The organism is Streptomyces sp. NPDC054849 (assembly GCF_053610945.1).
Genome location: NZ_JBSGZI010000033.1, coordinates 28,085 through 73,023, shown reverse-complemented (window position 1 = coordinate 73,023; position 44,939 = coordinate 28,085). Strand labels below are relative to the sequence as shown.

Sequence of the window (44,939 nt, the reverse complement as noted above, 5' to 3'; positions counted from 1 at the left end):
GGTCGCATCCGACCGGAGGCGGGCCCTCGCCGCATGCCCGGCGGCCCGGGCGCCGGCTACTGCCGGGGGAGCGGCTTGCCCGTCGTCGCGTCGAGCACCTTCCGGTCGCCCAGCGGCTGCTGCAGCGTCACCGTCAGGGACATCTCCTGCGCGAGCATGATGCAGGCCTGGCCCGGCTTGTTCGGTGTGTCCGTGATCTTCACCATGACCGCTTCGGCCTGCTCCCGCGCCTCCACGGCGTAGGTGCTGCACACGCTGCCCCAGAAGTTCACCGTCAGCTTCCGGTCCGCCTCGGCGTACGAGAATCCGGGCACGGTACGACCGTCCTTCGGGCCGGGCGTGCTCTCCTGGGCGGCGGCCGGCTGCGTCACCGTGTGGCCGGGCGCGCCGCCACGGCCCGCCACCTCGAAGAGCCAGGCCGGGACCAGGCCCCGGGAGCCGTCGACCGTCCCGGGCACCAGGCCGAGCGCGGCGCCCCGTACAGTCTCCGTGCGCGGGGGCTTCATCGGCCGGGGCTCCGGGTTGCACGGCACCGTGTCGGTGCCCACCGGGGTGTCCGGCGTCAGCGGGACCGAGGTCGCGCATCCGCTGGGCTCGGGGCTGCCCTCACGGCCGCTCGACTTCGCGTTCAGCCGGGCCAGTGCCTCCACGGCCCCCACCACCGGCTGCTCGGCCGCCCGTACGGGGGCCTTCAGCTCGCCACTGCCCCCCACCACCGAGGCGTCGGCGCCCACGCTCACCTTCGTGGACCAGCCCTGCGTGGGCAGCCCGCCGATCACCGGGTCGGCGCTCACCACCCGCACCGAATCCTGGGTGAGCCGGGCGTCCAGCTTCGCCCCGTCCTGCCCCGCGGCGGCCAGCACGGGCGCGGCTGCGGCCCTTGCGGCCTCTTCGGACACCGGTTTGCCCTGGGCCGCCCCGCCGGCGTCCCGAGGGACGGTGGCCGGGCCGCAGGTGTCCTTGCCGCGCACGCAGTCGTCCCCGGCGCCGTTACCCGGTGCCTGGAAGCGGGTGAAGTTCCAGGTCCCCGGGGCCGTACGGGCCACCGTGAGCCGCGGCCCGGAGCCGTCGGCGGCCTCCCCGGCCAGCCAGACCTCCCCGTTGAGCCGCGGGGCGCCCGCAATGCCGAGGGCCGCGGCGAGCCGGGCCACCTCCGCCGAGGTGACCTCTCCGGACGCGGCGAAGGCGGGCGCGGTGGCCGGGGCCTCCGGAAGCTTCACATCGGCCCGGTAGACCACTCCCTCACCGGACGGATCGGGCTCCCCGGGTGCGATCCCCGGCCCCGAGGGGTCTCCCGCGTCACGGGGCGCCGAGGCCGCGCTGTCACCCGTACGGCGGCCCGACGCACCGTCGCCGTGGGCGGTGGACGCCCAGTAGGCCGTACCGCCGCCCGCGAGCAGGACCGCGGCCGCGATCGAGCCGACGGCCCAGGCCGGCCGCCGTCGTGTGCCGCGTGCTGTGTCGGGTTCTTCGCTGGTCACCGCATCGCTCCTTCACTGGTCCGCGTACTTGATGCGGGTGTGACGAAGCCGGCGGACAACCGGTTCCCTTCTACTGGTCCCCGTAGGCGGCGGTGGAGGCGATCAGCCGCGCCGAGGCCGGCGGGACGCTGATCCCGTGGATCTGCGAGGGCGCCACCCGGGCCGGCCGGGGGTCCACCGGGACCGCCCAGTGCGGGGCCATCCGGGCGCAGTCGCCCAGCAGCCGGGCGAAACCCGGCTGACGCGGACCGTCCGTGCCGCGCTGGTCGGCCGTGTACTCGGTGTAGCCGAAACCGTCGGTATAGGTCATGCAGGCACCGTAGGCATGGGAGCTCGTGCGAAGAAAGAGCTACTACGGGGTAGTTTCCGGTGTTCGGTCTGGCGGCGCTTACCGGGTAGTTTTGACTGTCCCTCGCCGTCCTCAGCAGGAGCGTCCACGCCGTGCGCATCGCAGTCACCGGCTCCATCGCCACCGACCACCTCATGACCTTCCCCGGCCGTTTCGCCGACCAGCTGGTCGCGGACCAGCTGCACACGGTCTCCCTCTCCTTCCTCGTCGACAACCTCGACGTCCGGCGGGGCGGTGTCGGCCCGAACATCTGCTTCGGCATGGGGCAGCTCGGCAGCCGCCCGATCCTGGTCGGAGCCGCCGGCTCCGACTTCGACGAGTACCGCGCCTGGCTGGACCGGCACGGTGTCGACACCGAGTCCGTCCGGATCTCCGAGGTGCTGCACACCGCGCGCTTCGTGTGCACCACGGACGCCGACCACAACCAGATCGGCTCCTTCTACACGGGCGCGATGAGCGAGGCCCGTCTGATCGAGCTGAAGTCCGTGGCCGACCGGGTCGGCGGGCTGGACCTGGTCCTGATCGGCGCGGACGACCCCGAGGCGATGCTGCGCCACACGGAGGAGTGCCGGACGCGGGGCATCCCCTTCGCCGCCGACTTCTCGCAGCAGATCGCCCGCATGGACGGCGACAACATCCGCACCCTGATGGAGGGGGCGACGTACCTCTTCTCGAACGAGTACGAGAAGGGCCTCATCGAGTCGAAGTCGGGCTGGACGGACGCCGAGATCCTGGCGAAGGTCGGCACCCGCGTGACGACGCTCGGCTCCAACGGCGTCAAGATCGAGCGGGTCGGCGAGGCGCCGATCGTGGTCGGCTGCCCCGAGGAGACCGCGAAGGTCGACCCGACCGGTGTCGGCGACGCGTTCCGCGCCGGGTTCCTGACCGGGCTGAGCTGGGGAGTCGGCCTGGAGCGTGCGGCGCAGCTGGGCTGCATGCTCGCGACGCTGGTCATCGAGACGCTCGGCACCCAGGAGTACACCCTGGCGCGGGCGCACTTCATGGAGCGCTTCACGAAGGCGTACGGCGACGAGGCCGCGGCGGAGGTCCGCGCCCGCCTGGCCTGACGGCCGCCTGCGGCGCCGGGTCCTGGACTCCGCTCCAGGACCCGGGTCCGGCGCCACTGTCGGCGCGGCCGGCGGTCCCGTCCGACCTCGGGTGCGGCGCCGCTGCCTGGGGCGCTGCCCCCGGACCCCCGCGCCTCAAACGCCGGCGGGGCTGATCTTGAGCCCGGGCCGGAGTCAGACCTGGCGGCGGACCGTATAGGCGGTGCCGACCTCGCGCGGGGCCTCGCCCAGGTACGCGTGCCCCCGCATCGCGCACCACGCCGGGATGTCCAGGCGGGCCACCTCGTCGTCGGAGACGACCGTGACCGTGCCGCCCACCGGGACGGTGACGATGGCCCGGGCCAGTTCGATCACCGGCTGGGGGCACCGCAGCCCGAGCGCGTCGAGCTCCAGGGAGTCCGCCACCGGCGCCACCACCGGGGGCTCCGACACGCCGAGCCGCTCCCGTACGCCCGCCACCGCACCCGGCAGCGCCTCCAGGAACGCGTTGACCTCGTCCGCTGCGGTCCCCGGCGGCAGGGACACCCGTACGTTCCCCTCCGACAGCACGCCCATGGCCCGCAGCACGTGACTGGGGGTCAGCGTGGAGCTCGTGCACGAGGAGCCCGAGGAGACCGAGAAGCCGGCCCGGTCCAGTTCGTGCAGCAGGGCCTCCCCGTCGACGTACAGGCAGGAGAAGGTGACCAGGTGTGGCAGGCGCCGGTCCGGATCGCCGACCACCTCCACGTCCGGGACCAGCCGCACCACCCGGCGCCGGATGCGGTCCACCAGGATCCGCAGCCGGGCCGCCTCCGCGTCCGCCTCGGCCCGGACGGCCCGCAGGGACGCCGCCGCCGCCACGATCGCGGGAAGGTTCGCGAAACCGGGGGAGCGCCCCGACTCCCTTTCGTCCGCGGGGCCTTGAGGGGAGAAGCGGACTCCCTTGCGGACCGCCAGCAGGCCGACCCCGGGCGGACCGCCCCATTTGTGTGCACTCGCGGCCAGGACGGACCAGGCGCCCTGCACCGGACCCCAGCCCAGCGACTGGGCCGCGTCCACGAGCAGCGGTACCCCGGCCGCCCCGCAGACCTCGGCCACCTCCCGCACCGGCTGGACCGTGCCCACCTCGTGGTTGGCCGACTGGAGGCAGGCGAGGGCGGTCGTCGGAGTGAGCGCGTCCGCGTACCCGGCGGGGGTCACCGCGCCCCACCGGTCCACCGGCACCTCGGTCACCGTCCCGCCCTGAGCCTCGTGGACCGCCGCCGCGTGCAGGACAGAACTGTGTTCGACCGCCGACACGACCAGACGGTCTCCGACGCGGCGGCGCCCCGCGAGGACCCCCGCGACCCCGGTGTGAACCGCGTGCGTCCCCGAAGGAGTGAACACGAGCTCGTCGGGGCGACATCCCACCGCCTCCGCGGCGGCCTCCCGCGCCGCGTCCAGCAACAGCCGGGCGCGCCTGCCCTCCCGGTACAGCCGGGCCGGATCCGCCCAGCCCTCGTCCAGGGAGGCCTGCAACGCCTGCCGGGCCACGGGGTGCAGGGGGGCGGCGGACGCGCTGTCGAAGTACGGCATCCGGTCACGCTAACGCGCGGCCGGTAGCGTTCGAGGTCAGGGGGCGTCAGATGCGTTCCCGAGCCCGCCATTCAGGGCCATTCGCGCCGTCCCCCGTACGGCGGATCCATCCCTTCGGGGGCAGTAGCGGCGCGTTGGGCACCCTCCCCGCGCGACCCCAAATAGCGTCCAGTAGGGTTTGGTCCGCATAAACATCCAAACCCCTGCCTGCGTCAGGGCCGGCGACCGACCCGAACACGGCCGCGGCCGGCCGCGCGGGCCGAGACTCTCGGGAAGGCGCTACGTGAGTCCCTACGGCTCCGACCGCTCGCCGCGGCGCCCGATGCGGCGGAAGCTGCTGCAGGCGCTGACTGCGGGCGTGGTCCTGGCGACCGCCACTGGTTGCTCGTATACATGGAAAGACTTCCCCCGCCTCGGAATGCCGTATCCGGTAACCGAGGAGGCGCCGCGCATCCTCTCCCTGTGGCAGGGATCCTGGGCGGCCGCGCTCATCACGGGCATCCTGGTCTGGGGCCTGATCATCTGGAGCGTCATCTTCCACCGGCGCAGCCGGACGAAGGTGGAGGTCCCGCCGCAGACCCGGTACAACATGCCCATCGAGGCGCTGTACACCGTGGTCCCGCTCATCATCGTCTCGGTGCTGTTCTACTTCACCGCGCGTGACGAGTCGAAGCTGCTCGCCCTCTCGAAGCCGGCGCACACGATCAACGTGATCGGCTACCAGTGGAGCTGGGGCTTCAACTACATCGAGGACGTCGACGGCGACGCGGTGACGCCGAAGGCGGGTGCGGTTCCCAAGGAGCTCGCCTCGATCCCGGACCGCTACACCAAGGACTTCCCCGCGGGCGCCGAGGGCGTCTACGAGAAGGGTGTCCCCGGCGACCGGAACCCGCAGACGGGCAACCCGGGCCCGACCCTGGTCCTCCCCGAGGGCGAGAAGGTCCGTTTCATCCTGTCGTCGAACGACGTGATCCACTCCTTCTGGGTGGTCCCCTTCCTGTTCAAGCAGGACGTCATCCCGGGCCACACCAACGTCTTCGAGGTCACCCCGTCCGAAAAGGGCACCTTCATGGGCAAGTGCGCCGAGCTCTGCGGCGTCGACCACTCCCGGATGCTCTTCAACGTCAAGGTGGTCTCGCCCCAGGAGTACAAGGCGTACCTGAAGGACCTGGCGGAGAAGGGGCAGACCGGCTTCCTCCCGGCCGGCATCAAGCAGACCGACCCGGCCCGGAATGCGGAGACGAACACACTGTGAGCATCCTCAACGAATCCCAGGGTGCCGCCGCAGCCGACTCGTACGAGAACGAGCTGCCGGTACGGCGCAAGCAGCCAGGCAACGTGGTCGTGAAGTGGCTCACCACCACCGACCACAAGACCATCGGCACGATGTACCTGCTCACGTCGTTCGTGTTCTTCATCATCGGCGGCGTGCTGGCTCTGTTCATGCGAGCCGAGCTGGCCCGTCCGGGCACGCAGATCATGTCGAACGAGCAGTTCAACCAGGCGTTCACGATGCACGGCACGATCATGCTGCTGATGTTCGCGACGCCGCTGTTCGCCGGTTTCGCGAACTGGATCATGCCGCTGCAGATCGGCGCGCCCGACGTGGCGTTCCCGCGGCTGAACATGTTCGCGTACTGGCTGTACCTCTTCGGCTCGACCATCGCGGTGGCCGGCTTCGTGACGCCGAACGGCGCCGCGGACTTCGGCTGGTTCGCCTACTCCCCGCTGTCGGACGCCGTCCGCTCGCCGGGCATCGGCGCCGACATGTGGATCATGGGTCTGGCGTTCTCGGGCTTCGGTACGATCCTCGGCTCGGTCAACTTCATCACCACGATCATCTGCATGCGCGCACCCGGCATGACGATGTTCCGCATGCCGATCTTCACCTGGAACGTGCTGCTGACCGGTGTCCTGGTCCTGCTGGCCTTCCCGGTGCTGGCCGCCGCGCTCTTCGCGCTGGAAGCCGACCGCAAGTTCGGTTCGCACATCTTCGACGCGGCCAACGGCGGCGCACTGCTGTGGCAGCACCTCTTCTGGTTCTTCGGACACCCAGAGGTGTACATCATCGCGCTGCCGTTCTTCGGGATCGTCTCCGAGATCATCCCGGTCTTCTCGCGCAAGCCGATGTTCGGTTACATCGGTCTGATCGCGGCGACGATCGCGATCGCCGGCCTCTCGGTGACCGTGTGGGCCCACCACATGTACGTCACCGGCGGTGTACTGCTGCCGTTCTTCTCCTTCATGACCTTCCTGATCGCGGTACCGACCGGTGTGAAGTTCTTCAACTGGATCGGCACCATGTGGAAGGGCTCGCTGTCCTTCGAGACTCCGATGCTGTGGACGATCGGCTTCCTGGTCACCTTCACCTTCGGTGGCCTGACCGGCGTGATCCTGGCCTCGCCCCCGATGGACTTCCACGTCTCCGACTCGTACTTCGTCGTCGCGCACTTCCACTACGTCGTCTTCGGCACCGTGGTCTTCGCGATGTTCGCGGGCTTCCACTTCTGGTGGCCGAAGTTCACGGGCAAGATGCTGGACGAGCGCCTCGGGAAGATCACCTTCTGGACGCTGTTCATCGGCTTCCACGGCACCTTCCTGGTGCAGCACTGGCTGGGCGCCGAGGGCATGCCGCGTCGTTACGCCGACTACCTCGCCGCCGACGGCTTCACCGCGCTGAACACGATTTCGACGATCAGCTCGTTCGTGCTCGGCCTGTCGATGCTGCCGTTCATGTACAACGTCTGGAAGACGGCGAAGTACGGCAAGAAGATCGAGGTCGACGACCCGTGGGGTTACGGCCGTTCGCTGGAGTGGGCGACGTCCTGCCCGCCGCCGCGGCACAACTTCCTCACCCTGCCGCGGATCCGCTCCGAATCCCCGGCGTTCGACCTGCACCACCCGGAGATCGCGGCCCTCGACCACCTCGAGGACCACACCGCCGGCGGCACCAAGGCGCTCACCGGTGACAAGGAGGCCGGCAAGTGAAGATCCAGGGCAAGATGTTCCTCTGGCTCTCCTTCTTCATCCTGGTCATGGCCATCGTGTATGGCGTGTGGTCGAAGGAGCCCGTCGGTACCACCGCGCTCTTCCTGGCCTTCGGCCTGAGCGTCATGATCGGCTACTACCTGGCCTTCACGGCCAAGCGCGTCGACGAGATGGCCCAGGACAACCTGGAGGCCGACGTCGCCGACGAGGCGGGCGAGCTGGGGTTCTTCTCCCCGCACAGCTGGCAGCCGCTCTCGCTGGCCATCGGTGGCGCCTTCGCCTTCATGGGCGTCGTCTTCGGCTGGTGGCTGATGTACTTCTCCGCTCCGCTGATCCTGATCGGTCTGTGGGGCTGGGTGTACGAGTACTACCGCGGTGAGAACCAGAACCAGTAGCAGCACCCCCGCGGCCCGGCCGCGCGGTACCCGGGGCCCGGACACCTCTTCGGAGGAGTCCGGGCCCCTCGTTTGCAGTCACCCGGCGCGCCGTAATTGTCATATCTTCATAGCGTTGGTTCCATGAAGCACTCACCGCGTCTTTGGACGGTACTCAGCTGCTCCCTGCTGGTCGCGTCCCTCGGGGCCGGCGCCACCGCATGCGGGTCCGGCGACAACCCGCTGTCCGCCCGCCCGTACGACGCGGGCGATCAGGTCGCCTTCAACCAGACCTCCGGCAGCCGTCCCGTGGACCCCGACCGGCCCCTCGAAATCACCGCCAAGAGTGGCGGCGGCCGGATCACCGACGTGACGGCCGTGGACACCCACGGGCGCCGCCTGGCAGGCGAACTGAGCGCCAAGGGCGACCGCTGGCACAACACCGCCCCGATGGCCGCAGGCGTTCGCTACACGGTCACCGTGAGCACCGAGGACGAGCGGGGCGCCCCGGGGCAGCGCACGCTGACCTTCGACACCACCCCGAGCAAGGGTGTCCTCAAGGTCGAATTCGGCCCGGAGGAGGGCAAGTACGGCGTCGGTCAGCCCCTCACCGCCGACCTCAACGAGCCGGTCAAGGACAAGGCCGCCCGCGCGGTCGTGGAACGGGGCCTGATCGTCGACGCCCCGCCCGGCGTCGAGGGTGCCTGGCACTGGGTGGACGACAAGAGGCTCCACTACCGCCCCAAGGAGTACTGGCCCGCCAACAGCGTGGTCTCCGTACGGAGCAACCTCGAAGGCATCAAGATCACCGACGAGCTCCACGGGTCCGTCTCCAAGCCGTTGAAGCTGGAGATCGGCGACCGCGTCGAGGTCACCACCGACGCCTCCTCGCACTGGCTCACGTTCAAGCGCAACGGAGAAGTGATCAACTCCATTCCGGTGACCACCGGCAAGCCCGGCTTCTCCACCCGCAACGGCATCAAGGTGGTGCTCGGGAAGCAGTACTACGTACAGATGCGCGGTGACACCGTCGGCATCGGTGGCAGCGAGTACTACAACCTGCCCGTCTACTGGGCCACCCGCGTCACCTGGAGTGGTGAATACGTCCACGCCGCGCCCTGGTCCGTGGGCTCGCACGGCTATGCCAACGTCAGCCACGGCTGCACGGGCATGAGCACCGGCAACGCCGCCTGGTTCTACGAGAACATCACCGAGGGCGACATCGTCCAGGTGATCAACAGCATCGGCGACGACATGGACATCTTCGGCAACGGCTTCGGCGACTGGAACATGGACTGGAAGGACTGGCGCCAGGGCAGCGCCCTGCTCAAGGGCACCCAGGAAGGCCGCAGTCCGATGGACCAGACCCGCCTGCGGCCCACGGTCTGACGCGAGAGGCGAGGGCCCCGCGAGGGCCTACGGCGATCCGTAGGCCCGCGGGAACTCCCTCAGGCGGCCGAGGAGGACAGCCTGGCCCGCAGCAGACCCGCCAGGGCGTCCGCGAACTCCACCGGATCCACCGGAAGGGTCACGGCGGCGTCCGCGCGGCTCCACGTGGCCAGCCAGGCGTCCTGGGGACGCCCCATCAGCAGCAGCACCGGCGGACACCGGAAGATCTCGTCCTTGATCTGCCGGCACACACCCATGCCCCCGGCCGGAACCGCCTCGCCGTCCAGCACGCACACGTCGATGCCGCCCGCGTCCAGTGCCGTCAGGACCGCCGGCAGCGTCGCGCACTCCAGGAACTCCACCGGCGGCAGGTCGGCGGCCGGCCTGCGCCCTGCCGCCAGCCGCACCTGCTCCCGGGTGCCCGCGTCGTCGCTGTAGACCAGAACCCGCGCAGTCGCCCGCATTTCGTTCCTCCACGTGTCCCGTGAATCACGTTGCTGTTGCGCGGGATGCTACTCCTCCCGATGCGCTGTCAACATCGGTTCCGACACCCTCGCCCGAGACGCTCATTGGCTCATCTGATGGGCCGTTCGGGCCTTGCACACGCCCCTGACACTCCGAACGGCACCCCCCGGGGTGAGGGCGGGATAAGCGACCGACATAATGTCGGTCGTGGCGACAGCAACGACAGTAGATACCGGGCACGCGCACCCGACGGTCAACCGGCCGAACCTCGTCAGCGTCGGAACCATCATCTGGTTGAGTTCCGAGCTGATGTTCTTCGCGGCCCTCTTCGCGATGTACTTCACCCTGCGATCCGTGACAGGCCCCGAGTACTGGACAGAGCAGGCTTCGGCCTTGAATCTGCCCTTCTCGGCGACGAACACGACGATCCTGGTGCTTTCCTCGCTCACCTGCCAGCTCGGCGTATTCGCAGCCGAGCGCGGTGACGTGAAGAAGCTCCGGACGTGGTTCATCATCACGTTCGTCATGGGTGCGATCTTCATTGGCGGCCAGGTGTTCGAGTACACCGAGCTGGTCAAGCACGAGGGCATGAGCCTCTCGTCCGGTCCGTACGGCTCGGTCTTCTACTTGACCACGGGCTTCCACGGTCTGCACGTGACGGGCGGCCTCATCGCCTTCCTGCTGGTCCTCGGCCGGACGTACGCGGCCAAGAGGTTCACCCACGAACAGGCCACGTCGGCCATCGTCGTGTCCTACTACTGGCACTTCGTCGATGTCGTCTGGATCGGCCTCTTCGCCACGATCTACCTGATCAAGTAGCGAACACGTCACCGGGCCCGACCCGGCACTCCATCCAGACACACCGACGCAGAAGATCCTGACACCGGGGTAATCCGTGAAAAAGCTCTCCGCACGACGACGCCATCCGCTGGCGGCGGTCGTCGTTCTACTCTTCGCGCTGGCGGCCACTGGGGGGCTGTACGCCGCCTTTGCTCCCGCGGGCAAGGCGCAGGCCGATGAAACCGCCCAGTCCCTCGCCATCGAGGAGGGCAAGAAGCTCTACGCCGTGGGTTGCGCAAGCTGCCACGGAACCGGCGGTCAGGGTTCCTCTGACGGCCCGAGCCTGGTCGGCGTCGGCTCCGCGGCCGTCGACTTCCAGGTGAGCACGGGCCGCATGCCCGCCCAGCAGCCCGGCGCCCAGGTGCCGAAGAAGCCGAACATCTACACCCAGGCGCAGATCGACCAGCTGGCCGCGTACATCGCGTCGCTCGGCGCCGGTCCGATCACGCCGACCGAGAAGCAGTACGACCCGGCGGGTGCCGACGTCGCCAACGGTGGTGAGCTGTTCCGCAACAACTGCGCGCAGTGTCACAACTTCACCGGCGAGGGCGGCGCCCTGACGAACGGCAAGTACGCCCCCAACCTTGAGGACGTCTCGCCGAAGCACATCTACGAGGCCATGCAGACCGGCCCGCAGAACATGCCCTCCTTCCCCGACAGCACCCTGCCGGAGAAGCAGAAGAAGGACATCATCGCGTACCTGGAGAACGTGAACGGCGAGAAGTCGACCAGCCCCGGTGGCCTGAAGCTCGGTGGCCTCGGCCCCGTCTCCGAGGGTCTGTTCGGCTGGATCTTCGCCCTGGGTGCGTTGATCGCTGTCGCCGTCTGGGTCGCGGCCCACACCGCTAAGGCCAAGAAGTCATGAGTAGCCAAGAGATTCCCGAAGAGAAGCACCTGCCGAGCGAGCAGGGCGACGCCCACCACGGTGGCGTAGCAGTGGCGGACGACCCGTTCGCCGACCCGGGCCTGCCGGTCCACAAGCCCCGCATCCAGGACATCGACGAGCGGGCGGCGAAGCGCTCCGAGCGCACCGTCGCGATGCTGTTCACGATCTCGATGCTGGCCACGATCGCCTTCATCGCGTCCTACGTGATCTTCCCGGTCGACAAGATCGTGTACATCTTCCCGCTCGGGAAGATCAGCGCGCTCAACTTCTCGCTGGGCATGACGCTGGGCACGGCGCTCTTCTGCATCGGCGCGGGAGCGGTCCACTGGGCCCGCACCCTGATGTCCGACGTCGAGGTCGCCGCGGACCGCCACGAGATCGCCGCTCCGCCGGAGGTCAAGGCGCAGGTCCTGCAGGACTTCCGCGACGGCGCCAACGAGTCCGGCATCGCCCGTCGCCCGCTGATCCGCAACACGCTGCTGGGTGCGCTGGCCATGCTGCCGCTCTCCGCCGTCGTGATCATGCGTGACCTGGGCCCGCTGCCCGAGAAGAAGCTGCGCACGACCCTGTGGGCCAAGGGCAAGCTGCTCATCAACCAGAACACGATGGAGCCGCTGCGTCCCGAGGACGTCGTCGTCGGGTCGCTGACGTTCGCCATGCCGGAAGGCCTGGACGAGCACCAGCATGACTTCCAGGTCCAGATCGCCAAGGCCGCCCTGATGATCGTCCGCATCCAGCCGGACGACATCAAGGACAAGCAGGAGCTGGAGTGGTCCCACGACGGGATCGTGGCCTACTCCAAGATCTGCACCCACGTCGGCTGCCCGATCAGCCTGTACGAGCAGCAGACGCACCACGTGCTCTGCCCGTGCCACCAGTCCACCTTCGACCTCTCCGACGGCGCCCGTGTCATCTTCGGCCCGGCCGGTCACGCGCTTCCGCAGCTGCGGATCGGCGTGAATGACGAAGGCTTCCTCGAAGCGCTCGGCGACTTCGAAGAGCCCGTCGGTCCTGCCTTCTGGGAGCGCGGATGAGCACCCCCGTCAACAACAAGCGCAAGGCGCCGGCCGGCGAGCGCGTAGCGGACTGGGCGGACGGCCGCCTGGGCATCTACGGGCTGGCCAAGGCCAACATGCGCAAGATCTTCCCGGACCACTGGTCCTTCATGCTGGGCGAGATCTGCCTCTACAGCTTCATCATCATCATCCTCACGGGTGTGTACCTGACGCTGTTCTTCCACCCGAGCATGAACGAGGTGGAGTACCACGGCTCGTACGTGCCGATGCAGGGCGTCCTGATGTCCGAGGCCTTCGCCTCGACCCTGGACATCAGCTTCGACGTCCGCGGTGGCCTGCTGATCCGTCAGATCCACCACTGGGCCGCGCTGATCTTCGTCGCGGCGATGATCGTGCACATGATGCGCGTCTTCTTCACCGGCGCGTTCCGCAAGCCGCGTGAGGTCAACTGGATCTTCGGCTTCCTGCTGCTGGTCCTCGGCATGTTCACCGGCTTCACCGGCTACTCGCTGCCGGACGACCTGCTCTCGGGTACCGGTGTCCGCTTCATGCAGGGCGCCATCCTGTCCGTCCCGGTCGTCGGCACGTACCTGTCGATGTTCCTGTTCGGCGGGGAGTTCCCGGGCGGCGACTTCGTCGCGCGGTTCTACTCGGTGCACATCCTGCTGCTGCCCGGCATCATGATGGGCCTGCTCGTGGCCCACCTGATCCTGGTCTTCTACCACAAGCACACCCAGTTCGCGGGTCCCGGCAAGACGAACAACAACGTCGTCGGCATGCCGCTGCTGCCGGTCTACATGGCCAAGGCGGGAGGCTTCTTCTTCCTGGTCTTCGGCGTCATCTCGGCCGTCGCGGCGATCGCCACGATCAACCCGATCTGGGCGCTCGGCCCGTACCGCCCGGACCACGTGTCCACCGGTGCGCAGCCCGACTGGTACATGGGTATGCCGGAAGGCCTGATCCGAGCCATGCCCGGCTGGGAGATCAACCTGTGGGGCCACACGCTCGTCCTGGGCGTGTTCATCCCGCTGCTGCTCTTCCCGCTGGTACTGGGTGCGATCGCCGTCTGGCCCTTCATCGAGTCCTGGGTCACCGGGGACAAGCGCGAGCACCACATCCTGGACCGCCCGCGCAACGTCCCGACCCGTACGGCCTTCGGTGTCGCCTGGATCGCGGAGTACATCGTGCTCCTGATCGGCGGTGGAAACGACATGTTCGCGCAGTACTTCCACCTCTCGATCAACGCGATCACCTGGTTCGTCCGGATCGGCTTCTTCGTCGTCCCGGTCCTCGCCTTCATCGTCACCAAGCGGATCTGCCTCGGCCTCCAGCGCCGGGACCACGACAAGGTGCTGCACGGTCGCGAGACCGGCATCATCAAGCGTCTGCCGCACGGTGAGTTCGTCGAGGTCCACGAGCCGCTCCCGCAGGGCCAGCTGCACAAGCTCACCGCGCACGAGCAGTACAAGCCGGTCGAGATCGGCCCGACGGTCGACGAGAACGGTGTCGAGCGCAAGGTGAAGGCGATGGAGAAGCTGCGCGCGAAGCTCAGCAAGGGCTTCTACGCGGAGAACAACCAGATTCCGAAGCCCACGGTGGAGGAGTACAAGGAGATCCAGGCCGGCCACGGCCACCACTGATCCCCTGCACCACTGCATGAGGGACTGATTTCGGTCAGTCCTGGTGTCGCCACGGCGAGAGCCCCGTCCAGTGTCTGGACGGGGCTCTTTGCCGTCTCCGGGGCTGGATAGGCTGAAGCCCTTCCCATTCGACGTGGGCGGCGAGTACGGGGGCGGCCCACTAGCACAGGAGCGGACCATGAACGTTGTGACCCCGGCAGGCGGCGACAGCGTGGCGGCCCGTGGCTGGCCGGGCGTTCTCGACGCCCTGCTGACCGGTCAGGACCTGAGCGCCGACGACACCGCCTGGGCCATGGACCGGATCATGCGCGGGGAGGCCACCGACGCCCAGATCGCCGGATTCACCGTCGCGCTGCGGGCCAAGGGGGAGACGGTCGCAGAGATCAACGGCCTCGTACGGGCCATGTACGCGCACGCCAACCTGATCGAGGTGCCGGGCCGGACGGTGGACATCGTCGGCACGGGCGGCGACGGGGCCAAGACGGTGAACATCTCGACGATGTCGGCGGTCGTGGTGGCCGGTACCGGTGCCAAGGTGGTCAAGCACGGGAACCGGGCCGCGTCCTCGGCGAGCGGGTCCTCGGACGTCCTGGAGAAGCTGGGCGTCAACCTCGACCTCAGCACGGCGCGGGTGGTCGAGGTCGCCGAGGAGGCCGGCATCACCTTCTGCTTCGCCGTGAAGTTCCACCCGGCGCTGCGGCACGTGGCCGGGGCGCGCAGGGAACTGGGCATCCGCACCACCTTCAACATCCTCGGCCCGCTGACCAACCCGGCCCGCGTACGGGCCCAGGCGACGGGCGTCGCCGACCCCCGGATGGCCCCCATCGTGGCGGGCGTTCTCGCCGAGCGGGGCTCGTCCGCGCTGGTCTTCCGCGGGGACGACGGCCTGGACGAACTGACCACGACGGCGACCTCGCGCATCTGGTGGGTCCGCGACGGCAAGGTGTCGGAGCAGCGCTTCGACCCGCGCGACGTCGGCATCGACCTGGTCGACGTCTCGGCCCTGGCCGGCGGGGACCCCTCGTACAACGCGGACGTGGCGCGCCGCCTGCTGGCGGGCGAGAGGGGCCCGGTCCGCGACGCGGTGCTGCTGAACTCGGCGGCCGCCCTGGTGGCGCTGGACCCCGGTCCGGGCACCCTGGAGGAGCAGCTCGCGGCCGGCATCACCCGCGCGGCGGAGTCGGTCGACTCGGGTGCGGCGAGGGCGGCCCTGGAGCGCTGGGTGGCCGCCAGTAACGCCTGATTCGGTTGATTGTTTCGAGCCGAGACCCCGGTCCGCATGGCGGACCGGGGTCTTGCGCTCGGGGGATCATGTGGCAGGATGCAGACCAGGTCACGAGTGACAGCGTTTAGGCCCCGGCTTGCTGTCCGGCAACCCTCCTTCCGTGGCGGGGTGCCCCGGGTGATGACCAGGTCGTAGGCAGCAAGGCCTACGGCAAGCGCGGATCCCTCGAAACCAGGGGTCCTGGTCTTCTCGAGGAGCGTTTTTCCGTGAGCAAGCGAATGCGATAGGGCGACTCCGCCCCACCTTCACCCCTCGGACCAGGGTCGTTTCCGCGTACCCGCGCGTCGACCGGTCCGAGGAACCTCCCGTACCCCGGACGGCCGCCGAGCCGTACCCGCGTACGGGCACACCGAAGCCATTCAGCCCTGCCTGCCGGGAGATTCCGCCATGTCCGCATCCCTGAGCGCCACCGCCGTGGCCACCGCCGCCACCGCCGTCGGCCCCTCCTGCGCCTCCACCGTCGACCCCGCCGCCGACCCTGCCTGCGCCGAGCCGCTGCCGGTCCTCGGCCGGGACGTCACCGTCCCGCTCGTCACCGGCGGCGAGGTCACCTACGCGGCCCTCGACTACGCCGCCAGCGCCCCCGCCCTGCAGCGGGTCTGGGACGACGTGGCCGCGTACGCCCCGTACTACGGCAGCGTGCACCGCGGAGCCGGCTACCTCTCGCAGCTCTCCACCGACCTCTTCGAGCAGAGCCGAGCCACCGTCGCCCGGTTCCTCGACTGCCGCCCCTGCGACCAGGTCGTCTTCACCCGGTCCACCACCGACTCCCTGAACCTGCTCGCCTCCGTGCTCCCCGCCGACTGCCAGGTCTTCGTCTTCGAGACCGAGCACCACGCCTCGCTGCTGCCGTGGACGAACGCGCAGGTCACCTACCTCAACGCCCCGCGCACCCCGGACGAGGCCGTCGCCACCCTGGAGCGGGCGCTGGCCGACCGCGACCCCTACGGCCCGGCGCTCGTGTGCGTGACCGGCGCGTCCAACGTCACCGGTGAACTGTGGCCGGTCAGGGAACTCGCCGCCGCCGCGCACGCCCACGGCGCGCGGATCGTGCTGGACGCCGCCCAACTGGCCCCGCACCACCCCGTATCCGTACAGGACCTGGACGTGGACTGGGTGGCCTTCTCCGGGCACAAGCTTTACGCGCCGTTCGGCTCGGGCGTGCTCGCAGGTCGTGCGGACTGGCTGCAGGAGGCGCAGCCCTACCTGGCCGGCGGCGGGGCCTCCCGCACGGTGGCCCGGCGCGAGGACGGCGGAGTGGACGTCGAGTGGCACACCACGGTCGCCCGCCACGAGGCAGGCTCCCCGAACGTCATCGGCGTCTACTCCATCGCCTCGGCCTGCAAGGCCCTGACCGAGGCGGGCTTCGAGAACCTGGTCGCCCGGGAGCGCCACCTCATCGCGAAGGTCCGCACCGGCTTGGCCGACGTCCCGGCGGTGCGCGTGCTGTCCCTGTTCGGCGACGACGCGCCGCGGGTCGGCGTCATCTCGTTCGTGGTGGACGGCTGGAACAGCTCCCACTTCGCGGCGGCCCTGTCCGCGGAGTACGGGATCGGCGTCCGCGACGGCCTGTTCTGCGCCCACCCGCTGGTCCGCACCCTGCTGGGCAGCGAGCCGCAGGCCCAGGGCGAGTGCGGCGCCCCGGAGGCCGCCCCGGGCGAGCGCTCCCTGAACGCGATCCGCGTCAGCTTCGGCGCCGGCACCCCCGACGAGCACGTGGAGCGGTTCGTGCGGGCGGTGAGGGAACTCGTCGCGGACGGCGCCAAGTGGCAGTACCGCACGGAGGAGGGCCGCTGCGTCCCCGCCGTCTGACGGGCTGGAGCTCATGACGTACTGGGATCCGATACCGCCGGTCCGGGCCATTACCCCTGCGGGGGGCTTGGCGGTGTGGGTGGGGCGGGGCCCGCACGAGGATCTCCTCGGCTCGCGGGTTCCCCTGCGGGGGCTTGGCGGTGTGGGGGTGGGGCGGGGCCCCGCACGAGGATCTCCTCGGCTCGCGCACTTGGCAGTGGCTGCGCCGTGCGGCCTGGGTTGCGCGCTCGTCCTGCGGGGACCCTCCTGCGTGTCCCCGCCCCACGGCCGGCTTCGGCAGTGCGAGGGAGCCCCTTCGGTGTTCCGGGCGGAGGGGAGTGGGGATGTGGCGGGGTGTCCCCGCAGGACGAGCGCGCAACCCAGGCCGCACAGCCGGGACATGCCCGCAGGCGCGAGCCGAGGAGATACCCCGGCGCAGCCCCACGGACCGACCCTTATTGGTGGGCCGCAGCATTCATTGGGCCGAGCCGCCCGCAGGGCGACTGGCGCGAGCCGAGGAGACACCCCGGCGCAGCCTCACGGGCCGACCCCTGTCGGCGGGCCGCAGGACTTCTTGGGTGCCGGCCGGGATCCCGCTCAGGGCACCATTTCAGCCCCGCCGGCGTTTGAGGCGCGCCGAAGCCAGGGCCGCGTGGCCCTGGGGGCGGGGGTGCAAGGCCCGAGCCGTACCGCAGACCTCGCCGGAGGCGCTACGCGTCCAGGCCGATGGCGAAGGCGGCTTCCAGGTCGTGCTGGGAGTACGTACGGAACGCCACGTGGGTGTCCGTCGCCTCGACGCCCGGGATCTTGCTGATGCGGCCGGGGATGATGTCCGCCAGGTTCTCGTGGCGGGCCACGCGGACCAGCGCGATCAGGTCGTACGTCCCCGTGACGGAGTAGACCTCGCTGACACTGTCCAGCGCGGCGATGGACTCGGCGATCTCGGGGATGCGGTCCACGCTGGTCTTGATGAGCACGATCGCGGTGATCACGGCTGACTGTCTCCCTCGATGGCCGTCGCTGGTCGCTCCACTCTAGTCGTACGCCGATACCGCGCCCACGCGCAGAGGAAGCCGAGCGAGAAGCCCACCAGGTGGGCCAGATAGGCGACCCCCGGCCCGCTCTCCGCCCGGTGCGCCGCCACCCATTGGAGGGCGAACCAGAACAGCAGCACGAGCCACGCCGGGAACCGCAGCGGCAGGAAGAAGAGGAACGGGAACAGGCTCGTCACCCGCGCCCGCGGCAGCAGGTAGAGGAAGGCGCCCAGAACGGCCGAGATGGCTCCGGACGCCCCCACCAGGGTCTGCGAGGAATCGGTGTTGGCCGCCGCGTACGCCGCCAGGGCCAGGTATCCCGTGCAGATGTAGAAGACGAGGAAGGCCGGGCGGCCCATCCGCTCCTCCGCCATGGCGCCGAAGACGTAGAGGAAGAGCATGTTCCCCAGCAGGTGCAGCCAGCTGCCGTGGACGAACAGCGCGGTCAATGGGGTCAGCCAGACGCGGGGGGCGCCTGCGAAGAGCTCGTCCGGGACCACACCCCAGCGCCGGAAGTACGCGGTCCCGGCGGTCAGCAGCTCGTCCCCCGTCCCGTAGACAGGGTTGAGGCCCGACGCCGGGCCGAGCACGAACACCACACCGCAGCCGGCGATCAGCGCATGGGTGACCACCGGTCCCCGGGCTGCCTCGCGTACGGCCCGCCACCTTACGATCATGTGACAGAGCATGACGCAACGGAACCCACCTGAAGCGGTGGCAGGCCGTAGGGTTACGAGCTGCAGTCCGCCTGCAGGCGCATACGGCTGCGCGGACGGCTTTAATTGAATCAGCTACGAAGGAGAGAGCGGCCTGATGACGGTTCCCCTGCCGACCGACACCACCCGGTGGCGCTGCACCCTGTGCGGCAACCTCACGCGCTTCGACGTCACCCGTTCGTCGAAGGTCGTGGAGTACGTCCACCTGGACCTCGCCGGGGAGCCCAAGGTCGAGGAGCGCGAGGTGGTCAATGAGACCATCGAGTCGGTCCGCTGCCGCTGGTGCAACGCGGTGGACCAGATCGAACTCGTGGACAGGCCGGGCGCGGACTCCTGACGGAGCCGCACCCACAGGAAGATCACGGTAGGGGTGACGGATTGTGGAGCCAGCAAGCGGCGCTGAGCCGGCCGACGCGGCCGGCGACGCCGCCGAGGCACTCGACCGCCCGCTGCCGGAAGGTGTGCGGCGCCGGGTCGTCGCGCTCGTCTCGGACGCCTTCGGCGGACTGACGGTCGCGGACCTCCCGGCGCAGCTGCGCCAGTACGCCCGGTTCACCCCCACCCGGCGCGCCAAGTTCGCGGGCAACGCCATGGCCGCGGCGGTCGAGACCGACTCCGTGTTCCGCAGCCGGGTCGCCGAGAAGCTGCGCGAGGCCCAGGCGGACCTGGCCGGGGCGCTGGAGGCCGGCGCCCCGCCGGCCGCCGCGGATCCGCTGGACGTGGCGGCCGCCGCGTTCATCCTGCGGCCGGCCGGCTGGGTCAAGCTGGTGGCCGCCGCGGGCGAGGAGGCGCAGCGCGCCGACGCCGAGCGGGTCGGCGAGGAGACCCGGCGCGAGCTGGAGCGCCTGCGCGAGGAGCTGACCCACGTACGGGAACTGCAGCGCACGGGCGGCGAGCAGGTGCGGGCCGAGCTGGAATCGGCCCGCAAGGAGGCCGAATCGCTTCAGCGCAAGCTGCGCAGCGCGCTGAGCGACGTCAAGCGCGGCGAGGCGGCCCTGCGCAAGGTGAACGCCGAGATCGACGGGATCCGCGGCGATGCGGCCACCCGCGTGGCCGCCGCCGAGAGCGAGAGCCGGCGGCTCAAGTCGCGCCTCTCGGAGGTGGAGACGGCGCTGGAGACCTCGCGCCGGGCCACCCGAGAGGGACGCAGCATCGAGGACATGCGGCTGCGGCTGCTGCTGGACACCGTGCTGGACGCCGCCCAGGGGTTGCGCCGAGAGCTGGCCCTGCCGCCCGTCTCGACGCGGCCGGCCGACACCGTGGAGGCGGTGGAGCCGGGCCGGATGACGCCGAAGGACATCGCGGCGCGCGCCCTGTCGGAGACCGATCCGGCGCTGCTGGACCAGTTGCTGGCGCTGCCTCAGGCGCACCTGGTGGTCGACGGCTACAACGTGACCAAGACCGGCTATCCGACGATGCCGCTGGAGAAGCAGCGGCTGCGGCTGCTGGGCGGGCTGTCGATGCTGGCCGCGCAGACGGGCGCGGAGATGACCTGTGTCTTCGACGGGGCGGAGCTGGCGGCCCCGGTGCTGCTCGCGCCGCCGCGCGGGGTGCGGGTGCTGTTCTCCAAGGCCGGGGTGACGGCGGACGAGCTGATCCGCCAGCTGGTGCGTGCGGAGCCGCCGGGCCGGCCGGTGGTCGTGGTCTCCACGGACCGCGAGGTCGCCGACGGGGTGGCCAAGGCGGGCGCCCGGCCCGTGACGTCCGCTTTGTTGCTGAAGCGGCTTTCGCGCGTTTCGTAACTCCTGGCCCGAATGCCTGAATTGGCAGGGGTCGCAGGGAACATACCGTCAAGTGCTCTGCACAGAGCGTGCGCTGTAGGTAAAGAACCTGGTAGGAGAGCGAGTTTTTTGCCGACAGGATTTGAACTGATCACAGCTGGGTCACTAGGGTCTGGTCAAACCTTCGTGCGGTAGATCACTCATTCGGGGTGGCGGCGGAGGTGCTGCCGAGTTGCGTTCTTCGGCGGCTCGAGGAAGAAGGAGCTCGCCTTCGTGGCGTCCCACCGTCGACCCAAGCAGCCGACCCGCGCTCGTGTGACCGTGATCACCGCCGCTGCGGCCGCGGCCGTCGCATTCTCCTCCCAGGGAGCCTCCGCCGCTCCGGCGAAGCCGGGCAAGGACGAGGTCAAAACCCAGGTTGACGCCCTCTACGAAGAGGCGGAGCAGGCCACCGAGAAGTTCAACGGGGCCAAGGAGCGCCAGGAGAAGCTCGAAAAGGAGATCGGGCAGATCCAGGACCAGGTCGCGCGCGGCCAGGGCGAGCTCAACGACCTGCGCAGCGCGCTCGGTTCGATGGCCAGCGCCCAGTACCGCAACGGCGGCATCGACCCCTCCCTCGCGCTCCTCCTCTCCGAGGACCCCGACAGCTACCTCGACAAGGCCTCCTCCCTGGAGCACTTGAGCGGCAAGCAGGTCGAGTCGGTCCAGCGGATCCAGGCCAAGCAGCGCACCCTCGCGCAGCAGCGCCAGGAGGCCGCCGGCAAGCTGGCCGACCTCGACGCCACCCGCAAGGAGCTCGGCGAGAAGAAGAAGGTCTCGCAGGACAAGCTCGCCGAGGCCCAGGCCCTCCTCAACACCCTGACCGCGCAGGAGCGTGCGGCGCTCAAGGACGAGGAGACGCGCGCCAGCCGCGCCGACGGCCAGCGGGTCGACCTCGGCAACGTCAAGGCCTCGGGTCGCGCCGGGGCCGCCCTCGCCGCCGCCAAGACCAAGCTGGGCAGTGCGTACATATCCGGCGAAGAGGGCCCCAACGCCTTCGACTGCTCGGGTCTGACCCAGTGGGCGTACAAGCAGGCCGGCGTCAGCATCTCCCGTGTCACCTACACCCAGGCGAACGACGGCACCCGCATCAGCAAGAGCCAGCTTCAGCCCGGTGACCTGGTCTTCTTCTACGGAGACCTGCACCACGTCGGCCTGTACGCGGGCAACAACATGACCCTGCACGCCTCCAACCCGCGCGGCGGCGTCAAGTACGAATCGCTGGACAACATGCCGTTCCAGTTCGGCGTCCGCATCAGCTGACCCCTCCGCACGCCGCACCCCCGCTCCGGAACGCGCCGTACGCCGCCCATCCGGGCGAATTCCGAGGCCGCGCTCTGACCGCACGCCCCGCCGGTGACCTGCGTCTCCTGCGGGGCGTCGCCGTGTCCGCCCTCCGGCGGTCGTTGGCCGGTGTGTGGCCGCGCCGCTACTGTCTGCCAGCGCGGACCCGGCACACGGCCGTCCACGGGGGGCGGACCCGGGCCACGCACAGCGGAAGGGAGCGGTTTCACGTGGCGTCCCATCGCCGGCCCGGGCTCGGCAGCCTCGACCGGAACACGAAGGTCACCGTCCTCACCGCCGCCGCGGCCACGGCCGCGGCCGCCATGACGGGCGCGCCGGCGAGCGCGGCCCCCGGCCTGCCGCACGAGCCCGGCGGCGCGGCGAGAACCGGCATCAGCGCCCAGGTCGACCGGCTCTTCGAGGAGGCCGAGCAGGCCACCGAGCGCTTCAACGAGGCGGGCGAGAAGGCCGGCCGGCTCCGCGTCGAGGTCGACCGGGCCCAGGACGCGGTCGCCCGCGGTCAGGAGCGCATCAACACCATGCGGGGTGTCCTCGGCACCTTCGCCGGGGCCCAGTACCGCAGTGGCGGCATCGACCCCGCCGTCGGGCTGATGCTGGCCGAGGACCCCGACGCGTACCTGGAACAGGCCGCCGCCCTGGACCGGCTGACCGGCCGCCAGGCCCGCCGGCTCGACGAACTCCGCGAGGAGCAGCGCCGGCTCGGCCAGGAGCGCCAAGAGGCCTCCCGCAAACTCGCCGAACTCGACGCCCTGCGCTCCGACGTGGCCCGGCACAAGCGATCCGTCACCGCGAAGCTCGCGGCCGCCCGGCGCCTGCTCAACGCGATGCCGTCCGAGGAGCGCGCCGATTTCGAGCGCTCCTCGCGTTCCGGCGGCCGGCCCGACGCGTTGCCCGAGCTGCCCTCCGCCGGCCCCGGCTCGGGCCGCGCCGCGACCGCCGTGATGGCGGCCCGGGCCGCGGTCGGCCGCCCGTACGTCTGGGGCTCCACCGGCCCCACCGGCTTCGACTGCTCCGGTCTGATGGTCTGGTCGTACCGGCAGGCGGGCGTCTCGCTGCCGCGCACCTCGCAGGCACAGCGGTACGCCGGCCGGCAGGTGCCGCTCTCGCAGGCGCGCCCCGGCGACCTGGTGACGTACCGCTCGGACGCCAGCCACGTCGGCATGTACGTCGGCAACGGCCAGGTGGTGCACGCCCCGTATCCGGGGGCCCGGGTCCGCTACGACCCCGTCGGGATGATGCCGGTGTCCTCCGTGACCCGCCCCTGATCCCGCAGGGCGCGCGCGTACGATCGGCGGATGCCCCGGGCCCGATCCGTCCTCCCCGTCGTCCCCCTCCTGCCGCTTCTGCCGCTCCTGCTGTGCCTGCTCCTGACCGCGTGCGGCGGGCCGGGCTCCCCCCGGGACACCGGCGAGCAGGACGTCCGGCAGGCCGTGGCCGCGTGGTCGCGGGTACCACCGCAGCGGCTCGCCGGGATCCCGCTGGAGGACTGGTCGTACGAGGTCTCCTCGGTCCGGCGGGACGGCGCGCGGGCCACCGCCCGGGCCGAACTGCGCTACCGGCTGGCCGGCCACGACAGCGCGCCGGCCGGCTCGGCGCGGGAGCTCTCCCTCGCCGGGGACAACGGGCACTGGCGGGTCACCGCCGACCGGCCCGCACCCGGCGCCCTGCCCCAGCTCTGGGACCAGGGGCCGGTGACGGTGGTCAAGGGAGCACACTCCCTGGTGCTGGGCGGCGAAGGGCAGCCCCCCGCGACCCTCTCCGGGATCGCCGCCGAGGCCGACCGGGCCGTGCCCGCGGTGAGCGCCGCCTGGCCGAAGCCCTGGGCGGGGCGGGTGGTGGTGCTCGTCCCCGGCTCCCTGGAGCGGATGGCGCAGCTGCTCGGCCGGCCGGCCGACGCCTACCGGGGCATGGGCGCCGTCACCACGGGGCGGGTGGGCGCCGGACCGGCCCCGGCCGACCGGGTGGTGGTCAACCCGGAGGCGTACCCGCAGCTGACGGAACAGGGCCGCCGGGTCATCCTGACCCACGAGGCCACCCATGTGGCCACGCGCGCCGCGACCACCGCCACCACCCCGCTGTGGCTCTCCGAAGGCTTCGCGGACTGGGCGGCGTACCGCGGCGGCGGGAGCACCCCCGTCCAGGCCGCACCGACGCTGGCCCGGGCCGTGCGGCGCGGCGAGCTGCCGGCCGGGCTTCCCCCGGACGAGGCGTTCTCCTTCGGCGGCGACCCCGAGGCACTGGCCCGTGCGTACGAGGGGGCATGGCTGGCCTGCCGGCTCATCACGCAGAAGTGGGGGGACGCGGGGCTGGTCCGGCTGTACGAGGCGGCGGGCCGGGATCCGCTTCCCGTCGCGCTGGGCGCTGCCCTGGGCACCGACGTCCCCGAGCTCACCCGGGCCTGGCAGGAGTCCCTGCGTGCCGACCTGGGCTGAGCAGGTAGTGTCGACGGGCCATGCACAAGACGCTGATCGTGACCAACGACTTCCCGCCGCGACCGGGCGGCATCCAGGCCTTCCTGCACAACATGGCGCTGAGACTGGATCCCGACCGGATCGTCGTCTACGCCTCCATGTGGAAGCACGGCGAGGAGGGCCGCGAGGCCACCGCGGCCTTCGACGCGCAGCAGCCGTTCCAGGTGGTCCGCGACCGTACGACGATGCTGCTGCCGACCCCGCGCGTGACGCGGCGGGCGGTCGGCCTGCTGCGCGAACACGGCTGTGAGTCCGTGTGGTTCGGGGCGGCGGCCCCGCTCGGCCTGATGGGCCCGGCGCTGCGGCGGGCGGGCGCGCGGCGGATCGTGGCGACCACCCACGGGCACGAGGCGGGCTGGGCCCAGCTGCCGGCCGCGCGGCAGCTGCTGCGGCGGATCGGCGAGGGCACGGACACGCTGACCTACCTGGGGGAGTACACCCGCTCGCGGATCGCCTCGGCGCTGACGGAACGGGCGGCGGCCCGGATGGTCCAACTGCCGCCGGGAGTGGACGAGAAGACCTTCCACCCGGAGTCGGGCGGGGCGGAGGTCCGGGCCCGGCTCGGGCTGACGGACCGACCGGTCGTCGTCTGCGTCTCCCGGCTGGTGCCGCGCAAGGGGCAGGACACGCTGATCCGGGCGATGCCGCGGATCCTGGCGGCCGTGCCGGACGCGGTGCTGCTGGTCGTGGGCGGCGGGCTGTACGAGGCGGACCTGCGGGCGCTGGCCGTCTCGACGGGGGTCGCGGACTCCGTGGTCTTCACGGGAGCGGTCCCGTGGGAGGAACTGCCCGCCCACTACGGCGCGGGGGACGTCTTCGCCATGCCGTGCCGGACCCGGCGGGGCGGACTGGACGTGGAGGGGCTCGGAATCGTCTACCTGGAGGCCTCGGCGACGGGCCTGCCGGTGATCGCGGGAGACTCGGGCGGGGCGCCGGACGCGGTGCTGGACGGCGAGACGGGCTGGGTCGTGCGGGGCGGCTCCGCCGAGGACGCAGCGGACCGCATCGTCGCCCTGCTGCGGGACCCGGAACTGCGCCGCCGGATGGGCGAGCGCGGCCGGGCGTGGGTCGAGGAGAAGTGGCGCTGGGACCTGCTGGCGGACCGCCTGCGCGAGCTGCTCTGACCCTGCGGCGTGGTGCGGCGGCGCTGCCCCCGCACCCCGGCACCCCCGCACCCCCGCACCCCCGCGCCCCCGCACCCCCGCACCCCCGCGCCTCAAACGCCGGCGGGGCTGCAATCGCCCGCTCCGCCACGCCTGACTGTCTCTCAGATGCCTGTCAAGACCGCGTCTGGCCGGAAGGCCGGATTCCGCCCATGATGCGGCCATGACACCCAATCTGACTCGCCGTCACTTTCTGGGGCTCGGCGCCCTCTCGACCGCCGCCGCGCTCGGCTTCACCCGGATCGGACCGGCCTCCGCCTCGGCCGTCGAGCCGGACGCAGTCCACTACGCGCCCGCCATCGTCGTCGGCTCGGGCTACGGTTCCGCCGTCGCCGCCCTGCGGCTCGGGCAGGCGGGCGTGCGTACCGTCGTCCTCGAAATGGGCCGGCTCTGGGACACCCCCGGGCCCGACGGAAAGGTCTTCCCCTCCACCTCCGCGCCCGACCACCGCTCCATGTGGTTCCGCACCCGCACCGAGGCCCCGCTCGCCCAGTTCCTCTGGCTCGACGTCGTCAACCGCAACATCAGCCCGTACCCCGGTGTCCTCGACCGAGTGAACTACGGCGACATGTCCGTGTACGTGGGCCGGGGGGTCGGGGGAGGGTCGCTCGTCAACGGCGGCATGGCTCCGACGCCCCGGCGGGCGTACTTCTCCGAAGTGCTGCCCCAGGTCGACGCCGACGAGATGTACGGCACCTACTACCCCCGCGCCCGCGCCATGCTCGGCGTGAACGACATCGACCCGGCCTGGTTCGAGTCCACCGAGTGGTACCGCTTCGCCCGGATCTCCCGCAAGCACGCCCACCACACCGGTCTGAAGACCGTCTTCGTCCCCAACGTCTACGACTTCGCGTACATGAAGCGCGAGGCGGCCGGCGCCGTCCCCCGGTCAGCGCTGGCCGGAGAGGTCATCTACGGCAACAACCACGGAAAGAAGAGCCTCGACAAGACCTACCTCGCCGCCGCACTCGGCACCGGCAACGTCACCATCGAGACCATGCAGCGCGTGGTGGGCGTACGGTCCGACCCGGCCGGGGGGTACGTATTGACGGTGCGCACCAGCGACCTGACCGGGCGGGTCACCCAGGTCCGCGAACTCGGCTGCCGGCAGCTGTTCCTGGGGGCCGGGAGCCTGGGGACCACCGAGATCCTGCTGCGGGCCCGTGAGAGCGGGGCGCTGCCCGCGCTCAGCGACAGGGTCGGGCTCGGCTGGGGTCACAACGGCAACGTCATGACCGCCCGCGCCAACCACCTGTGGGACACGGTCGGCGCCCACCAGGCCACCATGCCCGCGATGGGCATCGACGACTGGGACGACGCCGCGCACCCGGTCTTCGCCGAGATCGCCCCGCTCCCCATGGGCTTCGAGCACTGGATCTCGATGTACCTGGCCATCACGAAGAATCCGGAGCGCGGGCACTTCACCTACGACGCGGCCACCGACTCGGCCCGCCTCAACTGGCGGCGGGACCAGAACACGCCCTCGGTCAACGCGGCGAAGAACCTCTTCGACCGCATCAACCGGCGGAACTTCACGATGTACCGCTACGACCTCTTCGGCGACAACAGGGCCTTCGCCGACAACTTCACCTACCACCCGCTCGGCGGCTGCGTCCTCGGGGACGCCACCGACGCGTACGGGCGGGCCAAGGGGTACCAGGGGCTGTACGTGGTCGACAGCTCCCTGATCCCCGGGTCGCTCGGCGTGAACCCGTTCGTGACCATCACCGCTCTGGCCGAGCGGAACATGGCCCGGATCCTCGCCGAGGACCCGAGGTGACGGGGGACTAGCCCCGGTACAGCGCCTCGATCTCGTCCGCGAAGTCCTTCGCCACCACGTTGCGCTTGAGCTTCAGCGACGGCGTGATGTGGCCCGACTCCTCCGTGAACTGGGAGGGCAGAATGCGGAATTTCCGCACCGATTCCGCCTTGGAGACCGCCGCGTTGCCGTCGTCGACGGCCTTCTGGACGGCGGCGATCAGCTCCGCGTCCTCGCGCAGATCCGCCGCCGTCACACCGGCCGGCTTGCCGTTCTCGGCGACCCACCGGCCGAGGAACTCCTCGTCGATGGTGACCAGCGCGGCCACGAAGGGCCGGGCGTCGCCCACCACCATGCACTCCGCGACGAGCGCGTGCGCACGGATCCGGTCCTCGATCACGGCCGGCGCGACGTTCTTGCCGCCCGCGGTGACGATGAGTTCCTTCTTGCGCCCGGTGATCGCGAGGTAGCCGTCCTCGTCGAGGGTGCCGACGTCGCCGGTGTGGAACCAGCCGTCGGTCAGCGCCTCGGCGGTCGCCGTCTCGTTCTTCCAGTACTCCTTGAAGATGTGCTCGCCGTGGAGCAGCACCTCGCCGTCGTCCGCGATGCGCACCACGGAGCCCGGCAGCGGCTGGCCGACCGTACCGATCTTCGTCTTGTCCCACGGGTTGAAGGCCGTGGCCGCGCAGGACTCGGTCAGGCCGTAGCCCTCCAGCACCGTGAAGCCGATGCCGCGGAAGAAGTGGCCGAGCCGCTCGCCCAACGGGGCTCCGCCGGAGATCGCGTACTCGCCGCGCCCGCCGAGGACCGTGTGCAGCTTGCTGTAGACCAGCCTGGTGAAGAGCTTGTGCTTGAGCTTCAGGCCGAAGGACGGACCGCCCGGGGCGTCCAGCGCACGGCTGTAGGCGATGGCCGTCTCGGCCGCCGCGTCGAAGATCTTGCCCTTGCCGTCGGCCTGGGCCTTGGCGCGTGCCGAGTTGTAGACCTTCTCGAAGACGCGCGGCACACCGAGGATCAGCGTGGGCCGGAAGGACTGGAGCTCGTCGGTCAGGTTCTTGATGTCCGGTACGCAGCCCAGCCGGATCGGCGCCAGCACGGCCGCCACCTCCACCAGGCGCCCGAAGACGTGGGCGGCCGGGAGGAAGAGCAGTACGGAGCACTCGCCGGTGCGGAAGAGCGGGCTGAGGCGCTCCACCACGTTGCCGCACTCGGCGAAGAAGTTGCGGTGGGTCAGCACGCAGCCCTTGGGGCGGCCGGTGGTGCCCGAGGTGTAGACGATCGTGGCCGGGTCGTCGGCGTTGGCGACGGTGCTGCGCTCCTCGACCTCCGCGTCGGTGATCTCGGCGCCGGCGGCCTTCAGCGCGTCCAGCGCCCCCTGCTCGATCTCCCAGACCTCGCGCAGCTCCGGCAGCCGGTCGCGCAGCGAGGCCACGGCCGCGCTGTGCGCGGGGCTCTCTACGACGACGGCGACGGCGCCGGAGTCGCCGAGGATCCACTGGACCTGCTCGGGGGAGCTGGTCTCGTACACGGGGACGGTGACGCCGCCCGCGGTCCAGATCGCGAAGTCGATCAGCACCCACTCGTAGCGGGTGCGGGAGATCAGGGCGACGCGGTCGCCCGGGCGGATGCCGGCCGCGATGAGCCCCTTGGCCACGGCTCGGACCTCTGCGAGGAACTCGGTCGCGGTCACGTCCTGCCACCGGCCGTCGGCGGCCTTGCGGCTCATGACGGCGGTGTCGGGATGCTGAGCGGCGTTGCGGCGGATGAGATCCGTCAGGTTCCCGTCCGACGGGACCTCGTACAGGGCCGGAAGGCTGAACTCGCGCAAGACTGCTGCTCCTCTGGGCGCCATCGCCACCATGTGGACCGACCGGACGTTACCCACCGGTAGTGGGTTCCCGATAGAGGGAACCGGCCAGATGTTCCGTGCGTCACATTCTGTACGCACCCGTCTGGCCATTACGTGCCGACAGTAGTAGACCCCACCCATGACCCGGAAGTAACCGCAGGTCCGGCCACCTTTCCCACCCCCTCTATCCGGCGTCGGCAGGCCCCCCTAGGGTGGGCCGCATGGCTGGCAGCATGCGGGGCGGGAAGAGCGGCACGAGCGGATCCGGCCGCACGCGGGTCCACGTCGTGAGCGACGTGCACGGCAACACCGAGGCCCTCGCCCGGGCGGGCGACGGCGCCGACGCCCTGATCTGCCTCGGCGACCTCGTCCTCTTCCTCGATTACGCCGATCACTCGCGCGGGATCTTCCCCGACCTGTTCGGCGTCGAGAACGCCGACCGGATCGTCGAGCTGCGCACCGCCCGCCGCTTCGAGGAGGCCCGCGCCTTCGGACGACGGCTGTGGGCCGGGCTGGACCGGGAACGGCTGATCGAGGGCGCCGTGCGCCGCCAGTACGCGGAGATGTTCGCCGCCTTCCCGAGTCCCACCTACGCCACCTTCGGCAACGTCGACATCCCGGGACTCTGGCCGGAGTACGCCGACCCCGTCGGCCTCACCGTGCTCGACGGGCAGCGGGTGGAGATCGGCGGCCGCGTCTTCGGCTTCGTCGGCGGCGGCCTGCCCTCGCCCATGAGGACCCCGTACGAGGTGGACGTGGAGGAGTACGCCGCCAAGGTGGAGGCGCTCGGCGAGGTGGACGTGCTGTGCTCGCACATCCCTCCGGAGGTGCCCGAGCTCTGCTACGACACGGTCGCGCGCCGGTTCGAACGCGGAAGTGAGGCCCTGCTGGCCGCCATCCGCCGCACCCGCCCCCGGTACGCCCTCTTCGGGCACGTGCACCAGCCGCTGGCGCGGCGGATGCGGATCGGGGGCACGGAGTGCGTGAACGTCGGCCATTTCGCGGCGACCGGCCGCCCGTGGGTGCTGGAATGGTGAGAACCAGCCGGTTCACGGCGGGTCCCACCGGGGTGCGGGAGGCGCTGGAGTGGCGGAGACCGCACGCGCGGTAGCCTTCACGCGGCGGCCGGAGGCCGCACACAACCTCGAACTCCCCCAGCTTCCGCTGGGAGGTTCCCCCAACCCGGAGGAGCGACCGCGATGGCGGAACACACCAGCTCAAGCATCACGATCGAGGCTGCGCCCGGCGACGTGATGGCCGTGATCGCCGACTTCGCCCGTTACCCCGAGTGGACCGGCGAGGTGAAGGAGGCCGAGGTCCTGGCCACCGACGCCGACGGCCGCGCCGAGAAGGTCCGGCTGCTGCTCGACGCGGGCGCGATCAAGGACGACCACACCCTCGCGTACACCTGGAAGGGTACGGACGAGGTCAGCTGGACCCTGGACAAGTCCCAGATGCTGCGCCAGCTGGACGGCTCCTACCGGCTGGCCCCGCTGGACGGCGGCAAGCGCACCGAGGTCACCTACCAGCTGACCGTGGACGTCAAGATCCCGATGCTCGGCATGATCAAGCGCAAGGCCGAGAAGGTCATCATCGACCGTGCGCTGGCGGGCCTGAAGAAGCGCGTCGAATCCGTCTGAGCCCCCACGGGCGGTGCGGCGCCGCTGCCGGGGCCCGCTCCCGACCCCGCTCCTCACACGCCGGAGCGGCCCCACCTGCGATCCGGAGCACCCGCACATGCACATCCTGCTGATCACCGGCCCCGGCGGGGCCGGGCGGACCACCGTGGCCGCGGCCACCGCACTCGCCGCGGCCCGCGACGGGCGGCGGGTGCTGCTGGTGACCGGAGACGGTGATCCCCTGGTCCCTGAGGGCGAGCGGCTGCAGGTGGCCCGCGTGGACTCCGGCGAGGAGTTCCGCGACGAGCTCGTCGCCCTGCAGGAACGCGGATCCGCACTGCTCTCGATGGTCGGGGCCCGGCCGCTCGGGGCCGAGGAGCTGACCGAACTGCCCGGCGCCGAGCAGTTCGCGCTGCTGCGCGCCCTGCGGCGGGCCGCCGCCGCGCCCGCCACCGACCTCGTCGTCGTCGACATGCCCCCGCTCCACCAGACCGTGGCCGCCCTCGGCCTCCCCGCCCAGCTGCGCCGCTACCTCGCCCGCCTGCTCCCCTCGGAGAAGCAGGCCGCCCGCGCCCTGCGGCCCGTACTGGCCCAGCTGGCCGGCGTGCCCATGCCCGCGCAGTGGCTCTACGAGGCCGCCGCCCGCTGGGACGAGGAGCTGGCCGCAGTCCAGGCCGTCGTCGAGGCCGACACCACCGAGCTGCGCCTGGTCGCCGAGCCGGGCCCGGCCGCCGCCGACGCGCTGCGCCCGGGACGCCTCGGACTCGCCCTCCAGCAGCTGCCCGTCTCCGCCGTCGTCGCCAACCGGATGGTCCCGCAGCACTCCGCCGACCCGTGGCTCGCCGGGCTCGCCGCCCAGCAGGAGAAGTACGCCGCCGAGTGGGCCGGGGAGACCCCCGTGGTCCCCCTCGCCCACCTCGGCCGGGACCCGCGTGGGCTGCAGGACCTGGACCTGCTCGCCGCCTCGGACGGGCTCGTGCCCGAGGCGCCCGCACCCCGCCGGGCCTGGGCCGTCGAGGACCGGCTCGCCGACGACGGGGTGCTCGTCTGGGTGGTGCCCCTGCCCGGCGCGCACAAGCGCGACCTCGACCTCGTCCGCCGCGGCGACGAGCTGCTGCTCACGGCAGGCCCGTACCGCAGGATCGTTCCGCTCCCCGCCGCCCTGCGCCGCTGCACCGTCTCCGGCGCCGCCCTGGCCGAAGGGCGGCTCCGCATCCGCTTCACGCCGGACCCGGGACTGTGGCCCCGCACGCGATGAACCGCGTACCCCCGTTCGGGTACCGTCGAAGGTAGCCCGTACCGCACGCTTAGCAGCCGCCGCAGGAGAGTCCGCCATGAGCGAGGCCACCGACCGCCCCACCGACCACGACGCCTGGGCCAAGGCCTGTGCCGAGGACCTCGCCGCAGAGAAGGAGCGCCTGCGCGGACAGGGGCAGGCGGGCGCCGGGACCCCGGGGACCCCCGCCGAGGAGCTGTTCAAGCTCTTCGAGGCCGTCGCCGACAAGGTCTCCGGGATGCACAACCCGCTGTTCGGCGCCACCGCCCAGGGCGCGGTGCGCCAGATCGTGGATCAGGCCAAAACCGCCGCGAAGCCCGTCATCGAGCGCAACCCCGAGGTCTTCGACCACCTCGCGGCCGCCGGCTCCGAGCTGCTCGCCGCCTACCGCTCCGCCGTCGAGGGCCACGAGCGCCGCTGGACGCGCGGCGACACCCCCGGTCCCGGGCAGGCGCCCCACGACCGCGACCCCCGCGGTGACGGACCCGATGAGGGCCCGACCGAGCGGATCGATCTCGACTGAACCTTCGGCACCCTCGGGTACCGTTGGCCGTGGCGGGGTTTGACCGGAAACCGAGGGACTAATGGGACTCACCATCGGCGTCGACATCGGCGGCACGAAGATCGCGGCCGGCGTGGTCGACGAAGAGGGCACGATCCTTGAGACGTACAAGGTGCCCACCCCGCCGACCGCGGACGGAGTGACGGAGGCCATCTGCACGGCCGTCTCCGAGGTCAGCAGCAACCACACCATCGACGCCGTCGGCATCGGCGCCGCCGGGTACGTGGACGACAAGCGCGCGACCGTACTCTTCGCGCCGAACATCAACTGGCGGCACGAACCGCTCAAGGACAAGGTCGAGCAGCGCATCGGCCTGCCCGTGGTCGTCGAGAACGACGCGAACTGCGCGGCCTGGGGCGAGTACCGCTTCGGCGCCGGCCAGGGCCACGAAGACGTCATCTGCATCACGCTCGGCACCGGCCTCGGCGGCGGCATCATCATCGGCAACAAGCTGCGGCGCGGACGCTTCGGCGTCGCCGCCGAGTTCGGTCACATCCGGGTCGTCCCCGACGGCCTGCTGTGCGGCTGCGGCAGCCAGGGCTGCTGGGAGCAGTACGCCTCCGGACGCGCGCTCGTCCGCTACGCGAAGCAGCGCGCCAACGCCACCCCCGAGAACGCGGCGATCCTGCTCGCGCTCGGCGACGGCACCCCCGAGGGCATCGAGGGCAAGCACATCAGCGCGGCCGCCCGGCAGGGCGACCTGGTGGCCATCGACTCATTCCGCGAGCTGGCCCGCTGGGCCGGCGCCGGCCTGGCCGACCTGGCGTCCCTCTTCGACCCCTCGGCCTTCATCGTCGGCGGCGGCGTCTCCGACGAGGGCGACCTCGTCCTCGACCCGATCCGCAAGTCCTTCAAGCGCTGGCTGATCGGCGGCGCCTGGCGTCCGCACGCGCAGGTGCTCGCCGCGCAGCTCGGCGGCAAGGCCGGACTCGTCGGCGCGGCGGACCTGGCCCGCCAGGGCTGACCCCCGTACCACCCGGACCGCCCGCCGCGCCCCTTGGGGGAGCGGCGGGCGGCTGCGTATCTTGCGGGGCATGGAGCAGCTGCCGAAGTCCCGTACGGAGCCGGACGGTTCTGCCGTGATCCGGGTCCTCAGCTACAACGTCCGCTCGCTGCGCGACGACGAGGAGGCGCTGGCCCGCGTCATCCGGGCCTGCGAGCCGGACCTGGTCTTCGTCCAGGAGGCGCCGCGGTTCTTCCGGTGGCGCAAGCACGCGGCGCGGCTGGCCGCGAAGTGCGACCTGGTGGTGCTGGGCGGGGGCGCGACGGCGGCCGGGCCGCTGCTGCTGTGCTCGCTGCGGGTCTTCGCGGAGCGGACGCAGGACGTCCTGCTGCCGCGCACCGTCGGGCTGCACCGTAGGGGCTTCGCCACGGCGGTGGTCCGGATCGGCGGCGTGCGGGTGGGTCTCGTCAGCACCCACCTGTCGCTGGACCGGGCGGAACGGCGGGCCCAGGCGGATCTCCTCCTGGACCGGGTCGCGGCGCTGGACACCCCGTACGGGATCGCCGCGGCCGACGTGAACGAGGGCCCGGGTGGCCTTGCCTTCGGGCGGCTGGCGGGCACGCTGCAGGACTGCTGGTCGGTGGCCCCGTGGGGCGGGGAACACACCTTCCCGGCGGCCGCGCCGGACCGCCGCATCGACGCGGTCTTCGCCACGAAGGGGGTGGAGGTGCTGGCCTGCGGTGTCCCGGCGGGGCTGCCGGGGGTCTCGTCCACCGACCTCCGGTCGGCGACGGACCACCTGCCGGTCCTGGCCGCTCTGCGCCTTCCGGCTGCGCCGTAGCTCGGGAGTCCGGGTGCGCCGCCGCTGCCGGGGGGCCGGCCCCCGGACCTCCGCGCCTCAAACGCGTGCGGGGCTGAAAGATCGCCTCAAGCGCCGGCGGGGCTGGAATATCCGGCCCCGCCGGCGTGTGAGGCGCGGGGGCCTGCCCTAGACCACCGCGCCGCGTCCGGGATCGTCGTCCTCGTCGTCGTCGTGCTGCATGCGTGCGACCAGCGTCGCGAATCCGCCCAAAAAGCCGCCGATGCCCAGCGTCGTCAGCCACCAGGTCATGTCCCACTGCAGCAGCACCGCCAGCAACAGCAGCACCGGCCCGCCGACCACCGCCAGCCACGCGAACTTCGACGTCGTGTCCGCCAGCGGCAGTTCCGGCTCCGGCGGGACGAAGTGGCCCTCCTCCGCCGGGGTCAGGTCGTCGTCCTTCGGCTCCGCCAGCGAGTGGTCCCGGGGGCCCGCCATGCCCACGCCCGGGGCGAAGACCACCGAGCTGCCCAGCGCCGGCGCCGCAGCGGGCGGCTCGGGCTCGGTGTCCGTCTTCCGATCCGGGGCCGGGTCCGGCTCCGGCTCCGGTTCCGGCGGCAGCGGCTTGACGTCCTCCTCCGGCAGCAGGAGGTTCTCGATCGGCTTGAACGGCCTGGACCCCGGCGGGTCCGGCGGCTCCTGCCCGTACCCGGCGACGATCGCCGCCCACGCCGCTTCCTCGTCGAGCGGTGGAACTCCGCCCGACTGCTCCTCGTGCTCAGCCACCGGCCTGCGCCCCCTCCCTGCCCACGCTCTCCGCCAGTCGGCCGACGAACGCATAACTGTCCGCGAAGATCCGCTCCGCGTCATGGTCCAACGTCGCGACGTGGTAGCTGTGTTCCAGCAGGGTCTCGGTGACATCCGTCGACGAGACCCGGGCCAGCACCCGCGCGGAGTCGACGGGCGGTACGACGTGGTCCTGCGGGCTGTGCAGCAGCAGCAGCGGCTGCGTGACCTGGGGCAGCTCGGCGTCCACCAGCTGCAGGAACTTCCGCAGCGAGTGCGCGGCCCGGGTCGGCACCCGGTCGTAGCCGACCTCCTCCGAGCCCGGCTTCGCGATGTCGCTGGCGATGCCCGGCGTCGACCGGATGAAGTGCTTGGCCACCGGAAGGGCCACGGCCAGCGGGTCGTGCACCTTGTTGGCCGGGTTGACGAGCACGATGCCGCTGATGGCGTCCCCGTGCTTGGCCGCCAGCCGCAGGGTCAGCGCGCCGCCCATCGACAGCCCGAAGACGAACACCTGCTCGCACCGGTCCAGCAGTTCCCGCAATGCCCGGTCCACCTCGGCGTACCAGTCCTGCCAGCCCGTGAGCTGCATGTCCTGCCAGCGCGTCCCGTGTCCGGGCAGCAGCGGCAGCGACACCGTGAGGCCCCGCCCGGCGAGATACTCGGCCCAGGGGCGCAGCGACTGCGGGGAACCGGTGAAGCCGTGGCAGAGGAGGACGCCGACCTCTCCGCCCTCGTGGCGGAACGGCTCGGCTCCAGGGAGGACGGGCACCAGGGTCTCCTTGATCATGACGTACGCCGGGTGGGTGCGTTGCTCTGTGTGACTTCACCGTACGCGACCAGGGTGGCACCGGCCAGGGTCGTCGGGCGCCTGCCGGTGTAGGCACGGGATATGGTCTGTTCGACAGACACAGGAAGGCTTTCGAGTTGATCTACGGCGCAATGAAGTTCTCCATCGGCGGTTCACTGAAGCTCGCTTTCAGGCCGTGGGTGGAGGGCCTCGAGAACATTCCCGCGGAGGGGCCGGCGATCCTCGCGAGCAACCACCTGTCCTTCTCCGACTCCTTCTTCCTGCCGGCGGTGCTGGACCGGAAGGTCACCTTCATCGCGAAGGCGGAGTACTTCACCTCCCCGGGCGTCAAGGGCAGGCTGACGGCCGCCTTCTTCAAGGGCGTCGGCCAGCTTCCGGTGGACCGCTCCGGTGCCCGCGGGGCCGGCGAGGCCGCGATCCAGAGCGGCATCGAGGTCATCGAGCGCGGTGAGCTGTTCGGTATCTACCCCGAGGGGACGCGTTCACCCGACGGGCGCCTCTACCGCGGCAAGCCCGGCGGGCTGGCCCGGGTGGCCCTGGCCACCGGCGCGCCCGTGATCCCCGTGGCCATGATCGACACGGAGAAGATCCAGCCGCCCGGCAAGGTGGTCCCCAAGCTGATGCGCCCCGGCATCCGGATCGGCAAGCCGCTCGACTTCAGCCGCTACCACGGCATGGACGGCGACCGCTTCATCCTCCGCTCGGTGACCGACGAGGTCATGTACGAGATCATGAAGCTGTCCGGCCAGGAGTACGTCGACATCTACGCGACGGCCGCCAAGCGCCAGATCGCCGATGCGGAGAAGGCCGCCAAGGCCGAGAAGGCGGAGAAGGCCGAGAAGGCGGACAAGGGCGACGGCAAGCCGGAATAACGGCGGGCGGTACCGCCCGCGGGGGGTGGGGGAGACGGTGAAACGCGAACGCGTCGTACGCATGTCGGTCGAGCAGCCGCTCTGGCGTGCCCTGACGGTGTACCGGCTGCTGACCATGGTCTACGCGGTGCTGCTGTTCGCCTCCGCGTACAAGCGGTTCCCGCACCCCTGGACCGCGGCCGGCTACCTCGCCTTCCTCGCCGTCTGGACCCTCGCGACCTCCCGGAAGGTGGCGAACGCCGCCAGCTGCACCAAGGGCTTCCTCGTCGCCGACCTCACCGTCGCGATCGTCGGGATCGTGCTCACGCCGATCGCCGACACCCAGGAGCGGATCACCGCGGGCGAACCCACCCTCCCGACGATCTGGACCGCGGGCGCGGTCCTCGCCTTCGCCATCAAGGGAGGCTGGCGCTGGGCCTGTTTCGCCTCCACCTTCGTGGCCGCGGCCAACCTCGTCATCCACAGCGGCCAGCCCACCCGGGACACCCTGCACAACGTCCTGCTGGTCTGGGTCGCGTCCGTCGCCATCGGCTACGTCGTCGAGGTGGCCCGGGCCAGCGAGGCCACGCTGGCCCGCGCCCTGGAGATCGAGGCGGCCACCCGCGAGCGCGAGCGCCTCGCCCGCGACATCCACGACGGGGTCCTCCAGGTCCTCGCCATGGTCCAGCGGCGCGGCACCGAACTGGGCGGCGAGGCCGAGGAACTCGGCCGGATGGCGGGGGAGCAGGAGGTGGCGCTGCGCACGCTGGTCTCCTCCGGGCTGGTGCAGCCCTCCCGGGTCTCCCGCGACGGGTCGCGCGGCGCGCTGGTGGACTCGTACGAGGTGGAGGAGCCGGGCGCCGCCGAGGGCGAGCTGGATCTGCGCACGCTCCTCGCCCCGCACGCCGGGTCCCGGGTGAGCTTCGCCGAGCCCGGAACCCCGGTGCCGCTGCCGGTACCCGCCGCGAAGGAGCTGGCAGCGGCGGTCGGCGCCGCCCTCGACAACGTGCGCAAGCACGCCGGGGAGGGGGCGAGGGCCTGGATCCTGGTCGAGGACTGGGGCGACGAGGTGATCGTGACCGTGCGGGACGACGGCCCCGGCATCCGGGCGGGCCGGCTCGACCAGGCGGAGGGCGAAGGCCGGATGGGGGTGGCCCTGTCCATCCGCGGCCGGCTGCGCGACCTCGGCGGCAGCGCCGATCTGGTGTCCGTCCCCGGGCAGGGCACCGAAGTGGAACTGAAGGTACCCAGGGGCAGGACGGACAAGAGATGAGCGAGCGCACCGACGTGAACCAGCCGCACAAGCTGCACGACATCAGGGTGATGGTCGTCGACGACCACCCCATGTGGCGGGACGCGGTCGCCCGCGACCTGGCCGCCGCCGGCTTCGACGTCGTCGCCACTGCCGGCGACGGCCCCGAGGCGGTCCGCCGGGCCCGTGCGGTCACCCCCGACGTCCTGGTCCTGGACCTCAACCTGCCCAACATGCCGGGGGTACAGGTCTGCAAGGAGCTGGTCGGCGCCAACCCGGCGCTTCGGGTGCTGGTCCTGTCGGCCAGCGGTGAGCACGCGGACGTCCTGGAGGCGGTGAAGTCCGGCGCGACGGGATACCTGCTGAAGTCCGCCGGCGCCCAGGAGCTGATCGACGCAGTCCGCCGCACCGCGGCCGGCGACCCGGTGTTCACGCCCGGCCTGGCCGGCCTGGTGCTCGGCGAGTACCGCAGGCTCGCCACCGATCCGGCGCCGACCGCCTCCGACGAGGCGAAGGCGCCGCAGCTGACCGACCGGGAGACCGAGGTGCTGCGGCTGGTGGCCAAGGGGCTCTCGTACAAGCAGATCGCGGAGCGCCTGGTCATCTCCCACCGCACGGTGCAGAACCACGTCCAGAACACCTTGGGCAAGCTGCAGCTGCACAACCGGGTGGAGCTCGTCCGGTACGCGATAGAGCGGGGCCTCGACGACGCGTAGGCGCCGCGTTCACCGGGCGTCGATCGTACTTACGTCCTCGTACGAGTGAACGGGCGTACGCAACGCCCCGCGATTCCACCGGAATTGACGTCTCCAGCTCCCTTGCTGTGACCTGTGTCACCACTAGCGTGACCGTCATGGCGAAGGGAGATGCAATGAAGGTCGGAGTGCTGACCGGTGGCGGCGACTGCCCCGGGCTCAACGCGGTGATCAGGGCCGTCGTCCGCAAGGGCACCCAGGAGTACGGCTGCGAGTTCGTCGGATTCAAGGACGGCTGGCGGGGGGCGGTCGAGGGGAGGACGATTCCGCTCGACATCCCCGCCGTCCGCGGCATCCTGCCCCGCGGCGGCACCATCCTCGGCTCCTCGCGCACCAACCCGTTCAAGACGGAGAACGGGGTGCGCGACATCAAGGACAACCTCGCCAAGTACGAGGTGGACGCGCTCGTCGCGATCGGCGGCGAGGACACCCTCGGGGTCGCCGCCAAGCTGTACGAGGAGTACGGCATCCCCTGCGTCGGCGTGCCGAAGACCATCGACAACGACCTGTCCGCCACGGACTACACCTTCGGCTTCGACACCGCCGTAGGCATCGCGACCGAGGCCATCGACCGGCTGCACACCACGGCCGAGTCGCACATGCGGGTCCTGGTCGTCGAGGTCATGGGCCGGCACGCCGGCTGGATCGCCCTGCACTCGGGCCTCGCGGGCGGCGCCAACGTCATCCTCATCCCGGAGCAGCGCTTCGACATGGACGAGGTGTGCGCCTGGGTGACCTCCCGGTTCAAGGCGAGCTACGCGCCGATCGTCGTGGTCGCGGAGGGCGCGATGCCCAAGGACGGGGAACTGGTGCTGAAGGACGGCACGAAGGACTCCTTCGGGCACGTCCGGCTGTCGGGCGTGGGCGAGTGGCTGGCCAAGGAGATCGAGGCGCGGACCGGCAAGGAGGCCCGTACGACGGTGCTCGGCCACATCCAGCGGGGCGGCACGCCGAGCGCCTTCGACCGGTGGCTGGCGACCCGCTTCGGGCTGCACGCGATCGACGCGGTGCACGACGGGGACTTCGGCAAGATGGTCGCGCTCCGCGGGACGGACATCGTCCGGGTGCCCATCGCCGAGGCGACGTCGAAGCTGAAGACGGTGGATCCCGCGCTCTACGAGGAGGTGGGGGTCTTCTTCGGCTGAGCGGCGCTCCGGAACCATGGGCCGTATCGTGACGAGCGGCCCATGGTTCGATCTGCGGGAGCAAGCGTGGAGATCCTGGCATTCGGTGTGACGGCCGACGAGAAGCCGCTCCTGGAGCAGGCCTTCGCCGGGCAGCACGAGGTCCGCTGCCTCGACGTCTTCCTGAGCGAGGACACCGCGCCCATCGCGGCCGGATACGAGGTCGTCTCCTCGAGCGTGAACGCCGACCTGAGCGGCCGGGTGCTGAGGATCCTGGCGGCGGGCGGGACGAAGCTGATCGCCCAGCGGTCGACCGGCTTCAACAACATCGACCTGGACGTGGCCCGGCAGCTGGGCATGACGGTCAGCCGGGTCTCCACCTACTCGCCGTACTCGGTCGCCGAATTCGCCTGGGCCCTCGCGCTGGCCGTGAACCGGCGGATCGTCCGGGCCTCCATCCGGACCCGGGACTTCGACTTCCGGCTGAACGGACTGATGGGCCGCGACATGCACGGCCGCACGGTGGGCGTGCTCGGCACCGGCAGGATCGGCGAGGCGTTCACCCGGATCGCGCACGGCTTCGGCATGAAACTGCTGGGCTGGGACGTCGTGCACAACCCGGCGTGCCTGGAACTCGGCATGAGGTACGTGGACAAGGACGAGCTCTTCGCATCCTGCGACCTGATCAGCCTGCACGTGCCGCTGCTGGCGGCCACCCACCACATCGTCGACGCGGCGGCGCTGCGGCTGATGCGGGACGACGCGATCCTGGTGAACTCCAGCCGCGGCGGGCTGATCGACACCGACGCGCTGGTCGCGCAGCTGCGGGAGGGCCGGTTCACGGGGGTCGGCCTGGACGTGTACGAGGCGGAGGCCGGCCTCTTCTTCCTGGACAAGTCCCTGGAGGCCGTCGGGGACGACACCCTGGCCCGGCTGGTCACCTTCCCCAACGTCCTGGTGACCTCCCACCAGGCGTACTACACGGGCGACGCGGTGGGCCAGATCATCGACACCACGGTCGCCAACGTGGCGGACTACCTGGCGGGCCGCCACTCCGAGAACACCCTCGTCCCCGCCTCTTCCTGACGGGCCCTCCTGCCGCCCGGCCGGGCGCCACCCCGGCTTCACCCGGAGTCGGCCCGATGGTCATGCGGGACATGGTGCAGGGGCCGGTGAGCGTGGCGCAGCTGATCCGGGGTGATCCGCGGCAGCGGCAAGCCGGCCCCGACGGCCCCTGACGGCCAGGCCTGGGACACGCCTACGCGGCGCCCACCGTCACCCCGGCCACCAGCTCGCGCAGCAGGTCCGCGCCGCGCAGGGTGAGGACCGACTCCGGGTGGAACTGGACCCCCGCGAAGCCCGCCGCAGAGCGAAGGGCGTGGACCTCGCCGGTGGCGGGATCGCGGGCGACCTCCACTCCCCCGGCGGCCAGCCGGGCGGCCAGGGCCTCGTCGCAGTGCGCGGTGTACGTGTTGTAGAAGCCGACCACCTCCTCCGTCCCGAACAGGTCGATCCGGGTCTGCGCCCCCTGGGCCGGTTCCGTCTTGCGGACCAGGGGAAGCCCCAGCTCGGCCGCCAGCAGCTCGTGTCCCAGGCAGACCCCGACCAGGCCGTGCCGGTGAACGGCCAGCAGCTCCGCGGCCAGCCCGCGCAGCATCCGCATCTTGGGATCCGAGGACTGCGCCGGGTTGCCCGGACCGGGGCCCAGGACGATCGGGCCCTCCCAGGCCAGGGCCGCCGCCCGCAGCCCCGGATCGTCGTAGCGGCGTACGGTCACCCGCAGACCCCCCACTCTCAGGACGTGCGCCAGCATCGCCGTGAAGGTGTCCTCGCCGTCCACCACCAGCGCGTGTCCGGCCGGCGCGGGAGGCTGCTCCTGCATACGGAGCCAGAAGGGGGCCAGATCCGCCCGCCGGGCCGCCAGAGCGGCCTGCACCCGCGGGTCCTGCGCCAGCCGCGCCCCCTCGAAGGCCGGGCGCGGCGCGGCCGCCCGCACCCCGAGCGCCGCCAGCACACCCGCCGCCTTGGCGTGGGTCTCCGCCACTTCGCCCGCCGGGTCCGAATGCCGGACGAGGGTGGCGCCGACCGGGACCCGCAGCGTGCCGTCCGGGGCGATGTCGGCCGTGCGGATCAGGATGGGGGAGTCGAGGGTCTGCGCCCCCGCGGAGTCCAGGCCCAGCAGGGCGAGCGCGCCCGCGTAGTAGCCGCGGCCCCCGGTCTCGTACCGCTCGATCACGCGGCAGGCGTTCTGCACCGGCGAGCCGGTGACCGTCGCGGCGAACATCGTCTCCCGCAGCACGTCCCGCACGTCCAGCGAGGAGCGCCCGCGCAGCTCGTACTCGGTGTGCGCGAGGTGGGACATCTCCTTCAGCCGCGGCCCGACGACGACCCCGCCCCGGTCGCCGACGGTGCACATCATCTTGAGTTCCTCGTCGACCACCATCGACAGTTCCTCGGTCTCCTTGCGGTCCCCGAGGAAGGACAGGAGGGAGTCCACGGTCGGGCCCCCGGCCGGATAGCGGTACGTCCCGCTGATCGGGTTCATCACGACCGTGCCCCCGGACATCCGCACGTGGACCTCGGGGCTGGCCCCGACCAGGGTGCGGTCCCCGGTGTGGACGACGTACGTCCAGTACGCGCCCCGCTCGCCCAGCAGAAGCCGCCGGAACAGCGCCAGCGCATCGGCCCGGCCGAAGCCGTCGATGCGGCCCTCGTACGTACGGCGGATGACGAAGTTCGCGCCCTCCCCGCGGCCGATCTCGTCCCGCAGGACGCGCTCGACGGTGGCCGCGTACTGCGTGTCCGGGACGTCGAAGCCGCCGCCCTCCACCCGCACCTCGTGTGCGGGCAGCGCGGCCAGCGCCTGCGCGAGCGGGATCTCGTACACCTCCTCGGCGACCAGCACGCTCAGCGGCGTGCCGTCGTCGCGGACGTCGAATCCGCGCTCCCGGATCTGCCGGAAGGGCACGAGGGCGAGGGTGGGCAGCGGTCCGACGGGCAGGTCGGCGAGTCGCCCGGCCTCGTGGACCGTGCCGGTCAGCACCTCGACGGTGTCGTGATCGCGGCCGGGGGTCCGCCGGCGCAGCAGGGCGAACGGCGGGCCGGAGTCGTCGAGCAGTCGGCTCAGTCGGTTCAGTCGGCTGGGTTCCATGGGGCGGAGCGTCCTTCCGGTGGGAGGAGCCGCCCCCGGTGTCCGACGTCGCAGTCGAAAACGCGGAAGGCCGCCCCTCGGGGCGGCCTTCGCGTCGTGCGTGTCGTCAGGTACGCGCGAGAAGTGGGCCGCCGGGAGCGGGCCACCACCAGTTCTGGTTCGAGTGCGCGTACATGGGGTGCACCCTAGCCCAGGCCGGCCCCCCGGCGCAGGATCCGTCTCATGGCGTGGGCCGAACCATGGATTCCGTTCCGCTGGGCGCCCTGGGGCCTTCGAGGCGGCCCGTCTCACGTTGTGGTCGGGGTCCTGGATGGGACGTATGACGCCGTAATGTGTACGAGGTGACCGTGAACGCTGAAACCCAAGCCCCCGCCGGCAAGGCGACCTGGCGAGACCTTCCCGCGGCGCAGCAGCCTTCGTACCCCGATGCCGAGGCTCTGCGCGCTGTCGTCGCGGACCTCGAGTCGTATCCTCCGCTCGTTTTCGCGGGCGAATGCGACCAGCTGCGTGCCCGTCTGGGAGCCGTCGCCAAGGGCGAGGCGTTCCTGCTTCAGGGCGGCGACTGCGCCGAGGCCTTCGACGGCGTGTCCGCCGACCACATCCGCGCCAAGCTGAAGACGCTGCTGCAGATGAGTGCCGTCCTGACGTACGCGGCCTCCGTGCCCGTCGTCAAGGTGGGCCGCATCGCCGGCCAGTACTCCAAGCCGCGCTCCAAGGACACCGAGACCCGCGACGGCGTCACCCTGCCGACCTACCGCGGTGACTCCGTCAACGGCTTCGCCTTCACCGAAGAGGCCCGGATCCCGGACCCCGAGCGGCTGAAGCGCATGTACAACGCGTCCGCTTCGACGCTCAACCTGGTGCGCGCCTTCACCACCGGCGGTTACGCCGACCTGCGCCAGGTGCACGCCTGGAACCAGGACTTCGTGAAGTCCTCCCCGTCCGGTCAGCGCTACGAGCAGCTCGCGCGGGAGATCGACAACGCGCTGAACTTCATGAAGGCGTGCGGCACCGACCCGGCCGAGTTCAAGGCCGTCGAGTTCTACGCCTCGCACGAGGCGCTGCTGCTCGACTACGAGGGCGCGCTGACCCGCACCGACTCGCGCACCGGCAAGCTGTACGACACCTCCGGCCACATGGTCTGGATCGGTGAGCGCACCCGCCAGCTGGACCACGCCCACATCGAGTTCTGCTCGCAGATCGCGAACCCGGTCGGCATCAAGCTCGGCCCCACGACCACGGTGGACGAGGCGCTGACCTACATCGACCGCCTGGACCCCGAGCGCGAGCCGGGCCGGCTGACGTTCGTCGTCCGCATGGGTGCAGACAAGGTCCGCGACAAGCTCCCCGAGCTGGTCGAGAAGGTCACCGCCTCCGGTGCCACCGTGGCCTGGGTCACCGACCCGATGCACGGCAACACCTTCGAGGCGGCCTCCGGCCACAAGACGCGCCGTTTCGACGACGTGCTCGACGAGGTCAAGGGCTTCTTCGAGGTCCACAAGGCCCTCGGCACCCACCCGGGCGGCATCCACGTCGAGCTCACCGGTGACGACGTCACCGAGTGCGTGGGCGGCGGCGACGAGATCTTCGTCGACGACCTGCACCAGCGCTACGAGACGGCGTGCGACCCGCGGCTCAACCGCAGCCAGTCCCTGGACCTGGCGTTCCTGGTCGCCGAGATGTACCGCGACCAGTAGGGATCAGTCAGTACCTTCGTACGACAGTGGGGCGGGGGTAGGGGTTTAGGCGCCCCCCCGTCGGGTGCCGGGGGGTTTTGGGACCCCAACAATTGGGAAGGGTAGGTTAAACGCAACCCACAGGGGGTTGC

40 protein-coding genes and 1 riboswitch are annotated in these 44,939 nt (G+C 71.2%); of the genes, 30 read left to right on the top strand and 10 right to left on the bottom strand.

The genetic code is table 11. The features are described from left to right. Positions 1 to 56: 56 nt before the first annotated feature. Positions 57 to 1,481 carry a hypothetical protein gene (locus ACWGIF_RS17230; protein ID WP_453497691.1) on the bottom strand — a complete coding sequence of 475 codons (1,425 nt, stop codon included), beginning with the start codon at positions 1,479 to 1,481 and terminating at the stop codon, positions 57 to 59. 70 nt (positions 1,482 to 1,551) lie between these two features. Beyond that, complete coding sequence (locus tag ACWGIF_RS17225; protein ID WP_453497688.1) at positions 1,552 to 1,791, bottom strand: hypothetical protein; 240 nt, start codon at positions 1,789 to 1,791, stop codon at positions 1,552 to 1,554. A 131-nt stretch (positions 1,792 to 1,922) separates the two neighbouring features. Between ACWGIF_RS17225 and ACWGIF_RS17220 the strand changes: the two genes are divergently transcribed. Then, complete coding sequence (locus tag ACWGIF_RS17220) at positions 1,923 to 2,897, top strand: carbohydrate kinase family protein (protein ID WP_453497685.1); 975 nt, start codon at positions 1,923 to 1,925, stop codon at positions 2,895 to 2,897. 174 nt (positions 2,898 to 3,071) lie between these two features. Here ACWGIF_RS17220 and ACWGIF_RS17215 read toward each other — a convergent pair whose 3' ends face one another. After that, the gene (locus ACWGIF_RS17215; RefSeq protein ID WP_453497682.1) at positions 3,072 to 4,451 is read right to left on the bottom strand and encodes an aminotransferase class V-fold PLP-dependent enzyme; all 1,380 of its coding nucleotides are present in this window, start codon (positions 4,449 to 4,451) and stop codon (positions 3,072 to 3,074) included. A 283-nt stretch (positions 4,452 to 4,734) separates the two neighbouring features. Here ACWGIF_RS17215 and ctaC point away from each other — a divergent pair, with 283 nt between their 5' ends. From ctaC to ACWGIF_RS17195, 4 genes are all read left to right on the top strand, one after another. Continuing rightward, positions 4,735 to 5,706: an aa3-type cytochrome oxidase subunit II gene (ctaC, locus tag ACWGIF_RS17210; protein ID WP_453497679.1), complete on the top strand. Its 972-nt coding sequence runs from the start codon at positions 4,735 to 4,737 to the stop codon at positions 5,704 to 5,706. After that, a complete protein-coding gene (gene ctaD / locus ACWGIF_RS17205; RefSeq protein ID WP_453497676.1) occupies positions 5,703 to 7,439 on the top strand; it encodes an aa3-type cytochrome oxidase subunit I in 1,737 nt (578 codons plus the stop codon). The genes ctaC and ctaD overlap by 4 nt, the downstream gene beginning before the upstream one ends. After that, on the top strand, positions 7,436 to 7,834 hold the full coding sequence (locus tag ACWGIF_RS17200; RefSeq protein WP_453497673.1) for a cytochrome c oxidase subunit 4: 399 nt from the start codon (positions 7,436 to 7,438) through the stop codon (positions 7,832 to 7,834). The genes ctaD and ACWGIF_RS17200 overlap by 4 nt, the downstream gene beginning before the upstream one ends. Positions 7,835 to 7,957: 123 nt before the next feature. Further along, positions 7,958 to 9,202 carry an Ig-like domain-containing protein gene (locus ACWGIF_RS17195; protein ID WP_453497670.1) on the top strand — a complete coding sequence of 415 codons (1,245 nt, stop codon included), beginning with the start codon at positions 7,958 to 7,960 and terminating at the stop codon, positions 9,200 to 9,202. 59 nt (positions 9,203 to 9,261) lie between these two features. Here ACWGIF_RS17195 and ACWGIF_RS17190 read toward each other — a convergent pair whose 3' ends face one another. Next, positions 9,262 to 9,666 carry a hypothetical protein gene (locus tag ACWGIF_RS17190; RefSeq protein WP_453497667.1) on the bottom strand — a complete coding sequence of 135 codons (405 nt, stop codon included), beginning with the start codon at positions 9,664 to 9,666 and terminating at the stop codon, positions 9,262 to 9,264. 199 nt (positions 9,667 to 9,865) lie between these two features. Between ACWGIF_RS17190 and ctaE the strand changes: the two genes are divergently transcribed. The 6 genes from ctaE to ACWGIF_RS17160 all read left to right on the top strand — a co-directional run bounded on the left by ctaE (position 9,866) and on the right by ACWGIF_RS17160 (position 17,146). After that, a complete protein-coding gene (gene ctaE, locus ACWGIF_RS17185) occupies positions 9,866 to 10,486 on the top strand; it encodes an aa3-type cytochrome oxidase subunit III (RefSeq protein WP_030036314.1) in 621 nt (206 codons plus the stop codon). Between the two features lie 76 nt (positions 10,487 to 10,562). Then, the gene (gene qcrC, locus ACWGIF_RS17180; protein ID WP_453497664.1) at positions 10,563 to 11,372 is read left to right on the top strand and encodes a cytochrome bc1 complex diheme cytochrome c subunit; all 810 of its coding nucleotides are present in this window, start codon (positions 10,563 to 10,565) and stop codon (positions 11,370 to 11,372) included. Further along, entirely contained in the window at positions 11,369 to 12,427 is a 1,059-nt protein-coding gene (gene qcrA, locus ACWGIF_RS17175; protein ID WP_453497661.1) for a cytochrome bc1 complex Rieske iron-sulfur subunit, read from the top strand. The genes qcrC and qcrA overlap by 4 nt, the downstream gene beginning before the upstream one ends. Further along, complete coding sequence (qcrB, locus tag ACWGIF_RS17170; protein ID WP_453497658.1) at positions 12,424 to 14,049, top strand: cytochrome bc1 complex cytochrome b subunit; 1,626 nt, start codon at positions 12,424 to 12,426, stop codon at positions 14,047 to 14,049. Before qcrA ends, qcrB begins: the two co-directional genes overlap by 4 nt. 178 nt (positions 14,050 to 14,227) lie before the next feature. Beyond that, the gene (gene trpD, locus ACWGIF_RS17165) at positions 14,228 to 15,292 is read left to right on the top strand and encodes an anthranilate phosphoribosyltransferase (RefSeq protein ID WP_453497655.1); all 1,065 of its coding nucleotides are present in this window, start codon (positions 14,228 to 14,230) and stop codon (positions 15,290 to 15,292) included. Between the two features lie 88 nt (positions 15,293 to 15,380). Beyond that, positions 15,381 to 15,497, top strand: a riboswitch (SAM riboswitch). A gap of 224 nt (positions 15,498 to 15,721) precedes the next feature. After that, the gene (locus tag ACWGIF_RS17160; protein ID WP_453497652.1) at positions 15,722 to 17,146 is read left to right on the top strand and encodes an aminotransferase class V-fold PLP-dependent enzyme; all 1,425 of its coding nucleotides are present in this window, start codon (positions 15,722 to 15,724) and stop codon (positions 17,144 to 17,146) included. Between the two features lie 689 nt (positions 17,147 to 17,835). On the opposite strand, the gene ACWGIF_RS17155 is transcribed toward ACWGIF_RS17160, so the two are convergent. Beyond that, entirely contained in the window at positions 17,836 to 18,117 is a 282-nt protein-coding gene (locus tag ACWGIF_RS17155; protein ID WP_008738815.1) for an Lrp/AsnC family transcriptional regulator, read from the bottom strand. Further along, on the bottom strand, positions 18,114 to 18,848 hold the full coding sequence (locus ACWGIF_RS17150) for a rhomboid family intramembrane serine protease (protein ID WP_453497647.1): 735 nt from the start codon (positions 18,846 to 18,848) through the stop codon (positions 18,114 to 18,116). Before ACWGIF_RS17150 ends, ACWGIF_RS17155 begins: the two co-directional genes overlap by 4 nt. A 124-nt stretch (positions 18,849 to 18,972) precedes the next feature. On the opposite strand from ACWGIF_RS17150, the gene ACWGIF_RS17145 reads away from it, so the two are divergent. From ACWGIF_RS17145 to ACWGIF_RS17115, 7 genes are all read left to right on the top strand, one after another. Then, positions 18,973 to 19,212: a hypothetical protein gene (locus ACWGIF_RS17145; RefSeq protein ID WP_008738811.1), complete on the top strand. Its 240-nt coding sequence runs from the start codon at positions 18,973 to 18,975 to the stop codon at positions 19,210 to 19,212. Between the two features lie 40 nt (positions 19,213 to 19,252). Continuing rightward, positions 19,253 to 20,617 carry an NYN domain-containing protein gene (locus ACWGIF_RS17140; protein WP_453497709.1) on the top strand — a complete coding sequence of 455 codons (1,365 nt, stop codon included), beginning with the start codon at positions 19,253 to 19,255 and terminating at the stop codon, positions 20,615 to 20,617. A gap of 252 nt (positions 20,618 to 20,869) precedes the next feature. Continuing rightward, positions 20,870 to 21,898 carry an NlpC/P60 family protein gene (locus tag ACWGIF_RS17135; RefSeq protein ID WP_453497645.1) on the top strand — a complete coding sequence of 343 codons (1,029 nt, stop codon included), beginning with the start codon at positions 20,870 to 20,872 and terminating at the stop codon, positions 21,896 to 21,898. Positions 21,899 to 22,149: 251 nt separating this feature from the next. Continuing rightward, the gene (locus tag ACWGIF_RS17130; RefSeq protein ID WP_453497642.1) at positions 22,150 to 23,205 is read left to right on the top strand and encodes an NlpC/P60 family protein; all 1,056 of its coding nucleotides are present in this window, start codon (positions 22,150 to 22,152) and stop codon (positions 23,203 to 23,205) included. A gap of 30 nt (positions 23,206 to 23,235) precedes the next feature. Further along, positions 23,236 to 24,372, top strand: coding sequence for a hypothetical protein (locus ACWGIF_RS17125; RefSeq protein WP_453497639.1), 1,137 nt, complete (start codon positions 23,236 to 23,238; stop codon positions 24,370 to 24,372). A gap of 20 nt (positions 24,373 to 24,392) precedes the next feature. Further along, on the top strand, positions 24,393 to 25,535 hold the full coding sequence (locus tag ACWGIF_RS17120; protein WP_453497636.1) for a glycosyltransferase family 4 protein: 1,143 nt from the start codon (positions 24,393 to 24,395) through the stop codon (positions 25,533 to 25,535). A gap of 202 nt (positions 25,536 to 25,737) precedes the next feature. Further along, the gene (locus tag ACWGIF_RS17115) at positions 25,738 to 27,354 is read left to right on the top strand and encodes a GMC oxidoreductase (RefSeq protein ID WP_453497633.1); all 1,617 of its coding nucleotides are present in this window, start codon (positions 25,738 to 25,740) and stop codon (positions 27,352 to 27,354) included. 7 nt (positions 27,355 to 27,361) lie between these two features. Here the strand turns inward: ACWGIF_RS17115 and ACWGIF_RS17110 are convergent, their stop codons facing one another. Next, a complete protein-coding gene (locus ACWGIF_RS17110) occupies positions 27,362 to 29,161 on the bottom strand; it encodes an AMP-dependent synthetase/ligase (RefSeq protein ID WP_453497630.1) in 1,800 nt (599 codons plus the stop codon). Positions 29,162 to 29,403: 242 nt separating this feature from the next. Between ACWGIF_RS17110 and ACWGIF_RS17105 the strand changes: the two genes are divergently transcribed. From ACWGIF_RS17105 to ACWGIF_RS17080, 6 genes are all read left to right on the top strand, one after another. Next, on the top strand, positions 29,404 to 30,219 hold the full coding sequence (locus ACWGIF_RS17105; protein WP_453497627.1) for a metallophosphoesterase family protein: 816 nt from the start codon (positions 29,404 to 29,406) through the stop codon (positions 30,217 to 30,219). A gap of 162 nt (positions 30,220 to 30,381) precedes the next feature. Beyond that, positions 30,382 to 30,822, top strand: a complete 441-nt coding sequence (locus tag ACWGIF_RS17100) for an SRPBCC family protein (RefSeq protein ID WP_453497624.1) — start codon at positions 30,382 to 30,384, stop codon at positions 30,820 to 30,822. 97 nt (positions 30,823 to 30,919) lie between these two features. Further along, positions 30,920 to 32,059 (top strand): ArsA family ATPase, encoded by a 1,140-nt coding sequence (locus ACWGIF_RS17095; protein ID WP_453497622.1) that lies wholly within the window; start codon positions 30,920 to 30,922, stop codon positions 32,057 to 32,059. Positions 32,060 to 32,135: 76 nt separating this feature from the next. Continuing rightward, positions 32,136 to 32,600, top strand: coding sequence for a DUF5304 domain-containing protein (locus ACWGIF_RS17090; protein WP_453497619.1), 465 nt, complete (start codon positions 32,136 to 32,138; stop codon positions 32,598 to 32,600). A gap of 61 nt (positions 32,601 to 32,661) precedes the next feature. Further along, positions 32,662 to 33,603, top strand: a complete 942-nt coding sequence (locus tag ACWGIF_RS17085) for an ROK family glucokinase (protein WP_453497616.1) — start codon at positions 32,662 to 32,664, stop codon at positions 33,601 to 33,603. Positions 33,604 to 33,673: 70 nt separating this feature from the next. Next, on the top strand, positions 33,674 to 34,423 hold the full coding sequence (locus ACWGIF_RS17080; protein WP_453497613.1) for an endonuclease/exonuclease/phosphatase family protein: 750 nt from the start codon (positions 33,674 to 33,676) through the stop codon (positions 34,421 to 34,423). Between the two features lie 147 nt (positions 34,424 to 34,570). Here the strand turns inward: ACWGIF_RS17080 and ACWGIF_RS17075 are convergent, their stop codons facing one another. Continuing rightward, the gene (locus tag ACWGIF_RS17075; protein WP_453497610.1) at positions 34,571 to 35,167 is read right to left on the bottom strand and encodes a hypothetical protein; all 597 of its coding nucleotides are present in this window, start codon (positions 35,165 to 35,167) and stop codon (positions 34,571 to 34,573) included. Continuing rightward, positions 35,160 to 35,939 carry an alpha/beta hydrolase gene (locus tag ACWGIF_RS17070; protein ID WP_453497607.1) on the bottom strand — a complete coding sequence of 260 codons (780 nt, stop codon included), beginning with the start codon at positions 35,937 to 35,939 and terminating at the stop codon, positions 35,160 to 35,162. The genes ACWGIF_RS17075 and ACWGIF_RS17070 overlap by 8 nt, the downstream gene beginning before the upstream one ends. Before the next feature lie 170 nt (positions 35,940 to 36,109). Here ACWGIF_RS17070 and ACWGIF_RS17065 point away from each other — a divergent pair, with 170 nt between their 5' ends. The 5 genes from ACWGIF_RS17065 to ACWGIF_RS17045 all read left to right on the top strand — a co-directional run bounded on the left by ACWGIF_RS17065 (position 36,110) and on the right by ACWGIF_RS17045 (position 41,046). Next, the gene (locus ACWGIF_RS17065) at positions 36,110 to 36,850 is read left to right on the top strand and encodes a lysophospholipid acyltransferase family protein (RefSeq protein WP_453497706.1); all 741 of its coding nucleotides are present in this window, start codon (positions 36,110 to 36,112) and stop codon (positions 36,848 to 36,850) included. A 25-nt stretch (positions 36,851 to 36,875) separates the two neighbouring features. Further along, positions 36,876 to 38,102, top strand: coding sequence for a MacS family sensor histidine kinase (macS, locus tag ACWGIF_RS17060; RefSeq protein WP_453497604.1), 1,227 nt, complete (start codon positions 36,876 to 36,878; stop codon positions 38,100 to 38,102). Next, a complete protein-coding gene (locus ACWGIF_RS17055) occupies positions 38,099 to 38,797 on the top strand; it encodes a response regulator (protein ID WP_453497601.1) in 699 nt (232 codons plus the stop codon). The genes macS and ACWGIF_RS17055 overlap by 4 nt, the downstream gene beginning before the upstream one ends. 155 nt (positions 38,798 to 38,952) lie before the next feature. Next, the gene (locus tag ACWGIF_RS17050) at positions 38,953 to 39,981 is read left to right on the top strand and encodes a 6-phosphofructokinase (RefSeq protein ID WP_453497703.1); all 1,029 of its coding nucleotides are present in this window, start codon (positions 38,953 to 38,955) and stop codon (positions 39,979 to 39,981) included. 66 nt (positions 39,982 to 40,047) lie between these two features. Further along, positions 40,048 to 41,046 carry a 2-hydroxyacid dehydrogenase gene (locus ACWGIF_RS17045; protein WP_453497598.1) on the top strand — a complete coding sequence of 333 codons (999 nt, stop codon included), beginning with the start codon at positions 40,048 to 40,050 and terminating at the stop codon, positions 41,044 to 41,046. Between the two features lie 172 nt (positions 41,047 to 41,218). Here the strand turns inward: ACWGIF_RS17045 and ACWGIF_RS17040 are convergent, their stop codons facing one another. Further along, positions 41,219 to 43,111 carry an anthranilate synthase family protein gene (locus tag ACWGIF_RS17040; RefSeq protein ID WP_453497595.1) on the bottom strand — a complete coding sequence of 631 codons (1,893 nt, stop codon included), beginning with the start codon at positions 43,109 to 43,111 and terminating at the stop codon, positions 41,219 to 41,221. 341 nt (positions 43,112 to 43,452) lie between these two features. On the opposite strand from ACWGIF_RS17040, the gene ACWGIF_RS17035 reads away from it, so the two are divergent. Then, positions 43,453 to 44,808, top strand: coding sequence for a class II 3-deoxy-7-phosphoheptulonate synthase (locus ACWGIF_RS17035; RefSeq protein ID WP_453497592.1), 1,356 nt, complete (start codon positions 43,453 to 43,455; stop codon positions 44,806 to 44,808). Positions 44,809 to 44,939 lie beyond the last annotated feature (131 nt).

Coding starts and splice junctions, on each gene's coding strand:
- ACWGIF_RS17225 (WP_453497688.1), bottom strand. CDS start 1,791: ATGACCTATACCGACGGTTTCGGCTACACCGAGTACACGGCCGACCAG.
- ACWGIF_RS17215 (WP_453497682.1), bottom strand. CDS start 4,451: ATGCCGTACTTCGACAGCGCGTCCGCCGCCCCCCTGCACCCCGTGGCC.
- ACWGIF_RS17195 (WP_453497670.1), top strand. CDS start 7,958: ATGAAGCACTCACCGCGTCTTTGGACGGTACTCAGCTGCTCCCTGCTG.
- ACWGIF_RS17190 (WP_453497667.1), bottom strand. CDS start 9,666: ATGCGGGCGACTGCGCGGGTTCTGGTCTACAGCGACGACGCGGGCACC.
- ctaE (WP_030036314.1), top strand. CDS start 9,866: ATGTCGGTCGTGGCGACAGCAACGACAGTAGATACCGGGCACGCGCAC.
- qcrA (WP_453497661.1), top strand. CDS start 11,369: ATGAGTAGCCAAGAGATTCCCGAAGAGAAGCACCTGCCGAGCGAGCAG.
- qcrB (WP_453497658.1), top strand. CDS start 12,424: ATGAGCACCCCCGTCAACAACAAGCGCAAGGCGCCGGCCGGCGAGCGC.
- trpD (WP_453497655.1), top strand. CDS start 14,228: ATGAACGTTGTGACCCCGGCAGGCGGCGACAGCGTGGCGGCCCGTGGC.
- ACWGIF_RS17160 (WP_453497652.1), top strand. CDS start 15,722: ATGTCCGCATCCCTGAGCGCCACCGCCGTGGCCACCGCCGCCACCGCC.
- ACWGIF_RS17150 (WP_453497647.1), bottom strand. CDS start 18,848: ATGCTCTGTCACATGATCGTAAGGTGGCGGGCCGTACGCGAGGCAGCC.
- ACWGIF_RS17145 (WP_008738811.1), top strand. CDS start 18,973: ATGACGGTTCCCCTGCCGACCGACACCACCCGGTGGCGCTGCACCCTG.
- ACWGIF_RS17125 (WP_453497639.1), top strand. CDS start 23,236: ATGCCCCGGGCCCGATCCGTCCTCCCCGTCGTCCCCCTCCTGCCGCTT.
- ACWGIF_RS17120 (WP_453497636.1), top strand. CDS start 24,393: ATGCACAAGACGCTGATCGTGACCAACGACTTCCCGCCGCGACCGGGC.
- ACWGIF_RS17115 (WP_453497633.1), top strand. CDS start 25,738: ATGACACCCAATCTGACTCGCCGTCACTTTCTGGGGCTCGGCGCCCTC.
- ACWGIF_RS17105 (WP_453497627.1), top strand. CDS start 29,404: ATGGCTGGCAGCATGCGGGGCGGGAAGAGCGGCACGAGCGGATCCGGC.
- ACWGIF_RS17100 (WP_453497624.1), top strand. CDS start 30,382: ATGGCGGAACACACCAGCTCAAGCATCACGATCGAGGCTGCGCCCGGC.
- ACWGIF_RS17095 (WP_453497622.1), top strand. CDS start 30,920: ATGCACATCCTGCTGATCACCGGCCCCGGCGGGGCCGGGCGGACCACC.
- ACWGIF_RS17090 (WP_453497619.1), top strand. CDS start 32,136: ATGAGCGAGGCCACCGACCGCCCCACCGACCACGACGCCTGGGCCAAG.
- ACWGIF_RS17085 (WP_453497616.1), top strand. CDS start 32,662: ATGGGACTCACCATCGGCGTCGACATCGGCGGCACGAAGATCGCGGCC.
- ACWGIF_RS17080 (WP_453497613.1), top strand. CDS start 33,674: ATGGAGCAGCTGCCGAAGTCCCGTACGGAGCCGGACGGTTCTGCCGTG.
- ACWGIF_RS17065 (WP_453497706.1), top strand. CDS start 36,110: ATGAAGTTCTCCATCGGCGGTTCACTGAAGCTCGCTTTCAGGCCGTGG.
- ACWGIF_RS17055 (WP_453497601.1), top strand. CDS start 38,099: ATGAGCGAGCGCACCGACGTGAACCAGCCGCACAAGCTGCACGACATC.
- ACWGIF_RS17050 (WP_453497703.1), top strand. CDS start 38,953: ATGAAGGTCGGAGTGCTGACCGGTGGCGGCGACTGCCCCGGGCTCAAC.
- ACWGIF_RS17040 (WP_453497595.1), bottom strand. CDS start 43,111: ATGGAACCCAGCCGACTGAACCGACTGAGCCGACTGCTCGACGACTCC.